Origin of the sequence: Noviherbaspirillum suwonense (assembly GCF_900182955.1) — a bacterium.
Classification (GTDB): domain Bacteria; phylum Pseudomonadota; class Gammaproteobacteria; order Burkholderiales; family Burkholderiaceae_D; genus Noviherbaspirillum_A; species Noviherbaspirillum_A suwonense.
Genome location: NZ_FXUL01000029.1, coordinates 1 through 57,170 on the forward strand (window position 1 = coordinate 1; position 57,170 = coordinate 57,170).

At 64.0% G+C, this 57,170-nt stretch carries 49 protein-coding genes and 1 pseudogene (1 of these 50 running past the window's edge); 21 read left to right on the top strand and 29 right to left on the bottom strand.

Features of this window, described 5'->3' with window-relative positions; translation table 11 throughout:
* A pseudogene (locus tag QOL82_RS25345) lies at positions 1-210 on the top strand (hypothetical protein); the annotation flags it as partial.
* Between the two features lie 269 nt (positions 211-479).
* Here the strand turns inward: QOL82_RS25345 and QOL82_RS25350 are convergent.
* The 4 genes from QOL82_RS25350 to QOL82_RS25365 form a co-directional block, all read right to left on the bottom strand.
* The gene (locus QOL82_RS25350) at positions 480-899 is read right to left on the bottom strand and encodes a type III secretion system chaperone family protein (RefSeq protein ID WP_283445106.1); all 420 of its coding nucleotides are present in this window, start codon (positions 897-899) and stop codon (positions 480-482) included.
* Complete coding sequence (locus QOL82_RS25355; protein ID WP_283445107.1) at positions 896-1,702, bottom strand: hypothetical protein; 807 nt, start codon at positions 1,700-1,702, stop codon at positions 896-898. Before QOL82_RS25355 ends, QOL82_RS25350 begins: the two co-directional genes overlap by 4 nt.
* A 286-nt stretch (positions 1,703-1,988) precedes the next feature.
* A complete protein-coding gene (locus QOL82_RS25360; RefSeq protein WP_283445108.1) occupies positions 1,989-3,158 on the bottom strand; it encodes a zinc-dependent alcohol dehydrogenase in 1,170 nt (389 codons plus the stop codon).
* Entirely contained in the window at positions 3,155-4,177 is a 1,023-nt protein-coding gene (locus tag QOL82_RS25365) for an SRPBCC family protein (RefSeq protein ID WP_283445109.1), read from the bottom strand. The genes QOL82_RS25360 and QOL82_RS25365 overlap by 4 nt, the downstream gene beginning before the upstream one ends.
* A gap of 222 nt (positions 4,178-4,399) precedes the next feature.
* Between QOL82_RS25365 and QOL82_RS25370 the strand changes: the two genes are divergently transcribed.
* The 4 genes from QOL82_RS25370 (at position 4,400) to QOL82_RS25385 (ending at position 6,844) form a co-directional block, all read left to right on the top strand.
* A complete protein-coding gene (locus QOL82_RS25370) occupies positions 4,400-4,732 on the top strand; it encodes a cupin domain-containing protein (protein WP_283445110.1) in 333 nt (110 codons plus the stop codon).
* Positions 4,733-4,798: 66 nt separating this feature from the next.
* Positions 4,799-5,695, top strand: a complete 897-nt coding sequence (locus QOL82_RS25375; RefSeq protein WP_283445111.1) for an ion transporter — start codon at positions 4,799-4,801, stop codon at positions 5,693-5,695.
* A gap of 54 nt (positions 5,696-5,749) precedes the next feature.
* Positions 5,750-6,532: a phytanoyl-CoA dioxygenase family protein gene (locus tag QOL82_RS25380; protein ID WP_283445112.1), complete on the top strand. Its 783-nt coding sequence runs from the start codon at positions 5,750-5,752 to the stop codon at positions 6,530-6,532.
* 87 nt (positions 6,533-6,619) lie between these two features.
* Positions 6,620-6,844 (top strand): hypothetical protein, encoded by a 225-nt coding sequence (locus QOL82_RS25385; protein WP_283445113.1) that lies wholly within the window; start codon positions 6,620-6,622, stop codon positions 6,842-6,844.
* Between the two features lie 60 nt (positions 6,845-6,904).
* On the opposite strand, the gene QOL82_RS25390 is transcribed toward QOL82_RS25385, so the two are convergent.
* Positions 6,905-7,033, bottom strand: coding sequence for a hypothetical protein (locus tag QOL82_RS25390; RefSeq protein ID WP_283445114.1), 129 nt, complete (start codon positions 7,031-7,033; stop codon positions 6,905-6,907).
* Here QOL82_RS25390 and QOL82_RS25395 point away from each other — a divergent pair.
* Together QOL82_RS25395 and QOL82_RS25400 are read left to right on the top strand one after the other, a co-directional pair.
* On the top strand, positions 7,032-7,178 hold the full coding sequence (locus QOL82_RS25395) for a hypothetical protein (protein WP_283445115.1): 147 nt from the start codon (positions 7,032-7,034) through the stop codon (positions 7,176-7,178). The two genes, QOL82_RS25390 and QOL82_RS25395, sit on opposite strands and share 2 nt — an antisense overlap.
* A gap of 51 nt (positions 7,179-7,229) precedes the next feature.
* Positions 7,230-9,662: a hypothetical protein gene (locus QOL82_RS25400; RefSeq protein WP_283445116.1), complete on the top strand. Its 2,433-nt coding sequence runs from the start codon at positions 7,230-7,232 to the stop codon at positions 9,660-9,662.
* 92 nt (positions 9,663-9,754) lie between these two features.
* Here QOL82_RS25400 and QOL82_RS25405 read toward each other — a convergent pair whose 3' ends face one another.
* A complete protein-coding gene (locus tag QOL82_RS25405; RefSeq protein ID WP_283445117.1) occupies positions 9,755-9,952 on the bottom strand; it encodes a hypothetical protein in 198 nt (65 codons plus the stop codon).
* A gap of 356 nt (positions 9,953-10,308) precedes the next feature.
* On the opposite strand from QOL82_RS25405, the gene QOL82_RS25410 reads away from it, so the two are divergent.
* The gene (locus QOL82_RS25410; protein ID WP_283445118.1) at positions 10,309-12,489 is read left to right on the top strand and encodes a hypothetical protein; all 2,181 of its coding nucleotides are present in this window, start codon (positions 10,309-10,311) and stop codon (positions 12,487-12,489) included.
* Positions 12,490-12,508: 19 nt separating this feature from the next.
* On the opposite strand, the gene QOL82_RS25415 is transcribed toward QOL82_RS25410, so the two are convergent.
* Genes QOL82_RS25415 through QOL82_RS25430 form a run of 4 tightly spaced genes read right to left on the bottom strand, consistent with a single transcriptional unit; the run spans position 12,509 to position 18,349 of the window.
* Entirely contained in the window at positions 12,509-13,507 is a 999-nt protein-coding gene (locus QOL82_RS25415) for an ROK family protein (RefSeq protein WP_283445119.1), read from the bottom strand.
* Positions 13,507-15,294, bottom strand: a complete 1,788-nt coding sequence (locus QOL82_RS25420; RefSeq protein WP_283445120.1) for a glycoside hydrolase family 15 protein — start codon at positions 15,292-15,294, stop codon at positions 13,507-13,509. The genes QOL82_RS25415 and QOL82_RS25420 overlap by 1 nt, the downstream gene beginning before the upstream one ends.
* On the bottom strand, positions 15,291-16,088 hold the full coding sequence (gene otsB / locus QOL82_RS25425) for a trehalose-phosphatase (RefSeq protein WP_283445121.1): 798 nt from the start codon (positions 16,086-16,088) through the stop codon (positions 15,291-15,293). The genes QOL82_RS25420 and otsB overlap by 4 nt, the downstream gene beginning before the upstream one ends.
* Positions 16,089-16,090: 2 nt before the next feature.
* Positions 16,091-18,349: an alpha,alpha-trehalose-phosphate synthase (UDP-forming) gene (locus QOL82_RS25430; RefSeq protein WP_283445122.1), complete on the bottom strand. Its 2,259-nt coding sequence runs from the start codon at positions 18,347-18,349 to the stop codon at positions 16,091-16,093.
* A 648-nt stretch (positions 18,350-18,997) separates the two neighbouring features.
* Here QOL82_RS25430 and QOL82_RS25435 point away from each other — a divergent pair.
* The 5 genes from QOL82_RS25435 to QOL82_RS25455 all read left to right on the top strand — a co-directional run bounded on the left by QOL82_RS25435 (position 18,998) and on the right by QOL82_RS25455 (position 28,973).
* Entirely contained in the window at positions 18,998-19,612 is a 615-nt protein-coding gene (locus tag QOL82_RS25435; RefSeq protein WP_283445123.1) for a hypothetical protein, read from the top strand.
* A 9-nt stretch (positions 19,613-19,621) separates the two neighbouring features.
* Positions 19,622-23,869: a transglycosylase SLT domain-containing protein gene (locus QOL82_RS25440; RefSeq protein ID WP_283445124.1), complete on the top strand. Its 4,248-nt coding sequence runs from the start codon at positions 19,622-19,624 to the stop codon at positions 23,867-23,869.
* A 160-nt stretch (positions 23,870-24,029) separates the two neighbouring features.
* A complete protein-coding gene (locus tag QOL82_RS25445; protein WP_283445168.1) occupies positions 24,030-26,216 on the top strand; it encodes a type I secretion system permease/ATPase in 2,187 nt (728 codons plus the stop codon).
* On the top strand, positions 26,213-27,556 hold the full coding sequence (locus QOL82_RS25450; RefSeq protein ID WP_283445125.1) for an HlyD family type I secretion periplasmic adaptor subunit: 1,344 nt from the start codon (positions 26,213-26,215) through the stop codon (positions 27,554-27,556). The genes QOL82_RS25445 and QOL82_RS25450 overlap by 4 nt, the downstream gene beginning before the upstream one ends.
* Positions 27,546-28,973, top strand: coding sequence for a TolC family protein (locus tag QOL82_RS25455; protein WP_283445126.1), 1,428 nt, complete (start codon positions 27,546-27,548; stop codon positions 28,971-28,973). Before QOL82_RS25450 ends, QOL82_RS25455 begins: the two co-directional genes overlap by 11 nt.
* Positions 28,974-29,145: 172 nt before the next feature.
* Here QOL82_RS25455 and QOL82_RS25460 read toward each other — a convergent pair whose 3' ends face one another.
* Positions 29,146-29,835, bottom strand: coding sequence for a Crp/Fnr family transcriptional regulator (locus QOL82_RS25460; protein WP_283445127.1), 690 nt, complete (start codon positions 29,833-29,835; stop codon positions 29,146-29,148).
* 192 nt (positions 29,836-30,027) lie between these two features.
* Between QOL82_RS25460 and QOL82_RS25465 the strand changes: the two genes are divergently transcribed.
* The 5 genes from QOL82_RS25465 to QOL82_RS25485 are packed head-to-tail and all read left to right on the top strand — an operon-like array spanning position 30,028 to position 36,167.
* A complete protein-coding gene (locus QOL82_RS25465) occupies positions 30,028-32,013 on the top strand; it encodes an AMP-dependent synthetase/ligase (protein ID WP_283445128.1) in 1,986 nt (661 codons plus the stop codon).
* Positions 32,010-32,831 carry an ABC transporter ATP-binding protein gene (locus tag QOL82_RS25470; protein WP_283445129.1) on the top strand — a complete coding sequence of 274 codons (822 nt, stop codon included), beginning with the start codon at positions 32,010-32,012 and terminating at the stop codon, positions 32,829-32,831. The genes QOL82_RS25465 and QOL82_RS25470 overlap by 4 nt, the downstream gene beginning before the upstream one ends.
* A gap of 16 nt (positions 32,832-32,847) precedes the next feature.
* Positions 32,848-33,744, top strand: a complete 897-nt coding sequence (locus QOL82_RS25475; protein ID WP_283445130.1) for a branched-chain amino acid ABC transporter permease — start codon at positions 32,848-32,850, stop codon at positions 33,742-33,744.
* 2 nt (positions 33,745-33,746) lie between these two features.
* A complete protein-coding gene (locus tag QOL82_RS25480; protein WP_283445131.1) occupies positions 33,747-34,805 on the top strand; it encodes a branched-chain amino acid ABC transporter permease in 1,059 nt (352 codons plus the stop codon).
* A 51-nt stretch (positions 34,806-34,856) separates the two neighbouring features.
* Positions 34,857-36,167 carry an ABC transporter substrate-binding protein gene (locus QOL82_RS25485; RefSeq protein ID WP_283445132.1) on the top strand — a complete coding sequence of 437 codons (1,311 nt, stop codon included), beginning with the start codon at positions 34,857-34,859 and terminating at the stop codon, positions 36,165-36,167.
* 794 nt (positions 36,168-36,961) lie between these two features.
* Here QOL82_RS25485 and QOL82_RS25490 read toward each other — a convergent pair.
* The gene (locus QOL82_RS25490) at positions 36,962-37,147 is read right to left on the bottom strand and encodes a hypothetical protein (RefSeq protein WP_283445133.1); all 186 of its coding nucleotides are present in this window, start codon (positions 37,145-37,147) and stop codon (positions 36,962-36,964) included.
* Between QOL82_RS25490 and QOL82_RS25495 the strand changes: the two genes are divergently transcribed.
* On the top strand, positions 37,146-37,967 hold the full coding sequence (locus QOL82_RS25495) for an ABC transporter ATP-binding protein (protein ID WP_283445134.1): 822 nt from the start codon (positions 37,146-37,148) through the stop codon (positions 37,965-37,967). The genes QOL82_RS25490 and QOL82_RS25495 overlap by 2 nt on opposite strands.
* Before the next feature lie 24 nt (positions 37,968-37,991).
* Entirely contained in the window at positions 37,992-39,242 is a 1,251-nt protein-coding gene (locus QOL82_RS25500) for a phenylacetate--CoA ligase family protein (protein WP_283445135.1), read from the top strand.
* 36 nt (positions 39,243-39,278) lie between these two features.
* Here the strand turns inward: QOL82_RS25500 and QOL82_RS25505 are convergent, their stop codons facing one another.
* The 17 genes from QOL82_RS25505 to QOL82_RS25585 form a co-directional block, all read right to left on the bottom strand.
* Entirely contained in the window at positions 39,279-41,753 is a 2,475-nt protein-coding gene (locus QOL82_RS25505) for a hypothetical protein (protein ID WP_283445136.1), read from the bottom strand.
* Positions 41,754-42,060: 307 nt separating this feature from the next.
* Entirely contained in the window at positions 42,061-42,369 is a 309-nt protein-coding gene (locus tag QOL82_RS25510) for a DUF1330 domain-containing protein (RefSeq protein WP_283445137.1), read from the bottom strand.
* A 154-nt stretch (positions 42,370-42,523) separates the two neighbouring features.
* The gene (locus tag QOL82_RS25515) at positions 42,524-43,987 is read right to left on the bottom strand and encodes a hypothetical protein (RefSeq protein WP_283445138.1); all 1,464 of its coding nucleotides are present in this window, start codon (positions 43,985-43,987) and stop codon (positions 42,524-42,526) included.
* Positions 43,988-44,236: 249 nt separating this feature from the next.
* Positions 44,237-44,815 (bottom strand): outer membrane beta-barrel protein, encoded by a 579-nt coding sequence (locus QOL82_RS25520; protein WP_283445139.1) that lies wholly within the window; start codon positions 44,813-44,815, stop codon positions 44,237-44,239.
* 276 nt (positions 44,816-45,091) lie between these two features.
* Positions 45,092-45,997 carry an MBL fold metallo-hydrolase gene (locus QOL82_RS25525; protein WP_283445140.1) on the bottom strand — a complete coding sequence of 302 codons (906 nt, stop codon included), beginning with the start codon at positions 45,995-45,997 and terminating at the stop codon, positions 45,092-45,094.
* Positions 45,994-46,443 carry a hypothetical protein gene (locus QOL82_RS25530; RefSeq protein ID WP_283445141.1) on the bottom strand — a complete coding sequence of 150 codons (450 nt, stop codon included), beginning with the start codon at positions 46,441-46,443 and terminating at the stop codon, positions 45,994-45,996. Before QOL82_RS25530 ends, QOL82_RS25525 begins: the two co-directional genes overlap by 4 nt.
* Before the next feature lie 9 nt (positions 46,444-46,452).
* A complete protein-coding gene (locus tag QOL82_RS25535) occupies positions 46,453-46,665 on the bottom strand; it encodes a DUF1289 domain-containing protein (RefSeq protein WP_283445142.1) in 213 nt (70 codons plus the stop codon).
* Entirely contained in the window at positions 46,662-47,579 is a 918-nt protein-coding gene (locus QOL82_RS25540) for a hydroxymethylglutaryl-CoA lyase (protein ID WP_283445143.1), read from the bottom strand. Before QOL82_RS25540 ends, QOL82_RS25535 begins: the two co-directional genes overlap by 4 nt.
* Position 47,580: 1 nt before the next feature.
* Positions 47,581-48,510, bottom strand: a complete 930-nt coding sequence (locus QOL82_RS25545; protein WP_283445144.1) for a 2-hydroxyacid dehydrogenase — start codon at positions 48,508-48,510, stop codon at positions 47,581-47,583.
* A gap of 41 nt (positions 48,511-48,551) precedes the next feature.
* Positions 48,552-49,586: a biotin synthase BioB gene (gene bioB, locus QOL82_RS25550; RefSeq protein ID WP_283445169.1), complete on the bottom strand. Its 1,035-nt coding sequence runs from the start codon at positions 49,584-49,586 to the stop codon at positions 48,552-48,554.
* Positions 49,587-49,651: 65 nt separating this feature from the next.
* Entirely contained in the window at positions 49,652-50,047 is a 396-nt protein-coding gene (locus QOL82_RS25555; protein ID WP_283445145.1) for a YchJ family protein, read from the bottom strand.
* On the bottom strand, positions 50,044-50,448 hold the full coding sequence (locus QOL82_RS25560) for a rhodanese-like domain-containing protein (RefSeq protein ID WP_430438549.1): 405 nt from the start codon (positions 50,446-50,448) through the stop codon (positions 50,044-50,046). Before QOL82_RS25560 ends, QOL82_RS25555 begins: the two co-directional genes overlap by 4 nt.
* 23 nt (positions 50,449-50,471) lie before the next feature.
* Complete coding sequence (locus QOL82_RS25565) at positions 50,472-51,074, bottom strand: 2-hydroxychromene-2-carboxylate isomerase (protein ID WP_283445147.1); 603 nt, start codon at positions 51,072-51,074, stop codon at positions 50,472-50,474.
* Positions 51,075-51,103: 29 nt separating this feature from the next.
* Positions 51,104-52,234 carry an acyl-CoA dehydrogenase family protein gene (locus tag QOL82_RS25570; RefSeq protein WP_283445148.1) on the bottom strand — a complete coding sequence of 377 codons (1,131 nt, stop codon included), beginning with the start codon at positions 52,232-52,234 and terminating at the stop codon, positions 51,104-51,106.
* A gap of 190 nt (positions 52,235-52,424) precedes the next feature.
* On the bottom strand, positions 52,425-53,606 hold the full coding sequence (locus QOL82_RS25575) for an acetyl-CoA C-acetyltransferase (RefSeq protein WP_283445149.1): 1,182 nt from the start codon (positions 53,604-53,606) through the stop codon (positions 52,425-52,427).
* A gap of 14 nt (positions 53,607-53,620) precedes the next feature.
* Positions 53,621-55,429 carry a bifunctional isocitrate dehydrogenase kinase/phosphatase gene (gene aceK / locus QOL82_RS25580; RefSeq protein ID WP_283445150.1) on the bottom strand — a complete coding sequence of 603 codons (1,809 nt, stop codon included), beginning with the start codon at positions 55,427-55,429 and terminating at the stop codon, positions 53,621-53,623.
* A 215-nt stretch (positions 55,430-55,644) separates the two neighbouring features.
* Positions 55,645-56,109 (bottom strand): MerR family transcriptional regulator, encoded by a 465-nt coding sequence (locus QOL82_RS25585; RefSeq protein WP_283445151.1) that lies wholly within the window; start codon positions 56,107-56,109, stop codon positions 55,645-55,647.
* Positions 56,110-56,259: 150 nt separating this feature from the next.
* Here QOL82_RS25585 and QOL82_RS25590 point away from each other — a divergent pair, with 150 nt between their 5' ends.
* On the top strand, positions 56,260-57,170 hold the 5' portion of the coding sequence (locus QOL82_RS25590; RefSeq protein WP_283445152.1) for an MBL fold metallo-hydrolase. 154 nt of this gene lie beyond the right edge of the window; the window shows 911 of its 1,065 coding nt (coding positions 1-911); its start codon is at positions 56,260-56,262; its stop codon lies off the right edge, out of view.

Sequence of the window (57,170 nt, forward strand, 5' to 3'; positions counted from 1 at the left end):
GGAGTAGCCGGGTGTTCGGCCCGGCAGCCGACCCGCTTTTTTGCTTCGCCAAAAAAGTGGGGCAAAAAAGGCGACCCCTACGATGGCGGTCCGCTGCGCGGACTGCACGCGCCGCCAGCACCTGAAACGGGAAGCGTCCGAAACTCGCTTCGCTCAGACAGCGGACGCTTCTTTATCCGTTTCAGGCACTGGCGACGCGTCGCCATCTAACGGGGATTCACTGCAACGGCAACGACCACTACATAAGCAACAGCCACTGCCACAGCAACGGCAACGGCCAGTTCACAAACAACCGCAACAGTCGCTGCGCGGAACGTCAACAGCAACAGCAACAGCAACTGTCGCTGCGCGGGCCACGGCAACCGCAAATGTCCTTTTACACCTTGGGGATAGCCCTTGCGCCGCGGATCGCTAACCCGATCGACCTTCACACCTGCCCGCCAGGCGCACCGTTACGCCCCCATTCCCCAATATCCCATCTATCGATCAACGTCTTCCCCAAGCACATTGCGCAACAAGTGAGCCGCATCAGCACAAGCCTGCAGGAACGCAAGGAAGGACTCGTCTTCGCCGCTGTCCGCCGCCAGCGGCGCGCAACCATAGAGAACCAGGTTGCTGGAATCGGGATCGAGAGCGGTCAGCATCGTAAAGGGTGCGGGCAGCATGAGCTGGTGTTCGACGATGGACTGGCATAGCGTAGGCAGCGTGGCCGGTGCCGGCCGGCCTATCTCGATATAGATCTTGATGAAGCCCGACCAGGCTTCGAGACGGAAATGGGTGGGCAGGCCATCGATGGTCATCGCCTGCTGCGCAACGGCTTGCGCATGTTCGGCTGCGGGAATGCCTGCCAGCCGGCATAGCCGGTCCAGCATCGCGACATAGGCCGGCTCCGGCGTCATGCCCTTCGCTCGAACGGCACCATGGATGTCGTCAATGCGGCGCCGACCACGGAGCTGGTGATGACGGTGCCGATCGAGGCGCGCGGGACGCCGGCCCTTTGCAGCAGGGACAGGCCGATGCGCGTGTCGAGCAGCGCCGGCACCATGAACAGGAGTCCGCCTGCCAGGTAGACCTCGGGCCTTGCCGCCACGCGCTGCGGCAGGCGCGGCTTGACCGGCGGCAGCTGGCGGGCGACCAGCTTGCGGCCGCGGATGCGGTGGTAGCTCAACGACAGGCTGCTGCCGACAATGGCGGCGGCGACCTGCGCGGTGCAGCGGGCCAGGACGAAGTTGATCGGGTAACGGGCTGCAACCTCGGCCACGCACTTGGGAAAACGTGTCCAGAAGCCGGTCCATGCCTGCTGGCTCGTGGCGGCGATGCGGGCGCCGGCGCTGCCTGGCCTGGCGCACCAGGTCTCGGTCAGGTGGGCCTGCAGCGCGAAGGCCGGGATGAAGGGCAGCAAGCCCAGCAGCATGCCGGCGCACTCCCCTTGCCGGCCGGGCGGCGGCGTGAAGCGCATCGCCGACGGCTGCTGCTGATCGGCATACAGCAGGCCGCCCGCCACCAGCCGCAGCGGCCGCAGCGGCGCGGGCAGCAGCGGCGCGACCACGACCGGCGCCATGAAGGCGATGGCGGTGGAGCGCAATCCGCGCATGACATAGCGAACGGCCGACACCGGCTCGGGCTGCCTCGTGCGGCGCGGGCCGCTGGTGACGGGATGATCGGGGCGCTGTGCCGCGCCGGAGCGTTCGATGTTCTTCATGACGCCGTGAGTAGCGCGTCGATTCAGGCTGCTGCATGCGCCTACCCAATTTCGGGGAGAGCTTGCGACGCCTCAAGTCCATGCCGAAGATGCGTCGATTGTCGTACGGCGGCAGCGCCGTGGCCGTGTTGCAGTGATGAACGGATGGGGATGGCGCTGGCCGCAGCGCCGCGTCGGAAACCGGCGGCAAGGATTGCCGCGAGCAGCGGCAACCACAACCACAACCACAACCTTTGTCGGGAGGAATGCCGGAAAGCCGGACCGACGGCTTTCCGGCGCGGGCGCTCTACGGCTTGAGCACCACTTTCACGCACTGGTCCTGCTTGTCGCGGAACATCTTGTAGGCCTCGGGCGCCTGCTCCAGCGGCATCCGGTGGGTGATGATCACGCTCGGATCGATCTCGCCCTTCTGCACCCGGTCCAGCAGCGGCTTCAGATAACGCTGCACATGCGTCTGGCCGGTCTTCAGGGTCAGCGAACGGTTCATGAAGGAGCCGATCGGCATCTTGTCGAGGAAGCCGCCGTACACGCCGGGGATGGACACCACGCCGCCGTTGCGGCAGGCCATCAGCGCTTCCCGCAGCGCATTCGGACGCTCGGTCTCCAGCATCATCGCCTGCTTGACCCGGTCATAGGCGCCGACCAGGCCGACGCCATGCGCTTCCATGCCGACCGCGTCGATGCAGGCGTCCGGGCCTCGGCCGCCGGTGATGGTCTTGAGCGCGTCAAGCACATCGACTTCCTCGTAGTTGATGGTCTCGGCCCGCGACAGTTCGCGCGCCATGCGCAGCCGTTCGGGGAAGCGGTCGATGGCGATCACCCGTTCCGCGCCCAGCAGGTAGGCGCTCTGGATGGCGAACTGGCCGACCGGGCCGCAGCCCCAGACCGCCACCACGTGGCCGGGCTTGATGTCGCAGTTTTCCGCGGCCATGTAGCCGGTGGGCAGGATGTCGGACAGGAACAGCACCTTCTCGTCGTCCAGCCCGTCGGGCACCCTGATCGGGCCGACGTCGGCATACGGTACGCGGACATATTCGGCCTGGCCGCCCGCATAGCCGCCGGTCAGGTGGGAGTAGCCGAAGATGCCGGCCGGCGAATGACCCCACATCTTTTCCGCCATCGGCGCGTTGGGGTTGGAGTTCTCGCACAGCGAATGCTGCTGCTCTTCGCAGAAGAAGCATTGTCCGCAGGCGATAGGGAATGGCACCACGACGCGGTCGCCCACCTTCAGATTGGTCACGGCGCTGCCCAGCTCGACCACTTCGCCCATGAACTCGTGGCCCAGGATGTCGCCCTTTTCCATGGTCGGGATGTAGCCGTCGTACAGGTGCAGGTCGGACCCGCAGATCGCGGTCGACGTGATCTTCAGGATCGCGTCGCGCGGGTTGAGCAGCTTCGGGTCGGGCACGTTGTCGACCCGCACGTCCTTGGCGCCATGCCAGCATAGTGCTCTCATCCTGGTACTCCTTTTTTAATTAGTTTCACCATCGCGCTACGTTCGCCCGCGCTCTGGCCTTCGGTCGTCGTGATTTCGCCGGTCTCGATGAGCTGTTTGAAGCGGCGCAGGTCGCCATCCATCTGCTGGGACGGGTTCTCGCCGAACAGCTTGGCCACCAGCGCGCCGGCCTTGCCGCCGGGCGGCTTGTACTGCATCTCGACGCGGACGATGGTGCCGCGCCCGCCCGGCGCCGGCTCGAAGCGCACGGTGCCGCCATTGTCGACATCGGCGCCGTCGACCGAGTGCCAGGACAGCAGTTCGCCCGGCTGGTCGGCGCTGATCTCGGCGTCCCATTCGACGTTGGCGCCGATCGGCGCCCTGGCCTTCCAGTGCGAACGGGTGTCGGTGATCTTTTCCACCGCTTCCAGGTGCTGCATGAATTCAGGGAAGCGGTCGAAGTTGCGCCAGAAGCGATAGCAGTCGTCCGGCGACTTGTTGATGGTGATGCATTTTTCAACCACCAGCGCGCCCGATTCGGTCGTGCGCTCGCCCATGGTCTGGCGTGCGCCCTGCTTGACGGCGGCGCCCATGTCGAGCATGGCCGCGGCGGCGACGCCGGCCCCGGCCAGCGCCAGGCGGCTGCCCCGCCCACGCCTGGCGGCATGGGAGACCGAGCTTCCCAGCAGCGTCAGCTCCAGCGCGATGGAGGCCAGGCGCGCGAGCCCGAGCGACTGCGGCGCGCCGCGCGTGAGGATGCTGGCCGCGCTGGCGATGGACAGCGCGCCGGATGCGCGCACCACGCCCGGGTGCGCATGCACGCCGGTCGAGCGCGTCACCTGCCGCGGCGCCAGCAGCTGCGCAATGCCCAGCCCGAGGATCACCATGCCGGCTCCGACCTGCAGCGGTGACAGCCCGTCGCCGGCAGGCGCCTCGTAGCGGAATTCCTTGCCCGGCGGCCGCGCGCGCAGCGCGCTGCCGGGATCGGGCCGGGCTGCCTGCCCGGTGTCGGTATCAGTCTCGGTATTGGTATCGTTCATGCAATCCTCCTTGTGGCTGGCCGCCGCGTCGCCCTGTCCAGCAACGCTCCCGGCCGCCGGTTGACATGGCGCACTGCCATGAAGGCAATGGCCGCCCGTTCGCGAAAAAATTAGTCAATTTTGCAAGACTGGTAGTTCTGTAATATTCGGGCTACCTGAGCGCTTGTTGATTTCACGCATACGACACGGGACCGCGCCCCAAGACTGCGACATGAGACCGCCATGATTACCCACGGACATTTCCTGCACGATGCGCCCACGGGCCTCCCCGACGAAATCAGCGAAGTCATGCTGACCGGCCGCGACCTGCGCATCGAACGCATCGTCTCGCACGGGCAGGCGTCGCCGCCCGGCTACTGGTACGACCAGGAAGAGGATGAATGGGTGATGCTGCTCGAGGGCGAAGCAACGCTGCGCTTCGAGGCCGGCGACGCGCTGCTGCGGCTCACGCCCGGCATGCATGCGCACATCCCGGCGCATGCGCGGCACCGGGTCGAATGGACCGCGCCCGGCAAAGACACCATCTGGCTGGCGGTTTTCTATCGCAATGCCTGAATGGCAAGGCGTCCGCCGGGGCTGGCGATATACTGGCGGTCTCTGTTCCCTTATTACGGCAAGCGCATGCACGCAGGCAGACCCGCAGCAAAAAGCACGCCCGCCGATCCCGGCATGAAGTTCGGCAAGCCCGACGCCGGCTTCCGCGCCCGCCTCTACACCATCATCTTCGAAGCCGAGACGCGTGCCGGCCGCCTGTTCGACCTGAGCCTGATCGTCGCCATCCTGCTGAGCATTACCGTGGTCGTGCTCGACAGCGTGCAGGCGGTATCGGCAAATTATGGCGACGTGCTGGGCATGCTGGAATGGTTCTTCACGCTGCTGTTTACGCTGGAGTACCTGGCCCGGCTGTATTGCGTGCGCCGGCCGCTGCGCTATGCAACCAGCTTTTTCGGCGTCATCGATTTCCTGTCCGTGCTGCCGACCTACCTGGCCCTGATGATGCCGGGCGCCCATGTGCTGCTGGACGTGCGCATCCTGCGGCTGCTGCGCATCTTCCGCATATTGAAGCTGACCTCCTATGTGGAGGAATACGGCATGCTGAACCGCGCGCTGATAGCAAGCCGCCGCAAGATCCTGATCTTCCTGTCGGTCGTGATGATGGTGGTGCTGCTGCTCGGCACGGTCATGTACGTCGTCGAAGGCCCGGGCAATGGCTACACCAGCATTCCGACCTCCGTCTACTGGGCCATCACCGCGATCACGACCGTGGGCTTCGGCGACATCGTGCCCAAGACCGACATCGGGCGCGCGATTTCCTCATTGATGATGCTGCTGGGCTGGGGCATCCTCGCTGTTCCGACCGGCATTATCAGCTCCGAGCTGACGGCGCAGCATGGCCGGCTGCGGGCCACCACCCGGACCTGCCATGAATGCCTGAGCGAAGGACATGAGTACAGCGCGAAGTTCTGCAAGGACTGCGGCGCGCCGCTGCCGCCCCTGGAGTCGACCGCGGCGCGCTGACGGCGGCCTGTGCATTCGCTTCCCCATGATTTTGAAAACCATCCTATCCTGACCATGACTGATTCCCTGCCCGGCCCGCTGTCGGCCGACCAGATCCTGCGCTTCGAGGCCGAAGGCTACCTGCTGCTGCGCGGCATGGTGCCTGCCGCGGACTGCGAGCGCATGCTGGCCGTCACGCAGGACCACCTGCGCCGCGCCGTCCCGCCGATCGAATACGAAGCCGAAGTCGGCTACGAGGGCGCGCCGGCCTCGCTGGACGCGCCCGGCGGGCGCACCGCGCGCCGCCTGCGCAATGCCTGGCAGCGCGACGCCAGCTTCCACGACTGGGCGGCCAGCCCTACCCTCGTCGCCGGCCTCGGCCAGCTGCTGCGCGAGGACGTGGTGCTGAGCCTGGCGCATCACAACTGCGTGATGACCAAGCACCCGGACTTCGGCACCGCGACCGGCTGGCATCGCGACATACGCTACTGGTCGTTCACCCGGCCCGACCTGATCTCGGTCTGGCTGGCCCTGGGACACGAGGAAGCCGGCAATGGCGCGCTGAAATTCATCCCAGGCTCGCACCGCATACCGCTGGCGCCGGGCCAGATGGACGCGCTCGATTTCCTGCGGCCCGAGGTGCCTGAGAACCAGGCCTTGTTTGCCCAGGGCGTAACGCCGGTGCTGGAGCGTGGCGACGTGGTGCTGTTCCACAGCAAGCTGTTCCATGCGGCGGGGCGCAATGACAGTACGCAGATGAAGGCGTCGGTGGTATTTGCGTATCGGGGCAAGTCGAATGTGCCGCTGGCAGGAACGAAGTCGGCTGCTGCAGGGGAGGTTGCTGTCGGAACGCAATGAACTCCGATCGATCTTTTCTCACCCATGTCTACCAGCGTGCCACATCGGCATGCCGGCATCCCTGAAGTTAATTAACGAGGAAGAGACATGAGCGCATCGAGCGAAAAGCCGGAAGACGGGAACACCGAAGCAAAAGGACAGCAGCACGAGGGAATGCTGGATGCTGATGCCGAGAAAATATTGGACATGAACGCGCTGGGAGAGGTATCAGGAGGAGGGTTGCCTCGCGTTGAGCGTCCTTTAATCATCGAGGGCGTTTTATACGACCCTGACAAGCCTATCGGCGGCCGAGAAGGCAAGAGCGGCGCCTGAAGCAGAAGCAGGGTTCGTGGCTTAATGGGCGAAAACGCATTACGCCAACCCTCATCGCTTTCACGGCTCGCTATCCCGCCACTCCCTCACCCACTCCGGCGGCATCAGCTGTGCCAGCGCGCCGGTGTCCGCAACCAGATTCCCCAGCCCCGCCGGCACGATGGCCACGCCCTCGGTCAGCAAATGCATGCGGCTCTTTGATTTCTTCTCCACCATTGGTCGATATGATCTTGGCCCTGCTGCTGCGATGATCGTCCGTGCCTTCCGGCTTGGCATCGCCGGGCTCATGGCAGAGGCGATCCGCCATCTCGGCGCCCATGCGCAGCCAACTTAAACGCCACTCCCGCCTTGACATGCCGAATAACGTCTTGCACGCACCGTTCCCATGCTGAATTTTCCGAAAAACCAGTGTCACGCGCTGTTGCACATCGAGCGCCGCGAAAACGAGCGGCCAGCCGACGACGAAACCGCTACCATTAATAACCGGCTCATCCAAGGAGCGCGTCTGGAATCGCCGGAACAACATCCAACCGGCACGCCCCTGACCGCGCCAATAAAGCCCGTGGTCACCCTGCTCGATCCAGCGCCAAAATCCCTTCTGCCGGTTACTCCGCCTGTCACTCTGCCAGGTACATCATTTAGCTTGCCCATAACCTCATCCTTGCCCGTTTGGAGACAGCCGGGTCAAGCCCGCCCGGCAGCCTGTGGCACGGACATGCGTTCCGAGACTGACATGCGATTGCAAAACATCGCGAAGCAGGTATTGGACGCACAACAGCCTGCATTGGAAGAGGTGAAGGACGCCATCCGAGACGTCAAGCTTCACTCACTGCCGGTCGTCCTTGAATGGCTCCAATTCTGCGGAACGCTCTGTTTGCATTATGATGCACAAGACGACAAGGAAGAGCTGTCGCAGTGTCTCGAGCAAGTCCTGCTTCGCATCTCCACCTTACGGTGTTCCAGCGATCCTGCCCACTTCAACATGGCAAAAGCTTCCTTGCGTTCCACAAGTATTCCTGCCGGCTTCATACGCATTATCCAGCGCGCCAGGGACAGCAAATGGCAGAACGGGCGATTAAACAGTTTGGTTCTACGGGCAAAAATTGCGACAACCATAAAGCGGGCACTTGAGCAATCGAGAGTAGGCACGCACCCGGAAAAAACAGCGCTACAAGCGGCAACCGGATTAATGACTGCCCGTCATGGCGCGCACGACGCCGACCTCAGCTTGCCCATCGTCGCAATGAAGTCCGATCAAGTGCATCGCGCGCGCGACCAGGATCCCGCTTTCACGCCGATGACCACCGAGTCGGTCGAACGGGTCGACCTGACAGACTCTTCAGGCGGGCCGCGCCCAGAGCGCTCGCCTGCGCCAGCGGCTTTGCAACCCCTTGCAGTGTCCTTTCCCGATAACGGTGGCCCAAGCCAGTATCAAGACACATTGGTCTTTCCCCGCCCCATCATGCGTCAGGCCAAGGCAATACCTGGAACATCCTTGCTCCAAAGTGAGGCACAGCCCAGACCGTACGGCTACGTGCCGGGTGCCTATTGGCAACCCACAGCCCTGGGGTCGACGGTTTTGCCTTTCGGAGCAGCCTTGGCGGCTGCTGCCCCGATGCCATTCCAGCGCACTTCGGAGCCACCCATGCCAGTGTATATGCATGAACCGATCAAGCCGCCTCGGCAGGCAATCGCGGCGCCGATTCAAACCATTATCGAGTCGCCTGGACACAAGCGGATGCACATTGACGAGCCAGTCGAACGCAAGCGGCAGCGCATTGACGAAGACGGTGCGAGCATCGTCAACAGCGCATCGTCAATCGAGAGGCTTGGGGTGACATGGCCGCCAATGTCTGCTCGCGACCGTGCTCACCTTGAAAATATCGAAATGGCTTTTTCAGCCTATGAGGACGTGCTGAGCCAGAATAACATGTCGATGCCCACACTCCTGATTACGTTCGACGACCTTCGGAGGGTTACGCATGAATGGATGATACTGCTCGCGACGCGGCCGGCGGCGGCGCCTCTGTTATTAACGCTGTCTACGATCACCGCATCCTGGCACTCACAAACAAAGGCTAGCCTGCCAGCAGAAATCGATGCGAGTTCGTTCAATATCACGATCGATCTGGCGCCTGCGGAGACCAAGGCCCTATACGAATGGAGCTATGAGAATAATCCCGTGCTAAGGCAATTATTTGACTTCCAGCGCGCGCGGATCATGCAACAAATACGGGCAACGGCGCCAGGGCTGGCGTGGTCACAAGCAGCGGCGCCGGCGCCGCGAAACGATGGTCGGGGACCAGAAGATGCAGAGTCGCCAAGCCAGCAGCATCCAGTAGTCGAAGCAAATGGTTTTAAGCAAAACGATGCAACAAACGCATGGAATAGTCTTAAAGCGTTCGAAGCGGCAGGCATCGCGAAAGATATCCCGGACGTGCAGAAGTTGATCGACGACATTTGCCCCATATTGGCGAGAATCCTTGAAACCCAGGAACAGGACGAGCGCAAGATCGGCAGAGACATGATGCTTTACCTGCTCTCACTCGTGCTCCAGGTCAGCAGGAGATTCAGTCTTGAAGACTCACGAAAGGAGATCGCACAAATGTTGCTGCACCATGCAGGAAGGGACGCCAGGCTTTGCGAATGCGCTTACGACGTGTGGAAAAATGAAAATTTCCAAGGTTCAAACATGTTACCGATTTGGACTGGACTAAAGAAGTTAATCGATCATAAGGAAGCGTTGCGGCACGCTGCCGCCATTGTGGCAGCTGAACTGGGCGCCATAGACGCGAACATCGCCACCTTTTCGACGTGACAAGAAGCGAGGCAGCCCGTGCACCCAAGGCTTGCTGCCGGGCGTAAGGGCTGCAAGATGTCGGGGTTTGACGCCGTGCATCAGCGGCCAACTTACACCAGGCCCGACCTGTATCGCACCATCCATCCTTGCCGCCCAGGCTCCGTCTCCCGCCACGTCCTCACCCACTCCGGCGGCATCGCCTGCGCAAACGCGCCGATGTGCGCGACCAGGTTGCCCAGTCCCGCCGGTACGCTGGTCACGCCTTCGGTCAGCGCATGCATGCGGCTGCCCAGTTCGTCCTGCACCATCGGCAGCAGCCAGTCGCCATGATGCTGCCGCCGACCACGAACATGCGGGTGTCGAACGGGACCGCGACGTTGTAGAGGCCGCGCCCGAACCAGCGCGTCGCGTCTTCGGCGATGGCGCATGTGCCGAAAATGCGTTCGGTTACCAGCGCAGAAACGCAATCGCCCTCGAACGAAGCAAAAAATAGTCGGTGTACGCACAAAAGTCATTCCACAGCTGGCAAGCAAATATTTCGGCAGAGATGATGATGATTCGACCCGAAACTGCGGATGGAGATCAGCCACCAACAAGCTCGGGTTTTTTGAGCGTAAATGATGCATCGCGTCATTCACTGGCCAGACCCTGTCCCCAACACCTGATGAATAAAAATTTACAGGCTCTTCCCATGCTGAATTTTTCAAAAGACCAGTTACCCATGCTGTCCCACGGCAAGCGCCGCGCGCCCGAGCCGCAGGCCAGTGGCGATACCGCTGATATTGACAGCCGGCCGGCAAAGCGGCCGCATCTGGAGTCGCCAGGGCAGAACCAGGCTGGCGAGCCGCGGGTTGATCCGACAACCCCGGTAGTCCGCGTGCTCGACCCTGCACCGCCTGCCCAATCGACAATTTTGCCGCCGGTTGCACGACCATCCCTGCCCCTGCCCTTCTCCAATGAGTACGAGCCCCCTCGCGACCTCGTGCGCCTCCTGAAACCTCGGCGGCATTGCAGCATGGGCACTACCAATGCAACGCCAACTTCCACAATCACCCATTCGGCACCACAATTCCGGGCCGAACCTGGAGCGCCACAGTCCGCCGGCCAAGTGACTGATAAAGAAAACGTGGAGCCTGTCACTGATGAACGATTTGAATCAATAGCGCGGCAAGTGCGCGACGCAGAGCAGGTAGATCTAGAACTTGCGATTATTCCTATCCAGGAAGGCGGTGTTGATTCGCCGGCCGCTGTCACTGTGTGGCTCCAATTCTGCGCGATGCTCTGTCTGCATTACGATGACCAGCAGGACAAGGAGCCGCTTTGGCAGTGCCTCGAACGGGTTTTTTTGCGTATTCGCAGCATTAAATGGAAATGCGAGGAAATGCGCGTCCGGCACGATACGCTACAAGCGACTTTACTTGCCCAAAGCATGACAGCCGGATTCATACGCATCCTCCAGCGCGCCAAGGCCAGTAAATGGCGGGAAGGCCGGTTATTAGTCCTTTTCTACAAAGCAGGAATGTCATCTCCGTTGACGCTGGCCATCGAGCAAATGCAAGCCGGCCAGCATCCGGAAAAAACCGCGCGACAGGCGGCGGAAGACTTTCTGCTTGCACACTGCACAGCGCGTGCCGCTCATGCAACCCATGCAGACCTTGCCGCACATGCTGCGGTTGTCCCGAACCCATTTAAAAAAGTAATCAGTTCCGAGACGGTGGATCCGGAATTCCCGTTCATGCCTAACCCCGGCGAAGATATGGTCGACTCAAGTGCGCTGCCGGAATTCTGGTGGCTACCCGATGGCTATTATCTGGCGGCACATGCGTTCGAGCCAGCCAGCGAAAGCATGAGCACCGTCACTACGACCACCGCTACAACGCCAGCTCCCACAGCCTTCAGTTCGGCGCCGCAACTGCGGCCCGCGCCTGACACGCCACAATCGGCCAGCCAGGTAGCTGATGACGAAAATGTGGAGCCCGTCGATGATGAACGATTTGATTGGATAGCGCGGCAGGTGCGTGACGCAAGGCAGGTGGAGCTACCACATGCGATCAGCACCATCAACGAAGCCGATTTTGATTCACCACCGGGTTTCACTACGTGGGTCCAACTTTGCGCGGTTCTCTGTCTGCATTACGATGACGAGCAGGACAAGGAACCGCTTTGGCAGTGCCTCGAGCGGGTCTTGCTGCGTATTTGCAGCATTAAAGGGACATGCAAGAAAATGCGCGTCCGGCACAACACGGTACAAGCGACTTTACTTGCCCATAGCATGCCATCCGGCTTCATACACATCCTCCAGCGCGCCAAGGCTAGTGGATGGCGGGAAGACCGGCTACCTGCCCTTTTCAAAAGGGCAGGGATGTTACTTCAGTTAACCCTGGCCATCAGGCAAATGGAAGCCGGCTTATATCCCGAAAAAACCACGCAACAGGCAGCGGCAGACTTTCTGCTTGCACACTATCCAGCGCGTGCCGCCCATACAGCTCTTCCAGACCATATAGCCGGTGCAGTCGTTCCCAAGCCGCCCAATAAAACAAACAGGCTCGAGACGGTGAATCCAGAATTCCTGTTCATGCCTTTTTTCGGCGAAGACATGATCGACCCTGGCCCGCCGCCAGAATTCTGGTGGCTACCCGATGCCGATTGTCCGGCAGCACACCTGTTCGAGCCGGCCAGTGGCAGCACGAGCACTACCACGACAACTACCCCTACAACGCCAACTCCCGCAGTCGCCCACACAGCGCCGCAACTACGGGCTGCGCCTGACGCGCCACTACAGAACGGGCTCGTCGCCGATGTCGACAATGAGCAAGCTGTCACGGAATACTTGTTGAACGACTAGACCTCCACGTTGGGTCTGTTCATTGATCACGCGGCGTCCACGGCTCCGTCTCCCGCCACGTCCTCACCCATTCCGGCGGCATCACCTGCGCGAACGCGCCGATGTCCGCGACCAGGCTTCCCAGTCCCGCCGGAACGATAGTCACGCCGTCGGTCAGCGCATGCATGCGGCTGTGCAGTTCCTTCTCCACCATCGGCAGCAGCCAGTCGCCATGATGTTGCCAGACGCTGCCGCCGACCACGAACATGCGGGTGTCGAGCGCCACCGCGACGTTGTACAACCCGCGCCCGAACCAGCGCGCCGCGTCTTCGGCAATGGCGCGCGCGTTGCCCTCGCCGTCGCGTGCCGCGTCGAACACGTCGGCGGTGGACTGGCCCAGCCGGTTGGCGAGGTTGCGCCCGGAGATCAGCGCTTCCAGGTCGCCCTGGTTGCCGCAGCCGCATACCGCGTCGGACGTGTCGCTCATCAGCATGTGGCCGGCATGGCCGGTGTTCCCGTGCTTGCCATGCAGGACATGGCCGTCGACGCAGAAGCCGAAGCCGATGCCGGTGCTCCAGGTGACATAGACGCAGTCCGGCTCGTCGCGCACCGCGCCGAACGTGCGCTCGGCCACCAGCGCCGACACGCAGTCGTTCTCGATGGCGACCCGGCTGAACTGCGCCTTGAGCGGCCGTTCGAGCGGGATCACCACCCAGTCGTTCGGCAGGTCATGTGATTGCGACTGGCCGCCGCAGATATTCGGCGAGGCCAGCCCCAGCATGCCGTCGACCTGCGCGAATGGCCCGGCCGACGACACGCCGACCGCATGCAGCGCCTCGCGCGGCACGCCGGCCTGGTCGCAGGCCGCATGCAGCAGTTCGATGCAGGTGCGCGCCACCGTGTCCGGCGGCCCGCTCTTGGGCGTGGGCGCGGTGACGCGCGCCAGCGGGCCGTCCGCGTTGGCCACGCTGGCCGCGATCTTGGTGCCGCCGATATCGAGGGCGCCCAGCAGGCTCTGGTTCATCGCATTGGTCTCCATCAGTAAGCCTCGTCCCAGGTAATGCTCAGCCGGGCCGCGCACTGGATCAGGCCGACCATGCTGTAGGTCTGCGGAAAGTTGCCCCACATCTCGCCGGTCTCGGGCGCCACGTCTTCCGACAGCAGGCCGAGATGGTTGCGGCGGTCCAGCACCTGCTCGAACAGCGTGCGCGCCCGCTCCTTCTCGCCGATCTGGGCCAGCGCGAGTATCCACCACAGCGTGCAGACCAGGAAGGCGGTTTCCGGCAGGCCGAAATCGTCTTCCTCGTCATAGCGCAGCAGGAACTCGCCGCGCTTGAGGTGCTTCTCGGTCGCGCGCACCGTGCTGGCGAAGCGCGGGTCGTCGGGCGCGAGGAACTGGAACTCGGCCATCAGCAGCAGGCTGGCGTCGAGCCGGTCGCCGCCGAAGGTGGAGACGAAGCTGCCCAGCTCCTCGTTCCATGCGGATGCGCAGATCACGCTGTGGATTTCCTGCGCATGGCCGCTCCAGTATGCGGCGCGCTCGTTCAGGCCCAGCCGGCCCGCGATGGTGGCGAGGCGGTCGCAGGCGGCCCAGCACATCACGCTGGAAAAGGTGTGCACCCGCTTCTGCCCGCGCAGCTCCCAGATGCCGGCGTCGGGCACGTTGTAATTGATGACCGCCTGCTCGCCCAGCCGCTCCAGGTCCTGGAACATCTGGTGGCCTGCGGGGCGCTCCATCCGGGTGTCGAAGAATGCATGGGTGCTGGCCATGACCGCCGCGCCGAACACGTCGTTCTGCACCTGGAAGTACGCCGAATTGCCGACCCGTACCGGCCCCATCCCGCGATAGCCCGCCAGGTGCGGCTCCTCGCGCTCTTCCAGCACCACTTCGCGCCGGATGCCGTAGACCGGCTGCAGGGGCGCGTCGCGGCTGTCGGCGATGATGTTGAGGATGTAGTCGAGATAGCGCTCCATGGTGCCGGTGGCGCCCAGGCTGTTCAGGGCATTGACCACGAAATAGGCGTCGCGCAGCCAGCAGAAGCGGTAGTCCCAGTTGCGCTTGCTGTGCGGCGCTTCCGGCACCGAGGTGGTAACGGCGGCGATCACCGCGCCGGAGTCGTCGAACGCATTCATCTTCAGCGTGATGGCCGCGCGTATCGTCACGTCCTGCCACTCGAACGGGATGGCGAGGTTGCGCACCCAGCGCTGCCAGTAGCCCAGCGTCTGCTCGTGGAAGGAGCGGCCGATCTCGCGCGGCGAACCGGCGACGGTCTCGTCCGGGCCCAGCAGCATGGTCACCGACTCCTGCAGGAAGAACGGTTTTTCATCGGTGATGGCCGACACCGAGGCGTCCGTGGTCAGACGCATCGACTGCGCCGAACCGACATAGGAAATGTGATGGGCGCCGCAACGGGTTTCGGCGCGCGCGCGGCCATAGTCCACCGACGGCCGCACCCGCAATGCGATGCGTGGCCGGCCCGCGGTGCGGCGCACGATGCGCACCAGCATCGACGGCGAGAACATGCGGCCGTGCAGCCGGAAGCGCGGCGCGAAGTCGGTCACCTCGATCGCGTTGCCGGCATTGTCCTCGAAGCGGGTGACGAGGATGGCCGAGTTGCGCTCGTAGCGCTGCTCGACCATGCGCGAATCGGCGAACACCACGTCGATGCTTCCGTGGCTGTCTTCCTTCTTGTCGCCGGCCAGCAGCGCATTGCACAGCGGGTCGCTGTCGAAGTACGGATAACACCACCAGACGATGGAGGCGTTCTTGTCGATAAGCGCGTTGGTGCGGGAGTTGCCGATCAGTCCTAAGTCTAATGTGCTCATGCGGGGGTCCTGTTTGAAATTGCCTGCGACTGGCGGGCCAGGCGGCGCACCAGTTCGTCCAGCAGTTGCACGATGTCCGGCATTGCCGGCAGATAAAATTCGGCGGCGGTGTCCGGGTGCGGTTCGATGCGCACCGTCAGCACGTCGCTGCGGCGCAAGCGGAATACATCCTCGTCGGTGACATCGTCGCCGACATAGATGGCGGTGGATGCGCCGGCCTGGCGCATCAGTTCCTCGAGCGCGCCGCCCTTGTGCGCGGCGTCTTCCGGCATCAGGCTGAAGACGCACTTGCCTTCGATCACGCGCGGCGGCGGCGACAGCGTCGCGAACAGCGTGCGCAGCCGCTGCTCGGTCTGCGCATGATTGCGCGCCATCCGGTAATGCACCGACAGCGAATAAGCCTTGTCCTCGAGACGTATGCCAGGGTCGAAGCGCTGCTTGTCGTTCAGCGCCAGTTCCAGCGCGCTGCGCCAGGCCGCGCAGGCAAGTGCATAGGACTTGCTGCGGCCTTCCCAGCCCGGCATGCCCTCCAGCCCGTGGTTGCCGATCACGTAATGCGGCTCGAAGCCCAGCCGCTTGCGGATGTCGGCCAGCGAGCGGCCCGTCAGGATGGCCACCGGCGCCAACGTGGCCAGCGTCAGCAGCCGCTCCCGCACTTCCGGCGGCAGCGCGGCGCTGTCGGGCTGCGGGACGATGGGCGAGAGCGTGCCATCGAAGTCGAACACGCACAGCATGCCGGGTTGCACGATGTCGTCGAGGCGCTTGAGGCCGTCTTCATCGAAGAGTCGGCGCATCCTCACCTCACCCGCCGCAACGGACGGCGGCTGTGCGAATGGATTTTCGCGGTGACCCGCTCGCGCCGCCGCAGGCGTGCCGCATCGAGCAGCATGCGTCCGGCCCAGCGGTAGACGTTGAAGTCGCGCACCAGCGCGCGCATGCTGCGCATGCGTTCGCGCTGCTCCATCTCGGGCATGGTCAGCGCGCGGTACAGCGCGTCGGCGCCCTGCTCGACATGGTAGGGATTGATGATCAGCGCCTCGTGCAGTTCGCGGGCCGCGCCGGTGAACTGCGACAGGATCAGCACGCCGCGCTCGTCCTCGCGGGAAGCGATGAACTCCTTGGCCACCAAGTTCATGCCGTCATGCAGGCTGGTCACCACGCAGATGTCGGCCGCGCGGTAATAGCGGTTCACCTGGTCCGACTCGTAATGCTCGATCTTCAGCATGATGGGGTCGATGCCGCTGGCGCCGAAGCGGCTGTTGATGCGCTGCGCCAGCTGGCGCACGCGCGCCTCCAGGTTCTGGTATTCCTCCAGCGACGTGCGGCTGGGCGCGGCGATCTGCACCATCGTAAAGCGCCCTGCCATCGACGGATGCAGCTCCAGCATCCGCTCTACCGCCTGCAGCCGTTCCAGTATGCCCTTGGTGTAATCAAGCCGGTCGACGCCGATGGCCATCAGGTGGTCGCGCGGCAGGCCCAGCTCCTTGCGCACCGATTCGCGCGACTCCTCGATGGTTTCCGGGTAGGGCTCCTCCGGCCAGGCGATGGAGATGGGATAAGGCTCGACCTGCGTCAGGTCGCCGCCATACGAGATGGTCGAGGCTTCATGCTCGATCCGGGTTTCAAGATAGCGGTCCACGGTTTCCAGGAAATTCTTGCAATGAAATGGTGTGTGAAAGCCCAGCAGCGTATTGCCCAGCAGGCCCTCGAGGATTTCCTCGCGCCACGGGCAGATGCCGAAGGACTCCGGATTGGGCCAGGGGATATGCCAGAACATGATGATGGTCGCCTTGGGCAGCTTCTCGCGGACCATGCGCGGCAGCAGCGCGAAGTGATAATCCTGCACCAGCACCACCGGGTCCTCGGTATTGGCTTCGGCCACCACCGCGTCGGCGAAGCGCTGGTTGACCTTCACGTACTCTTCCCAGTCCGACGAGCGGAACACCGGCCGCACGTGGGCGATATGGCACAGCGGCCACAGGCCCTCGTTGGCGAAGCCGTAGTAATAGCCCTGCTCCTCTTCCTTCGACAGCCAGACCCGGCGCAGGGTATAGGCCGGGTTCTTCGGCGGCACCTGCACGCGGTCGTTCTCGTCCACCGTCTCGCGGTCGGCCGTGCCGGCGCCATGCGCGATCCAGGTGCCGGAACAGGCGCGCATCACCGGCTCGACCGCGGTCACCAGGCCGCTGGCAGGGCGCCGCACCTCGATGCCCTTGGCGGTCTTGGTATGGATATACGGCTCGCGGTTGGATACCACCAGCACCTCGTCGCCGGCCAGTTCGTCATGCAGCAGCGAGCGCAGCTTGTCGGCGTTCCACAGCTGCGCCGAGTTCTCCTGCCCGCGCCGCTCGACGTTGTACTCGTGCAGCAGCGCCCGCAGGTCGGACACCAGCGGCTGCACTTCCGGCGGCGCATTGCCCGGCTGCGGCTGCGAGGTAGTGGACGTGGGCCGCAGCAGCCGCCGCATCGAATTGATCCAGCCGCGCCAGCTCAGGTGGGCGACGAAGACCGTGATCAGCGACACCACCACCGCCAGCAGCGCGAACAGCGCGATCACATATTTCTTCGCATCGGCGCTGCGGCGCTCGATATAGCTGATGTCATGCACCAGGATCAGCTTGCCCAGGTATTGCGCGCCATTGCGCAGCGTGCTTTCGGTGACATGGATGCGCCCGCGTCCCGGCAAGTTCATCATCGACTGCTTGAGCGACTCCGCATAGTTGCTGGGCGGACAGCCCAGTGCCTCCGGATAACCCGCCGTCTTGTAGACAACCACGCCCTGCGGGTTGCAGAACGCCAGCGCCGAGAGCCGACCTTCCTGCACCGACCGGTCGAGCAACTGCGCGATCCGCCTGTCCGCGCCCTGCGGCACGTACTCCTGCAGCGGCTCCTGCAAGGCCGACGACACCATCTGCGACCGCGCATCGAGATCGCGCACGAACCATCGCAGCGTCATGTCGTCCACCAGCGGCACCACCGCATAGGCAAACAGGCCCAGCGCGAGCGCGAGCGGCAGGATGAAGCGGATGGAGAGGCGGAAAGATTGCAGTGACATGGACTCTTCTGTTTTGTAAGGCTACTAGACGGACATCGCTGGAAATAAACAGTTCCGGCGAGAACAGAAAGGGCATTCTTGCCAATGATGCGGCATCGCAGCAAGGGCGTCTGTTCGGCGGTTCACTTAAGGATGGGTAGTTGCCGGTCAGGCTTGACTGTTAAGGAGTGTAGCCAGCATGGGGCTGTGCATGGTGGAAATTACGCAAACCATTTGCAGCGGGTAGGCGTTGTGGATGGTTTTGCCGGTCGTGCTTGCAGCCAGGACTTACGGATTGGCGCGTGGGCGCGGCGAGCGATGGGCTGTTTCGATGCTGATGGCGAATCGATGCGATTAACTTATACGAACATCGACCAGAAATGCGTTTTTCGCTTATTTAAATCCAATTGCGCCGCTTAATTGTTAATTTGCATAAACAATTTTTCCTGAACAACTGCAAGCCACCTAATATCGCCCTGCCTCGCGCATTTCCCCAAGCATCACGGTTCACCCGTCGGTTCGCTTTCCCTGATTTTTGTGTAACAGCATCAACAAGAGTTCGATATGCACGCGGATACAGCTGCATCCGTTTATATCGCTCTACGGTTAATTGAATTTTCAGCAGGATTTAGGAAGCAGCAGACTCATTAGCGAAATATTGAAAAATTAATGTTGAAAATGATTTTTTATTTCCTACTTATGCCCGGCCTTTTTTTTGGAAGCGCAGTTGCCCAAGACTTTGGAAATGAGCCAGACGTTCTTGTCGAACGTCTGACGTCAAAACCAAATTCTCCTTCTGCAGCCTCCAATCTGAGCTCGCCTAATAGGTGTGAAAGCTCTTCTAACTGCTTTTATTCAAATGTTAGTAATTTTCATTGCGGCGAAAGCGAAATAGCGATCAGCTCTACATGTGTGTCCAATGATCAATTCAATAGCGATCCGTATTGTTTCATTCAAAATGTAGCATTTATTAAATTAGCCTCAAGAGAAACCAAATCTTTTAATTATAACTACGAAACAGATAATCAAAAGCATATAGTCGGCGCTAAATGCGTCAAAACCAAAATCGGATTTTACGTTGCGTTAGAAAACTCAAATCTAGGAAATTGCCATACTTGCGAATGGAATGATTATTTTGACGAAAAAGGCAAATACTTAGGTTCAGAAAAAGGCATGTATGGCAATACAAGTTTTGTTAGAAGACTTTTACCCATGAAAAACAAGAGGGAGATTCAGAAAGGCCAGTTGGTTCGACGTATCGATGTCACTACCATCGCAAAATAAAGGAACTATATGCCTAGTCATTACAATGATCCATTGTCTAAAGATGCAGTTCATGTTGGAGGCTTTTCGAGAAAAGCAGGCGATGCAACAAATGAAATCAAAGCATTAGTTATAACAAAAATAATTAGTTATGGAACTCAATACGGCTTATCAACGGGGGATATAGCGAATCTGATCGCTTTTGCAAAAATTGAATCTGGCTTTAATCCTGATGCTGCTGCAAAAGGCAACCACACATCAGCCTCGGGCATCTTTCAAATCACAGACTCAACGGCAAAAGATGCTACCAAAAGATTAAATGGAAAACCTCGAGTTAACAGCATTGATTCCGGAGAGTATGACCGGTTCGATATAGATTCGAATATTAAGTTCGGCATACAAATTTATCTTGATAAAAAAATTCGCGCTAAATCAGACAATGCATATGAAATTTATAAAGCTTGGAATTCAAATCCAGAGGAATATGAAAAATACAAAAATCAACTGGAAGTAGACAGTAAAAACTTCGAAATCAACCTTAAACAAAACAAAAAAATCGTAGATTTGATTAGCCAAACTGGCTACGATGACGATTCCACAACTGCAGATGCTGAGTATTCTTACTCAGAAAACAATGATACTGTCAAAGTTCTATATCAATACAAAAGTTTAGATCAAGTCTCAGTTTTAACTTATGAAGATTACGATTTTGAAAGCAGCGTTTTATTAAGTACGCAGAAAATCTCACTTCACAAAGATTTTGTTGTGAAGAAGACCGACAATAACGCAGACGGTACCTGGGACAACTTCAACTTCGGCATCGACAACAATTACGACGGCTCGCTCGACAGATTCATCAACACCGGCAACACCCAGAACAGCATGTTCAACGCCGACCGCCAGTTGCAATCGCTGTTCAGGGGCGGGCAACTGGGTTCCGGTTTCTGGCAGGACTACACCGACTGGTCGACCACGCAACTGGTGACCAACAACCTGCATTCCTTTATTCCCGATTACGTCATTCCCGACTTGAGCCCCATCGGTGCATTTTACGAAAGCAAGTCGGCGGCTTTCGACAGCGCCGCATCGATCTCGGCGAAAACATTGCGCATCCTCGACAGCGCAGGGCGTGCGATCAACGCGAGCCAGCTTGCTGCGCTGGATGCCGATGGGGATGACAAGCTAAGCGGCGTGGAGTTATTTGGCTTGCGGGCATGGCGTGACCTGAATGAGGATGGCATCGCCAATTTGGATGGCACTGTCAATGGCGAACTAACTTACCTGAGCCTTGCGCTCGCCGGCGCGGGCACGGACAGGATCCGGGCAAACGACTATGCCTTCTACACGGAAGGCAATGCGAATTACGGCCCTGTCTTGCAAAAACTCTTTTCAGGGGCATTAAAAAGTCAGTTCGAGCCTTCCGCACCAATGGCAGCAGCCAGCAATTACACGCTACTGCGCAACACCGATAACCGCTTCACTATCGACGCCGACTCCTGGATAGACTGGTCTGCCGACATGATCAAGATTTCCAGCGACCAGCGCAGCATGGTGGGGACGGATGGCGCGGACACCTTCGACATCGCTTATTACGCCGCCTATAACGGCCAGTATTTTGACCTCAGCCGCGTGCAGGACTTCCACGCTGGCGGTGGCGACGACTTTGTTGGTGGAAGCGAACGTAGCGACAGCATCTGGGGCGGCTCCGGCAATGACCGGCTGCTGGGCTACGCCGGTGACGACCGGATTTACGGTGAAGAAGGTAGCGACACCCTGGAAGGAAACGCCGGGAACGATACGATGGACGGAGGCTTCGGCAATGACCTACTGTACGGCAACGATGGCGATGACACGCTGGTCGGCGGCGAGGGCAACGACGAACTCCAGGGCAATGCCGGCAACGATGTGGTCTACGGCGGCAACGGCGCAGACAAGCTCTTTGGTCATGTAGGCAATGACACGCTGATCGGCGGCGAAGGAAATGACATATTGATGGGATTCACCCCCACCAACGATGCCAAGCAGACGCTCGCCCCCGGTGAAACCGATGACGACGTACTGTTCAGCGGCAATGGCGACGACGACATGTGGGGCGGTGTGGGCAATGATTCCCTCGATGGCGGCGCGGGCGCCGATCTGGTGATGGGCAACGATGGCGACGATGTCCTGTTCGGCGGTGACGGGGACGATGAACTCAATGGCGCCACTGGAAGTGACGTGCTGATGGGCGATGCTGGCGCGGACAAACTGTTCGGCGGAATAGGTGACGACCAGCTCTGGGGCGGCGATGGCGACGACATATTGATAGGCTTTACGCCGTCCAACGACAGCCGGCAAACGCTGTCGGCATGGGAAAGCGACAATGACCAGTTGTTTGGCGGCGCCGGCAACGACTTCGTGCTGGGCGGCCTGGGCAGCGATCAGTTGTGGGGCAGTAACGGGGACGACGAGCTGCAGGGGAACGAGGGCAACGACGCGCTGTATGGCGAAACCGGCGAGGACCGCCTGTTCGGCGGTATCGGCAACGATATCCTCTACGGCGGCGACGGCAACGACCTCCTGGTCGGCTTCAACGGCTCCAACGAGATGAAACAGTCCCTCGTTGCGGGCGAAACCGATGACGATTTCCTGTATGGCGGCGCGGGCAACGACACCCTGCTGGGCGGGCTGGGCAACGACTACCTCGATGGCGGCGCCGGCGCCGACGACATGGAAGGCGGCATGGGTGACGACACTTATATCGTCAACAGCGTCAACGACGTAATCCTCGAGCAACGCGGGGAAGGCGTCGACAAGGTCAGGAGCAGCTGCAACACTGTCCTTAACGCCAACATAGAGGAACTCCGGCTGCTGGAGGGCTACACCATTAACGGCACCGGCAACAGCCTGGACAACACCATCATCGGCAATGGCCAGGACAATATCCTGGATGGCGTGACAGGAGCCGATGTGATGACAGGCGGCGCCGGCAACGACACCTATTATGTCGACAACACCGGCGACCGGGCTGTCGAGTTCGCCGGTGAAGGCACGGACACCGTCAACGCCAGCATCAGCCATACCCTCGGCGCCAATCTGGACAACCTGATGCTGCTGGACTTCTCCAAGGCAGAGAAAGGCATCGCAGACGGCATCGACATCCTGGTTTATGGCTACCCCAAGGCCTTCGAACTCGATTACATGCAGGGCAATGCGGTCGCCGGCTACCGGGGCACTTGCGCGTTGACCGCGATTGCCAACCTGGGCACGCAAGCCAGCCAGCCGCTGTCGGAGGCGGATGTCGTGCAACGCGCAATCGACCACAAGTGGGCCGTCACCGATGCCGCAGTAAGCGACTACCAGCGCGGCGGCTCCAACTACCTCGGGCAGCAGGCGCTGCTCGACAGCTACGGCATCCGCAATGGCCGGGTAACCGGCTACGACGAACAGGCCATCGCCAACTTGCTCAAGGGCGGTCGCGGCGTCATCATCGGCGTCAATGCCGGCAAACTGTGGGGCGACAGCGCCTACGTTGACAACGGCGGCGTCAACCATGTCGTCACCGTCACCGGCGTCGCCTGCGACGCAACGACCGGCGCCATCAACGGCTTCTACATCGCCGACTCGGGCCGGGGCATGGTCAGCGACATGACACGCTACCTGTCGCTTGCCGACTTCCGCGCCGACGCCAATGTGCCCAATGCCTACGCGATCTACACCGTCGAGCCGATCAAGCTGTGGGAAGAAAATATCGACGGCACCGGCAATGCGCTCGACAACCTTATCACTGGCAACCGCGGCGACAACGTGCTTGCCGGCGGCAAGGGCCGGGACACGCTCATCGGCGGCGCAGGCAGCGACACCTATGTCTTTGCAAGGGGCGACGGTACGGACACCATCGTGGAGAGCGATGGCTTTGCCGGCAACGTCGACTCCCTGCGGTTCACCGACTTGAACCAGGACCAGCTGTGGTTCAGCCAGGTTGGCAACAATCTGCAGATCGACGTTATCGCCCCTGCCGCGACGGCATGGTACAGCCGTTCCGGCGCGCGCCAGCAGACCAGCAGCGTCAACTCGATCGACCAGATTACCGTCAAGGACTGGTATCTCCCCGATGCACAAGGTGGCGACCGCCAGCTCGAACGCATCGCGACCGCGGACGGCCTCAGTTTGTCGAACACCGACGTGGACAGGCTGATCCAGGCCATGGCCAGTTTTGCCGTGCCCGCGATGGCTCAAACCGTCTGGACCACCTCACCGCTTGCCGCTGCTTCGCCGCAAATGGCGGTGGTCCACTGAACCGTAGGCATTGCCACCCTGGTCAGGGCGGCAATGCCTTAGCAAGACCCTGCTTGCGATGCGCCGCCTTCCTGTCTGCCAATGACGGGAAGCAGCGTATCCACCTCCTTCACCGGCTTTCTTAGCCTGCATCCATTGGCCGCATCCCTTGACTACGGCAATCGACACATGCTCTTCGCCGGAGCCGCAGGCCGCTGCCGGCCCGGCGCCTGACACCGGCCTGCAATGCCTGATTTTGATGAGCAGGCTGCACGGCATGGCAGCCGATGCAGCCCAGCTCCGCCATCGGTTCGGACAGGAAGCCTTCACCACGCAAACCATCCTGCTTGCGGCCAGGCACCTCGGGCTGAGCGCGAAGAACGTGCTGCAGGCGCCAGACCGCCTCGACCGCGCGCCGCTGCCGGCAATCAGCAGGGACCGGGCCGGCAACTACTGCATTCTCGGCAAGCTCGACATGGCGCAGGCGCCGGCCCGCGTACTCATACAGCGGCCCGGGCAGCCGGCCGAGGTGATCAGCCTCGAAAGCTTCCTGTCCGACTGGTCGGGGGAACTGATTTTCTTCACCAGCAAGGCCAGCTTCGCCGGCGTGATGGCGCGCTTCGACTTCACCTGGTTCATCCCGGCCGTCATCAAGTACCGCAAGACGCTGGGCGAGGTGCTGCTCATTTCGCTGGTGCTGCAGCTCATTGGGCTGGTTACGCCGATGTTCTTCCAGGTCGTGATGGACAAGGTGCTGGTCAACCATGCAATGAAGACCCTGAACGTCATCGGCATCGGCCTGATTGCCGCCACCGTGTTCGAAGCGGTGTTGACGGCTATCCGCACCGCGGTCTTTGCCAATACCAGCAGCAAGATCGATGTGGAGCTGGGCACGCGGCTCTTCGGGCACTTGCTGAGCTTGCCGATCAGTTATTTCCAGGCACGGCGCGTGGGCGACTCGGTCGCCCGCATCCGCGAGCTTGAAAACATCCGCGCCTTCCTGACCGGCAATGCAATGACGCTGGTGCTGGACCTGGCATTTTCCTTCGTCTTCATCGGCGTCATGCTCTGGTACAGCCCGATGCTGACCCTGGTCGTGCTGGCCTCCATTCCTCTTTATCTCGGCCTATCTTTCGTCTTCACGCCGCTGCTGCGCGCCAGGCTCGACGCCAAGTTCAACAAGAGCGCGGAGAACCAGTCCTTCCTGGTCGAGACCCTGAGCGGCATGGACACGGTCAAGGCCATGGCGGTGGAACCGCGCTGGCAGCAGAAGTGGGACAAGCAGCTTGCCGCCTATGTCTCGGCCGGGATGTCGTGCACCAATCTGTCGCTGGTGGCAAGCGGGGGCGTCAGCCTGGTGAGCAAGCTGGTGACGGCCGCCATCATGTGGCTGGGCGCGCTGCAGGTGATCGACCAGCAGCTGACGGTGGGCGAACTGGTCGCCTTCAACATGCTGGCCGGCCAGGTGTCCTCGCCTATCCTGCGGCTGGCGCAGCTATGGAACGACTTTCAGCAGGTCGGCATTTCCATGAGCCGCCTCGGCGACATCCTGAATGCGCATGCCGAAGCAAGCGGGCAGAAGACGCGGCTGCCGCGCATTGCGGGCGCCATCGAGTTCGACCAGGTCTCGTTTCGCTACCGTGCCGACGCGCCCGACGTGATCCGAAGCGTGCAATTGACGATCGCGCCCGGCGAGCTGATCGGCATCGTCGGCCGCTCGGGTTCAGGCAAGAGCACGCTGACCAAGCTGGCGCAGCGGCTCTACGTGCCCGACCGCGGCCGGGTGCTGGTGGACGGGCAGGACATTGCCGTCATCGACAGCGCGTCGCTGCGGCAGCAGATCGGCGTGGTGCTGCAGGAAAATACGCTCTTCTCCCGCTCCGTCAGGGACAACATTGCGCTCGCCGACCCGGCGCTGCCGATCGAACGCATCATCGACGCGGCCAAACTGGCGGGCGCCCATGAATTCATCTGCGAGCTGCCGGAAGGCTATGACACGCTGGTGGGAGAACATGGCACGGGCCTCTCGGGCGGACAGCGCCAGCGTGTGGCAATTGCCCGGGCCCTGATTTCCAATCCGCGCATTTTGATCTTCGACGAGGCGACCAGCGCGCTGGACTACGAATCGGAAAAAATCATCCAGGACAATATGCGTCAGATCTGCGCGGGCCGCACGGTGCTGGTCATTGCGCACCGGCTCTCCGCGGTGCGCGACGCCAGCCGCATCGTCGTCATGGATCGCGGGCAGATTGCCGAGAGCGGCAGCCACGAAGAATTGCTGCGGCTGCCCGATGGCATTTACCGCCACCTGTTTCACTTGCAGAGCGCGCCGCGCCCGATGGCCGGCACGGCAAGGGCGGCGACATGAGCCTGCGCCATCGCTTGCAGGCAATGCACGACCTGACGCGGCACTACGGTGCGGTGTTCCGCCATTTCTGGGCGTTGCGCGGCACGATGCGGACCGACTTTTTCAATCAGCAGGAAGCGGCATTCCTGCCGGCCGGGCTGGCGCTGCAGGAGAGCCCGGCATCGGCCAGCCTGCGCTGGACGGCCCGGGTGCTGATGGCGCTGGTGGGCGCGCTGCTGCTGTGGTCGGTGCTGGGGAAACTGGACATCATCGTCAATGCCGGCGGCAAGATCATTCCATCGGCGCGCATCAAGACCATTGCCTCGGTCGACACCGCTGTCGTGCGTTCCCTGCATGCCAGGGAAGGCCAGGTAGTGAAGGCCGGCGAGCTGCTGGTGGAACTCGACACCAGCGCGCAGGACGCCGAACGCGACAAGGCCGACGGCGACCGTGCGGCGGCGTTGCTGCAGGCGGCAAGGTCGCAGGCGCTGCTCGACGCCATCGAGCGGATGCAGCCGCCCTTGCTCGACAAGGTCGCCGCCGCGTCCGGCGCCCAATGGCAGGCGGCGCGGCTGCAAGTGGAAGGCCAGTACCGCCAGTTCCGCGCACGCCTCGCGCAGATCGACGGCAACATCGCGCGGCATGCCGCGGCGCTGCCGCTGGCGACGCGGCATGCCGAAGACTACCGGGTGCTGGCGCAGCAGCACGACGTGGCGCCGCATGCGTGGCTGGAGAAGGAGCAGGCCCGCATCGACCTCGCCGGCCAGCTTGCCGAAGCGCGCCACCAGCGTGCCGCGCTGGTGGCCGAGACGCGCCGCGAAGCGCTCGACGCAGGGGCTGAGGGCCGCCGGCTCGCGGCCGCCAGCGCGCAGGACGCGCGCCGGGCCAGCGACCACGGCCGGCTGCTGCGGCTGCTCTCGCCGGTGGACGGCACGGTGCAGCAGCTGGCAATCCACACGGTGGGCGGCGTGGTGCCGGCCGCGCAGCCGCTGATGCAGGTCGTGCCGCGCGAGGACCAGGTCGAGGTCGAGGCATTCATCGACAACAAGGACGTCGGCTTCGTCCACGAGGGACAGGACGCCGCGGTCAAGATCGACGCCTTCGACTACACCCGCTACGGCACGGTGCCCGCGACCGTGACCCATGTCTCGCGCGACGCGATACAGGATGAAAAAAAGGGCCTGATCTACTCGGTCAGGGTGGCCTTGCGCCAGAACAGCATAGCAGTCGGCGGCAGGCCGGCGGCGCTGTCGGCCGGCATGTCGGCCAGCGTGGAAATACGGACAGGCGAGCGGCGCATCATCGCCTATGTGCTCTCGCCACTGGTTCAGCATCAGCACGAGGCCCTGCATGAGCGCTAGATTCCAGGCCGTGTTCCTTGCGCTGTGCATGAGCGGCAGTGCCTGCGCCGGCGACCTGATGGACCGGGTATTCATGCCGCTGGCCGATCCCTTGTCCACGCTGCCGCCTGTCATCGTCGATGGCGCCATGCTGCCCGGCGACACGACGGCCCATTCCTGCGCTGCCGTCGCTGAAACGCCCGGCGCGCTGACGCTGGCGGCGGCGGTGGACCTGGCGCTTTGCCGCAACCCGCAAATCGCCGGTGCCTGGGCCGGCATCCGCGTGCAGGCGGCCGGCCTGGGCCAGGCGCAGGCGGCCTACCTGCCGAACGTCTCCGCCAGCGCCGGCCGCCAGCACAGCCGCACCAGCCTGTCCGGCGCTGGTTCCGACGCCAGCACCCTCTCCAGCAACCTGATGTCGGTCACGCTGGGCTGGCGCCTGTTCGACTTCGGTGGCCGCGCCGCCGCCGCCCGTTCGGCGCAGGCACTGCTGGACGCGGCGCTGGCGAGTCACGACGCCAGCTTGCAGGCGGTGCTGGCCGCCGTGGTCCAGTCCTATTTCGACGCACAGACCGCCCAGTCCGCATCGCAATCGCGGCAGCGCCAGGAAGCCACGGCAAGCGCGTTGCTGGAGACGGTGTCCCGGCGCGAGCAGCGCGGCGCGGCGGCGCGCACCGACACCCTGCAGGCAGCCACGGCGCTGGCGCGGGCAAGCCTGGAGCGCAGCCGCGCCGACGGTGCTTTCCGCAAGTCGCTGGCGGCGCTGGTGGCTGTGATGGGCATGCCGGGCACGACTCGGCTTACCTTGGCGGACGACCTGGCCGACCCGGACGACGCGGTTCGCGGCGAGCTCGACAGCTGGCTGGCCGAGACGCAGGCACAGCACCCGGCGCTACAGGCCGCGCGCGCACAACTGGCCTCGGCGCAGGAAAATATCGACACTGCCCGCGCCGAAGGCTTGCCGAGGCTGGACTTCAACACCGCGCACTACCGCAACGGCCGCCCCAACCAGGGCGCGACGCGAAACACGCAGGAAACCGTGGCCGGCGTCACCCTCACCATTCCCCTGTTCGACGGCTTTTCCCATACCTACAAGGTGCGAGGCGCTGTCGCCCAGGCGGAACGGAAAGAGGCCGACCTGCGCGAACTGGAACAGCAGGTCGCGATGGACGTGGCCAAGGCCCTTGCCGACGCCAGCGCCGCGCTGGCCAACCTGGCGGCATCCAAAACACTGCTCGACGCCGCCGAACAGGCCCGCGACTCGGTCCAGCGCCGATACGACCGCGACGCCGCCGATGTCCGCGACCTGCTCGGCACGCAGGCCAGCGTCGACGAAGCCCAGCAGGAACGCCTGCGCTGCCTGGCGGACTGGCGTTCGGCAAGGCTGCGGCTGTTGGCTGTGGCGGGGAGGATGGGGAGGTGGGCGCTGGTGAAATGAGCGAGGACAACGCTCGCTACTGGGCGCCGTCTGTCAGGTGCAATAAGGTCCAGCACGCAAGCTTGCCGCTCGCATCAACGTCACCGATGACGCTGGTGGAGTACTTACTCCGCTGTTGCTATTACTATTTCTACTGTTGCTGTTACTACTATCGCTCCCGCAGCCCGAACCGCTACACCGCCCTGAAATTCCGCAAGCCATCCACATCCAGTATCGTCACCCCGCCATACTCGAGCCGCAGCAATCCCTCCCGTTCCAGCAATTGCAGGGCCTGGTTGGCGCGCTGGCGCGATGTGCTGCACAGGTAGCCGATTTCTTCCTGGGAAATCTGCAGCTGGTGGCCGGCTGCCGGGTTCAGGTAAGGATTGAACAGTGCGGCCAGGCAGCGCGCCACCCGGGCGTCGGTTTCCAGCGAACGGTCGTATTCGACCAGCGAGATGAACAGGCCGAGCCGCGCATTGAGCTGCATCAGCAGGAAACGGTTGAACGGGATGCTGTTGTCCAGCAGCCATTGGAAGGTGGCGCGCGGCATCAGCGCGATGCGGCTGTCGCGCAATGCCACCACGTCGTATTTCCGGTGCTCGTTGTTGAGCAGCGAGCCTTCGCCGAACCAGCCGCCGGCGAGCATGCCGGTGAAGGTGACGGTCTTGCCTTCCGGCGACACGCTGCTCATTTTCAGCAGGCCGTCGGTCACGCCCATCCAGTGCTCGACCGGGTCGCCCTTGCGGCAGGCGTAGCCGCCGGCGGGGACGAAGCGTTCGACCATGTCCGCCTCGACCCGCGCCATCTGGGCGGCGTCCAGCGAGCGTGCCCACATGGTGCAGGCAAGGATTTCTCTGAAAGACGGGCTGGATAGGGACATGGTGCGTTGCAATATCAAAAGTCGGGCAAAAGTGGCCAATTGTCTTTTAAATGACAGCCGGATGGCTGCGGGCGAGCCTATTATCATCCCATAAAAAAATTTGGCGTCATCCATCCGCTGCCTAGCCCTGTCCGCAAGGCTGCAGCGGACCGGATAGACCGAACACACGGACCATATCGATAAAGGATGGCCATGTTGGAGACAAGACAGGACGCCGCGGCGGATACCTTTCCGCGGCTGCTGCTGCAGCATGCGCGCTTGCGGCCGCAGCAACCGGCCTTTCGCGAGAAGGATCTCGGCATCTGGCAGACCACGAGCTGGTCGCAGGTGGCTGATGAAGTGCGGGCGCTGGCCTGCGGGCTGGCCGCCCTGGGTTTCAGGCGCGGAATGAATCTGGCCATCGTCGGCGACAACAGGCCGCGCCTGTACTGGGCGATGTCGGCTGCCCAGTGCCTGGGCGGCGTGCCGGTGCCGCTGTACCAGGACGCGCCGGCGGCCGACATGGCCTTCGTGCTGGACAATGCCGAGATCGACTTCACGGTGGTGGAGGACCAGGAACAGGTTGACAAGCTGCTGGAGATCAAGCAGACCGTGCCGCGCCTGTCGCACATCGTCTACGACGACGAACGCGGCATGCGCCACTATGCGCAGCCCGAGCTGTGCGCCTATGAAAAGCTGCAGCGGATCGGCCGCGAGTACGACCGCGCCCACCCGGACTTCTTCCAGGGGGAAATCGACAAGGGCAGCGCCGCCGACGTCGCCGTCATCCTCTACACCTCCGGCACCACCGGCAAGCCCAAGGGCGTCTGCCATACCCACGCGGCGATGATCGCGACCGCCCAGGTGCTGACCGAGTTCGACCATCTCGACGACCACAACGACGTGCTGTGCTACCTGCCGCTGGCCTGGGTCGGCGACTTCCTGTACTCGTTCGCGATGTCCCATGTCGGCGGCTTCTGCCTGAACTGCCCGGAGTCGCCGGCCACGGTGATGACCGACCTGCGCGAGATCGGGCCAACCTATTATTTCGGGCCGCCGCGGGTGTACGAAAACATCCTGACCCAGGTGATGATCCGGATCGAGGACGCCAGCTGGATCAAGCGCCGGATGTTCCACGCGGCGATGAAGCTGGCGCGCCGGGTGGGCATCCGCATCCTCGACGGCCATGGCAATGTGTCGCTGGCCGACCGCGCCGCCTACCTGCTGGGCGAGCTGCTGGTCTACGGCCCGCTGAAGAACGTGCTGGGCATGTCCCGCATCCGCACCGCCTATACCGGCGGCGAGGCGATCGGCCCCGACCTGTTCGACTTCTACCGCTCCATCGGCATCAACCTGAAGCAGCTGTACGGCATGACCGAGACCTGCGTCACGGTCTGCATGCAGGCCTCGGGCGACGTGCGGCTCGACACCGTGGGCAAGCCCATGCCCGGCGTGGAAGTGCGCATCGCCGACAACGGCGAGGTGCTGGTGCGCTCGCCCGGCCTGATGCAGGGCTACTGGAAGCGGCCCGACGCGACCGCCGAGGCGATCGACGCGGCCGGCTATTTCCATACTGGCGACGCCGGCTTCTTCGATACCGGCGGCCACCTGAAAATCATCGACCGGGCCAAGGATGTCGGCAAGATGGCGGACGGCACGCTGTTCGCGCCCAAGTACATCGAGAACAAGCTGAAATTCTTCCCCTTCATCAAGGAGGCGGTGGCCTTCGGCAACGAGCGCGACCGCTGCATGGCCTTCATCAACATCGACATGGATGCGGTCGGCAACTGGGCAGAGCGGCGCGGCCTGGCCTACAGCGGCTATACCGACCTGGCCGCGCAGCCGGCGGTCTACGACCTGATCGCCGACTGCGTCGCCAGGGTCAACGCCGACCTCGCCGCCGACGCGCTGCTGGCCAACTCGCAGGTGCACCGCTTCCTGATCCTGCACAAGGAACTGGATCCGGACGACGACGAGCTGACCCGCACCCGCAAGGTGCGGCGCGGCTTCATCGCGGAGAAATACGCGGTGCTGATCGAGGCGCTGTATGCGGGACGGGAATCGCAGTACATCGAGACCCAGGTCCGCTTCGAGGATGGCCGCCGGGGCACGGTCAGCGCCGATCTGAAGATACGCGACGTCAAGCCGTCCATGGCCGCGAAGCCCGCTGCCCGGCCCGCGGTGAAGGAGGCGGCATGAGCGCCGTCCTGCAGGAAACCGGCGTGCCGCCGGCGACGGCGCGCCGCACCGGCGAGGTGATCCTCGACCTGAAAAAAATCTCGCTGTCCTTCGGCGGCGTCAAGGCGCTGACGGACATTTCATTCGATGTGCGCGAGCATGAGATCCGCGCCATCATCGGCCCCAACGGCGCCGGCAAGAGCTCGATGCTCAACGTCATCAACGGCGTCTACCATCCGCAGCAGGGCGAGATCGTCTACCGCGGCGTGCCGCGGCGCGGCATGAACACCTATGACGCGGCCAGGAGCGGCATTGCCCGCACCTTCCAGAACATCGCGCTGTTCAAGGGCATGACGGTGCTGGACAACATCATGACCGGCCGCAACCTGAAGATGAAGTCCAACTTCCTGCTGCAGGCGCTCTACTGGGGGCCGGCGCAGCGCGAGGAAATGGCGCACCGGCGCGAGGTGGAGAAGGTGATCGACTTCCTGGAGATCCAGCATATCCGCAAGACGCCGGTGGGCCGCCTGCCCTACGGCCTGCAGAAGCGGGTCGAGCTGGGGCGCGCCCTGGCCGCGCAGCCCGAGATCCTGCTGCTGGACGAGCCGATGGCCGGCATGAACGTGGAAGAGAAGCAGGACATGTGCCGCTTCATCCTCGACGTCAACGACCAGTTCGGCACCACCATCGTGCTGATCGAGCATGACATGGGCGTGGTGATGGACATCTCCGACCGCGTGGTGGTGCTGGACTACGGCCGCAAGATCGCCGACGGCACGCCCGACGAGGTCCGTTCCAGCCAGGACGTGATCAATGCCTACCTGGGCGTGGCCCACTGAACCCGGAGCGCAGCGTATGAATTTCTTTTTTGAAGTGCTGATAGGCGGCCTGCTGTCGGGCGTGATGTATGCGTTGGTGGCGCTGGGCTTCGTGCTGATCTACAAGGCATCCGGCGTGTTCAACTTCGCGCAGGGGGCGATGGTGTTCTTCGCCGCGCTGACCTGCGTGTCCATCGTCAACCGCTTCGGCCTGTCGCTGTGGTTCGCCGTGCCGATCACGATGGCGGTGATGGTGCTGCTGGGCCTGGCCATCGAGCGGGTGGTGCTGCGCCCGCTGGTGAACCAGCCGGAAATCACGCTGTTCATGGCCACCATCGGCCTGGCCTTCTTCATCGAGGGCCTGGCCCAGATGCTGTGGGGCGCTCAGGTGCAGCGGCTGGACCTGGGCATCGAGGACGTGCCGATGGAGTCGCTGCTCAACACCTTCAACATCGTCGTCTCGCGCTTCGACGTGATGGCGGCCTGCATCTGCGGCGTGCTGGTGGCCGGCCTGGCCTTCTTCTTCTCGAAAACCAAGATTGGCCGGGCGCTGCGCGCGGTCGCCGACGACCACCAGGCGGCGCTCGCGGTGGGCATACCGCTGCAGCATATCTGGGCCATCGTCTGGTCCGTGGCCGGCTTCGTCGCGCTGGTGGCCGGCATGCTGTGGGGCGCGCGCAATGGCGTCCAGTTCTCGCTGACCTTCATTGCGCTGAAAGCGCTGCCGGTGCTGATCCTCGGCGGCTTCACCTCGGTGCCGGGCGCGATCGTCGGCGGCCTCATCATCGGCGCCTCCGAGAAACTGGCCGAGGTGTATATCGGCCCGATGGTCGGCGGCGGCATCGAGGGCTGGTTCCCCTATGTGCTGGCGCTGCTGTTCCTGCTGGTGCGGCCCGAGGGCCTGTTCGGCGAACGCATCATCCGGAGGATCTGACCATGTACTACCGCGAAGCAGGACAGTTCAAGACCTCCTATGCCGCTGACAGCCGCATCTTCACCATCCGCCAGGACCGCACCGGCATGCTGCTGCTGTGCCTGGTCGCCTTCGTGCTGGTGCCGCTGTGGGCGTCGCCCTACACCTTCTCGGCGATCCTGATCCCCTTCCTGATCTTTTCGCTGGCGGCGCTGGGCCTGAACATCCTCACCGGCTATGCCGGCCAGCTGTCTCTGGGCTCGGCCGCCTTCATGGCGGTGGGCGCATTCGCGTCCTACAACTTCGTGCTGCGCATTCCCGGCATACCGGTGCTGCTGGCCTTCGTGCTGGGCGGCCTGTGCGCGGCGCTGGTGGGCATCGCGTTCGGCCTGCCGTCGCTGCGCATCCGCGGCTTCTACCTGGCCGCGGCCACGCTGGCGACGCAGTTCTTCGTGGTCTGGTGCATGACCAAGATACCGTGGCTGACCAACTACAGCAGCTCCGGCGTCATCACTGCGCAGCAGATCGTGATCTTCGGCTACCAGTTCATCACGCCGGCCAGCAAATACCTGCTGACGCTCGCCATCGTCAGCGCGATGGCGCTGCTGGCCAAGAACATGGTGCGCTCCAATGTCGGCCGCTCGTGGATGGCGGTGCGCGACATGGACGTCGCCGCCGAGGTGATCGGCATCCGGCTGATGCGCACCAAGCTGCTGGCCTTCGCGGTCAGCTCCTTCTACTGCGGCGTCGCCGGCGCGCTGTATGCGTATGCCTACCTCGGCACGGTCGAGCCGGAAGCCTACAACCTCGACCTGTCGTTCCGCATCCTGTTCATGATCATTATCGGCGGCGTCGGCTCCATCCTCGGCTCCTTCCTCGGCGCGGCCTTCATCGTGCTGCTGCCGATCCTGCTGAACGTGATTGCGCATGCGCTGTCGCTGCCGACCTCGGTGGCGTCCAACCTGGAGCTGATGGTGTTCGGCGCGCTGATCATCTTCTTCCTGATCGTCGAGCCGCACGGCCTTGCCCGGCTGTGGCAGATCGCCAAGGAGAAGCTGAGGCTGTGGCCGTTCCCGCATTGAACATGCCTGTCTTGCAAAGCGTTTGACCATAACAACCAAGGAGAAGAGACGATGAGAACCATGAAGTCACTGATGCTCGCCGCCGCGCTGGCCGGCGCCTGCGGCACGGTCGCAGCGCAGGAACAGTATGTGCCGCTGCTGTCCTACCGGGTCGGACCGTATGCCGCCGGCGGCACCGGCTTCTACGGCGGCGTGATCGACTACTTCAACCTGGTCAACATGAACGGCGGCATCAACGGCGTCAAGCTGACCTGGGAAGAATGCGAGACCGAATACAACGCCTCCCGCGGCGTCGAATGCTACGAGCGCCTGAAGACCCGGAACGGCGGCGCGTCGCTGGTCGAGCCGCTGTCCACCGGCATCGCGTACGGCATCCTCGACCGCGTCGGCGCCGACAAGATCCCGATGACCACGCTGGGCTACGGCCGCTCCGACGCCGCCAACGGCAAGGTCTTCCCCTACGTGTTCCCGCTCATCACCAGCTACTGGAACCAGGCTGCCGCGATGGTGAAGTACCTGGGCGAGAAGTCGGGCGGCATGGACAAGCTCAAGGGCAAGAAAATCGTCCATCTCTACCATGACTCGGCCTACGGCAAGGAGCCGCTGCCGGTGCTGGAGGAGCAGGCAAAGCAGTACGGCTTCGAACTGGTCAAGATTCCCATCGCCCCGCCCGGCAACGACCAGCAGTCGCAATGGCTGCAGATCCGCCAGGCCAACCCCGACCACGTGATCCTGTGGGGCTTCGGCGTGATGAACGCCGTCGCCATCAAGACCGCCCAGCGCAACGGCTTCCCGCGCGAGAAGATCCTTGGCGTCTGGTGGGCCGGTTCCGAAGAAGACACCACGCCCGCCGGCGACGCTGCCAAGGGCTACACCACGATGACCTTCAACACGCCCGGCAATTACCCGGTCCTCGACGAGATCCGCAACAAGGTCTATGCCGGCGGCAAGGGCAACCTCGAAGACAAGACCCGCATCGGCTCGGTCTACCACATGCGCGGCGTGACCGCCGCGATCCTGTCGGTGGAAGCGATCCGCAATGCGCAGGCCAAGTACGGCAAAGGCAAGACCATGACCGGCGAGCAGGTCCGCTGGGGCCTGGAGAACCTGAATGTGGATGCTGCGCGGCAGAAAGCGCTGGGAGCGTTCGACATGTTCCCGCCGGTGAAGACGTCGTGCGAGGACCACGAAGGGTCCGGCGCGGTCAAGGTGCAGCAATGGGACGGGAAGAAATGGGTGGCGGTGTCCAAGGACTGGGTGGTTGGGGACAAGGCTTTGACGCGCAAGCTGCTTGAGGAAAGCTCGGCCAAGTATGCGGCGGAGAAGAACATCAAGCCAGCATGCCTGGGCGCAGCAAGTTGAGAAAGGCGCTGCCGCGGGGAAGGTTGCGGGGGCGAGCCGGTTGCGGCGCGGCGGGTTACGCGCAGCGACAGTTGCAGTTAGCTCCGCGCAGCGACCGTTGCGGTTGCATTTAGCCCCGCGTAGCGACCGTTGCAGTTGCCGTTGAAGTGGCTGTTGCCGTTGCTTGTGAAGTGGCCGTTGTCGTTGCCGTTGCAGTGAATCCCCGTTGATGACGCCACGTCGCTGGTGCCGAAATCGGATAAAGAAGCGTCCGCTGTCTGAGCGAAGCGAGTTTCGGACGCTTCCCGATTTCGGTGCCAGCGGCGTGGGCACCCCGCGCAGCGGGGCGGCATCTCCGGGGTCGCCTTCTCTTGCCTACTTCTCTTGGCGAAGCAAGAGAAGTAGGTCGGCTGCCGGGCCGAAACCCGGCTAGGTCGTCCGGCAGGCCAGACGGTATTGCTTCATCCGCCCGCCGGCGCACCGTCGCGAAGCCGCTTCTGCAGTTTGCGACGGCTGCACGTCAGGAGAACGCGCCACAGCGCAAGGCGCCGATGCCGCGTCTGCTGACGGGTGGAACATTGAGGCTTCACTGCCGTGGGGAGTAGCCGGGTGTTCGGCCCGGCAGCCGACCCGCTTTTTTGCTTCGCCAAAAAAGTGGGGCAAAAAAGGCGACCCCTACGATGGCGGTCCGCTACGCGGACTGCACGCGCCGCCAGCACCTGAAACGGGAAGCGTCCGAAACTCGCTTCGCTCAGACAGCGGACGCTTCTTTATCCGTTTCAGGCACTGGCGACGCGTCGCCATCTAACGGGGATTCACTGCAACGGCAACGGCCACTTCACAAGCAGCGGCAACTGCAACGGCAACAGCAGCAACAGCAGCAACAGCAACGGTCGCTGCGCGGGCAACTGCAAAAACAACCGCAACGGTCGCTGCGCGGAGCCAACCAGAACCTGATAGCCGCACCCTCCGGTGCACCCCATGACGAGACAGACCATCATGACAAACCAAACCAAAGAATCACCGTACCTGTCGGTCAACAACATCGAAGTCATCTACGACCATGTGATCCTGGTCCTCAAGGGCGTCTCCCTCCAGGTCCCCCGCGGCGGCATCGTCGCCCTCATGGGCGGCAACGGCGCCGGCAAATCCACCACCCTGAAAGCCATCTCCACCCTCCTCCGCGGCGAACGCGGCGACGTCACCAAGGGCAGCGTCATGTTCGACGGCCAGCGCATCGACCACCTCACCCCGAACGCGCTCGTCCAGCGCGGACTATCCCAGGTAATGGAAGGCCGCCACTGCTTCGCCCACCTGACGATAGAGGAAAACCTGCTCACCGGCGCCTACACCCGCCGCCTGTCGCGCCGCGGCCTGCAGGACGCGCTCGACAAGGTCTACCACTACTTCCCGCGCCTGAGGGAAAGGCGCGGCTCGCAGGCCGGCTATACGTCCGGCGGCGAGCAGCAGATGTGCGCGATCGGCCGCTCGCTGATGGCGCAGCCGTCGATGATCCTGCTGGATGAACCGTCGATGGGCCTGGCGCCGCAGATCGTCGAGGAGATCTTCGAGATCGTCAGGGACCTCAACAGCAAGGAAAACGTGTCCTTCCTGCTGGCCGAACAGAACACGACCGTCGCGCTGCGCTATGCGGATTTCGGCTACATCCTGGAAAACGGCCGGGTCGTGATGGAAGGCGAGGCGGCGGCGCTGGCGTCGAACGAGGACGTCAAGGAGTTCTACCTCGGCGTGTCCGGCGCGGGACGCAAGAGCTTCCGCGACATGAAGTTTTACCGCCGCCGCAAACGCTGGCTGGCCTGAACAACCCAACCCTGGCGGATCATCATGTCCAATTACTTCGACGAACTTGAAACCCGCAGTCCGCAGGAGCGTGAACGCGACCTGATGGCGCGGCTGCCGCGGCTGATCGCGCATGCGCAGACCGCGCCGGGCTGGGCCGGCATCCTGCACGGTGTGGCGGCAGGCGACATCAGCAGCAGGACTGCGCTGGCGCAGCTGCCGGTCACCCGCAAGTCCGACCTGAAGGCGCTGCAGCAGGCCGACGCGCCGTTCGGCGGGCTGACCACGACCGCGCCGCGCAGGCTGGCCCGCATCGCCATGTCGCCCGGCCCCATCTTCGACCCGGAGGGCCGGGGCGCCGACTGGTGGCGCTATGCCCGGCCATTTCACGCGGCAGGCATACGCGGCGGCGACCTGATACAGAACTGCTTTTCCTATCACTTCACGCCGGCCGCCTTCATGGTCGAGGGCGGTGCGTTCAGGCTGGGCTGCACCGTGGTGCCGGCCGGCAGCGGCCAGACCGAGATGCAGGTGCAGGCCATCGCCGCACTCAGGCCCGACGCGTATGCCGGCACGCCGTCCTTCCTCAAGATCATCATCGAGAAGGCCGAGGAGATGGGCGCGGACATCGGCAGCCTGCAGTGCGCGGTGGTGGGCGCGGAAGCGCTGCCGCCGTCGCTGCGGTCCTGGCTGCAGCAGCATGGCGTGGCGCGCGTGCTGCAGACATACGGGTCGGCCGACATCGGCAACATCGCCTACGAGACCATGAGCCGCGGCGAGGTCAACCCGGGCATGGTGCTGGACGAGGAACTGCTGCTGGAAATCGTGCGCCCCGGCACCGGCGACCCGGTGGCGCCAGGCGAGGTCGGCGAGGTCGTCATCACCTCGTTCAACCCGGACTACCCGCTGGTGCGCTTCGCCACCGGCGACCTGTCGGCGGTGCTGGAGGGCATCGCGCCATGCGGCCGCACCAATACCCGCATCCGCGGCTGGATGGGCCGGGCGGACCAGACCACCAAGGTCCGCGCGATGTTTGTCCATCCGTCGCAGGTGGCGGAGATCACCCGCCGCCATCCTGAAATCCGGCGGGCGCGGCTGGTGGTCAGCGGGGAAATGGCAAACGACGTGATGACGCTGCAATGCGAGGTCGAAGAGCCGGACAACGGCATGCTTCAGGAAGCCATCGTCGCCAGCATCCGCGACATCACCAAGCTGCGCGGGGACGTGTCGCTGGTCGCAGTTGGCAGGCTGCCCAATGACGGGCGCGTGATCGAGGATGCGCGCCGCTACGAATGACGCTGACGGCCGCGGCACGGCTTGCGCCGGGCATGGTTACATATTTGGGCCTTTGATCGCAGCCATTGGTCCGGCATGTCTTGTCATCGGCTCCGGCATATGCTCGTCCGGTTTGGCGCACGCGTTCGCTATCGGCACGCGGATGGACTGGCGCATCGCGCGTTCGAGCCCACTCTGGTTTTCCTTGCTGATGACCAAGCTTTCCCACGCCTTGCGCTGCGCCGCCCTGTCCATCGGCAATTCCGGCGCACGTTGTTTTGCCGCTTCAGGCAACGCAACAGAGGTTGGTCCTTGCTGGTCCAGCCATGCGGTTGACGTTGACGTTGACGTTGAGGTCATGCCGGATGTCGACGTCGCCTGCACGGGCAGGAAGGCCGACTTGTTCAGCCGCCGCGTCAGGTCTGCGGATTTTTTTGGCGGATGGTGGTCTGGCCGGCGCTCCGCCACAGCTGACGGGTATTCGGTTTCCGCATCCTTGTACCGCAGTTCCAGACCGGTGCAAACCCGCTTTGTGCTGCGCCCGGCCAGCACGTCGCCGCCGCGCTTGCGCGGTATGCCGGGCGAGGAATCGGCGTGGGCGGAAGGGGGGCTGACTGTCGTGCTCCCGCCGCGTATCGCTGCGCCATCCTGGCATGATGGCAGGCGCCGGTTCGCCGACGTTTCATCCGCCAGGCAGTGCGGCGATCCCGCTCGCTGTGCCGCCGGCGGCAGGTCGGCCGCGTGCTCAGGCCCGGCATCGGAGCCTGTGGCCAACGGCGGGCGCGGCGTCGCCATGCGTTCGCGGATGGTTTCGTTTTTGGTGATGCTGAAGGCGGAAATGTGGATGGCGTACGGAGGGCCGGCGGGTTTTTCCCCAACCGTGTTCCTGCCTCCGGCCTGGCAATCCACCTCGGCGTTCATGGGGACGGCGCCAATCAGCCTGGCATGACCCTTGATCCAGGCGTTCGCGCCTATCGAGACCCCGTCGTCCACCTGGACGTACGGCCCGAACCGCACGTTCGCGCCGATCCGGACATGATTGCCTATCCAGTTCTCCGCGCCGAACGACACATTGCCGCCGACCGTCACGCCTTCGCCGACGCGCAGGCTGCCGGATATGCGGGTGCCGCGTGGAAGCGCGCGCTTGACGGCGAACGTCGAAATGGTGGCGCCTTCGGTCAGGATCAATCCCGCGCTGAACGTCAGGCCCCAGCCGATCCGCACGTCATGCATGATTGTCAGCGGTCCGTCGAAACGCGTGTGGGAAGCGATGGACACGTCGCCATGCAGGATAGTGCCCGGCTTCAGGCTGGTGTTGGCGCTGATTGTACAGACGCGGACGTGGGCGCCCCTTGCAACCGTCACGCCTTTGGGGATGATGACGCCCTCTGCGATCATGGGTTCGATCCCCGTCGCCTTCGCAGGCGTAGTCGGCGTAGTCTTCGTCGTTGTAGTCGACATCGCGGGCGACATCGTGGCCGTCGTCGGCGATGCGGCAGGCGGGGTGCCGGGCACAGCCATTGCAGGGCCGGGACAGGAAATGCCCGGCGCCCAGTCTTCGACACCGGTTTCCACCCATTTCCATTCCCGCGTGCTGCGGACCGGGGTGTCCCGATGTCCAGCGGCGGCTTCTCCGCTGTCAGGCAGCCCGCAGCTGGCCTGCCAGTGCTGGAATTGGTCCATGCAGTTTTTCAGCATCGTGCTCCGGAACCTGTTCTGCCCCGCGCCGTAACTTGCGACATGCTCCTCATAGGTCTCGAACAGGATCTGAATCCGCACCAGCGAAGGCGACTCGCCTGCAAGGGCAAGGACAGTGCGCAGGTCTTGCAACTGGCAGGTAGCGCCGGCCTCCAGCATCTGCAGGCCGATTTTCAGCATCAGCGACAGGTGGCCGTCGAGCATTGCCCTGGCCGAGGCCGATTCGTCCCGCCAGCTGTCGCTGCGGCAGGCGAAATTCTGCGTGCCCTCCTTCGCAAGCAGAAACCCGAATGCGTTGCTCATCCGGTAGGCAGCGGCCTGGTTGACGTCCCTGACGATGCTGTACCTGCCGCGCTGCCGTGCGTCGCCCGGATAGCGGCTGCCGAAATAATCGAAGACCGTGCGTCCCGGCAGCGCAATCATGCCTGCGGCCGTGCCCCATGCGGCCAATGCGCCGTCCGGGAGCGACAGCGCGTCCCACGGCACGGGGACGAGCTTCAACGCGGCGTTGATCGCCGGCAGGCGCTTGCGCAACTCCTGCGCAAGCAGGGGCATTGCGCTTTCCGCCAGCAGCAGCCAGTCCTCGCGGCCGAGGATGAGGCAGGGCTGCAGGTCGTCTGCCGGCAGGCTCTCGTGCTCGCGGCTGCAGGTGGCGACGCTATCGGCGGGATGGATGTTCAGCGCTGCGCAGGCAGCCTTCACGGCGGTCAGCTGGTGCGCATGCTGATAAAGAGCCGTCATCTGCTGGTCGTGCGTCGTGCACCGGACAAGGAAGTCGAGCACGACCTGCAGATTGGGATTCTTGTGGTAAAGCTGTGTCGTGTTATTGGGCATGCGTGGCTCCTGGGCGGACTGGCTGTGGCGCGCATGCGCCAGGCCGTCGGCATTGACGGCCTGCTAGGTAACAGCAGAACCCGCCGGCTCCGGCAGGGACACGCCCGTTTGGACGTTAAGTTGCGTGCAATAGATTTGCGTCAAGGTCGCGCGGATGCGCAGCGGAGGGAATGGCGGCAAGGCGCGCTGCGCCGGCCCGTCGCGCGATGCCGCGGGCCGGCGCCGGATCGGCGGCCGGGGCGGCAGCCGCCGTTTCAAAGCCTGGCGAGGCGCGCATCGCCGCTCGCCGTGAATCAACAGGCAGCGGCTAGCCGGCGTAGCCCTCGACGATGAACAGCCGGCCGATCGAATGCGCCTGCCTGATCTCCCTGGCATGCGTATATTCGGGCGACTCGTACCAGGTCCGCGCCTGTTCCATCGACGGGAACTCCACGACCACGGTGCGCCAGTTTTCATTGTGCTGGTCGTCCCTGCCTTCGAACTGGGTGCGCTGGCCGCCGCGGGCCAGCCATGTCCCGCCGTACTGGGCGAGCGATGCGGTGGACAGCGCACGGTAGTCTGCGTAGCCCTCGGGATTGGTGACCTGTATTTCAGCGACGACATAGGCTTTCGGCATGGTTTTTCTCCTTAAGGAACGGCCGCCTGCGGGCGGCTTCAGATTGAATGGGACGAGCTGACATGCAGCTGGTTTACCGAATGGCACGCTTGATTATAGGGGAGGCAATTGCTGCGCACGACGTCTCGATTCACCAGTCGGGAGCGCGCCTGCGTCACAGCCATGGCGCCCGGTGCGGGTACACGGGAAGCTGGAATTGCGGCAATGCCGATGGCGCGGGAACAGGCGCGACTTCCTGCGACAGGGCCGTGGGAACCCGGACGATGGCGCCGGCGGCGCGGGCGGCCATGTTTTCATTCCCGGCCAATCCGGAGGACGCCAGCCAGGCCTGGCGCTGCGCAGCCCATTCGCAGGGCGGTCCGGCCATGCGCCGCCTGAAGGCGGCAAAAGGCTGGTCTCCCGCCGGCCGGTCCGCCGCTTGTCCCCGCAGCGCCGGCATGCCGCCGGCCGGCCGCTGGCAGGACAGGAAGGCAGATTCATCAATTGTGGCCGGCGGGGCGCCATGCTGGCTGGTGATGGCGTCGATTGCCATCGCGGACTGGTAATGCGCCCTGCCGATGCGCATTCCACCCGCCTCGTTCATGTCTGCGCGTGCCGCGTGATGGCCATGCGGCCCGATGCCTAACCGTTTCAGGCTGGCGCCGCCGACAGCAGGATGCGCATCGAAGGCGGCGAGGCTTTCCAGCGGGATCGATGGCGCATCCGGCCGCAGGATGCGAAGGTCCATCGATTGCTTGCGCTCGTCCTGCCACAGCTTGTAAGACACCATGCAAAGGCGCAGGGCCCTGCTCGCGAAATGATGGTCCGCGGGCGACATTATCTGGATGAATTGATGGAAAAGCAGGAGCGAGGAATGGAAGTGCTCCAGCCCGGGCGTCGAGTTGGCGCAGGCCAGCGCCCAGAACATGTCCGGCAGCGCGATCGGATTGCCGGCCTGGGCCATCTGCAGGCCGGTGCGCATCAGCAGCGACAAATGGTGCCCGAGCTGATAGGTTGATGAGGCAACTTCCTTGCGCCAGTCGTCGTCGTGGCAGGCCAGGTAGCGCGTGCCGTCCTGCGTCGCAACCAGGAAACCCAGCGCATGCCGGTCCCTGCATATCTTCGCCGCGTCGGCGTCGCCTGCCGTAACCAGCTCCCGGCGCTCCGGCGCCTTCGCCGGGCAGCGGCTCTCGAGATAGGACGATGCGGTTTGCAAAGGCAGCGCGACCATGCCGGCCGCCGTGCCCCACGCCGCGAACGCCTGGTCCGCCAGCGGCAGTGCATCCCAGCGCAGCGGCACGATCCTGGCAGCCTCGTTCGCCGCCCGGAACAGCAGGCGCAGTTCGCCCGCCAGCATCGATACGACGCTGGACGCCAGTGCATTCCAGTCGGGGCAGGAAAGGCGCAACGACAGCAGCGGCGGCTCGGCCAGGCTGGCGCCGCCCCAGGGCTCGGCCGGCGCGGCATGCAGCGGATGAAGCTCCAGCCTGCGAAAGAGTGCCGCAGCAAGGTCCCTCTTCCGCGCATCGTCATAGCGAGCCGCCATCTGTTGCCCGGAAGGCTGGCATTTGCAGAAGAAGTCGAGCAGCGCGGGCAGTTCGGGAACATCGTGATAATGCAGGGGCGCGACATAGGGCATGTCATTCTCCAGGAGGCAACATACATTCGGGCGCGAATGTCCAGCAGGAGAAGACAGCACGTTTTCGCCGACATCCAGCCTGCAGGCGGCAGGATAAGCATGCACGGAAGCGCGGGGAACCGGGCGGGATGGGTTTCGAAGCGAATTGCGATGCAGATCAATGGATCGGGGGAACGGCGGAACAGCAACCTTGCCGACATGCCGCCGGCGGGCGCCGGGGCAAGGCTGCCATGTGCTGCGGGCGATGCGTCAGAACTGGTAGAGCACGCTTGCGGTGACGAGGTTGATGGACTTGCGCCCGTCGAAGTCGTAGACGGCGCGACTCAGGTGTTCATACTCGACGCGGCCGATCACGTTGGGCGTGAACCGGTACTGCGCGCCGATGCCGGCCAGGAGCCCGCTGGCGTTCATGGTCCCGGAGCCGGATAGACCAGGCGCTTCTGCCTTGATCTTGTTCTTGGTGCTGTGCGCGCCGAGCTTGCCGAACAGTTCGACTTCCTTGCTGACCGGATAGATGCCGAGGACGGCAAGGGTGAAGGACTCGCTCTTGCTCGACAGGGTCGCGTTGTTGGCCGACGCCTTGGTCCGGCCGGTGCTGCCGTAGCTGGATTCGATCGCCAGGTTTGGAATGATTTGATAACCGGCCAGCATCTTGAAGCCGGTGCTGGAGTTGGAGCAGTTGTCGGAGCCATGGCAATTGATGCCCTGGCCCGCGTAACCGAGGCCGCCGCCAAGGTAAAAACCGCTGCCCTTGTCCGCCAGCGCGGCGGTGGATGCGCACGCGAGAACGGCGAATGCAATTGCGGAAAGAGTGGATGTTGGCTTCATGATTTTCCCTGGAATAGTTGCCAGCGAGATGCTGGAACAGCGATTCTAGGTTTGCCAGGGAACATGATTGCAGCTGGACACTGTTTGTTAATGAACAGTTTTTATTCGGGTTGAGAAATAACAACACAGACGTAACTGATTGTTTTATAACCGATTATTCGTTCGAATATCGAACCTCAAGCAGGCTTAATTTCGAGGAGTTGCAGAACGCCGTGCCCTTTAATGCTGGCGCTGGCCCGGTCTTCCGGCCATGAGCACGTGGCCGCGCGAGCCGCCTCAGCGGTCGACGAGCATCCCGTCCTCGATCACCGCGGCGCCCGCCTTCACCAGCTGCGCCGCGGTCCAGTCCGCCAGCGCGTCCGGGTCCGCCTGCAGGTGCCGGCGGTTGGATTCGACCAGCAGCGGGATCTCGCGCATCCATTGCCGCAGTTCCGCCAGCGTGATGCGCCGGCGCTCCAGCAGCCGGAACTTGACCAGCACCTTGATGCCGTTCTGCGCATTGCGCGCCGGGTCGGCCTCCAGGTAATCGAGGCGGCGGAACGCCCGTTCCAGCGCGCCGGCGACGTCGTCGAACGGCGCGCCGTGGCCGGGAATGACCAGGCGCACGTCGAGCCCGGCGATCTGCTCCAGCGTCGCACGGGCCTCGGCGAAGCCGGACTCGCCTTCCAGTTCGGGAAAGATCACGCCGAAGCCGTTTTCCCACAGCGCGTCGGCCGAGATCAGCAGGCGCTCGGCCGGGCAATACAGGATCACCGAATGCGGGTCGTGGCCGGGCGCGCCCATCACCTGCCATTCGAATTCGCCCAGCATCAGGCTGTCGCCGGCGGCGATGGTGCCGTCGAAGCCGAAACGCGGGCATTGCTGGCCGGTGGCGACATAGCTGAGCGCCGCTTCGTCCCAGTCGCCCACGGCGCGCGCTTCGGCCTCGGGGATCAGCGTGCGGCAGCCGTAAGCCTGCTGCAGCGCGGCATTGCCGCCGCAGTGGTCGGAATGCGCATGGGTGTTGACCAGCAGGTCCAGCCTGCGTCCGCGCAGCAGGTGCGCGACCAGTTCCAGCGTCTGCGGCGCATGGGTCGCATAGCCGCTGTCGACCAGCGCGCTCTGCCCGCCACCGGTGAACAGGATATTGTTGGACGACAGCCAGCCGCGCTGCAGCAGGTGCATCGATTCGGGCAGGCTCATTTTTTCATCTGGTAGGCAAGGGAAATCCTGGCGAACTCGACCAGCACGTCGCGGCTGCCGCCATTGAAGGTGGCGAAGGCGGTGCCGGTGCGCACCACCAGCCGCGGCGGGAACAGCCAGGTGAAATAGGGGATGCCTATCATCTTGGCGCTGCGCACGTCGCGCCATTCGACTTCGCGGTTGAACATCCAGGTCTGGCGTATGCCGCGCGCGTCGATCACGACCACCGAGCGCAGGAACCAGTAATAGCTGACGCCCAGCATGACCGCGGCGCCCAGCAGCAGCAGCTGCACCGCCAGCCCGTATTGCAGCAGCGGATAACGCAGGCCGACGGTGATGCCGTAGCCGGCCAGCACCGCGCAGACCACGGTGGCGATCAGCTTGAAGCCCTTGCCATAGGCCGGGCCGGTGACGGTGCCGGGAGGTTGGTAGAAACCTGTGTGCATGTGCGCCGCCTATGCCGCGTTGCCGTCGAACAGCGCATGGCGGCGCCGTCCGATCTCGCGCCAGACCGCGCGCCGTTCCTCGTCGGACGCCCCGCCCCAGGCGACGATCTCGTCTATCGTGCGCTGGCAGCCCATGCACAGCCCGGTCTTCGCGTCCATCTCGCACAGGCTGATGCAGGGCGATGGCGCCGGGCCGGGCGCGGCGGGGTCGAAGTCGATCATTGCTGGCGCTTCGCCGCGATCGCGTTGCCCGCGCGGCTGTTGGACTTGCGCCCGAGGTGGCCGGCGATGAACTGGCCGGCGTCCACCACCGCGTCGAGGTCGACGCCGGTTTCGATGCCCAGCCCTTGCATCAGGTAAAGCACGTCCTCGGTGGCGACATTGCCGGTCGCGCCCTTTGCATACGGGCAGCCGCCAAGGCCGGCGACCGACGAATGGTAGATCGTGATGCCCTCTTCCAGGCTGGCGTAGATGTTGGCGATTGCCTGGCCGTAGGTGTCGTGGAAATGGCCCGACAGGCCTTCGATCGGGAATTCGCGGATCACGCGCGGCATCACTTCATGCACCTTGCGCGGCGTGGCCACGCCTATCGTGTCGGCGATGTCGATCTCGTCGCAGCCGAGGTCGCGCAGCCGGGCGACGACGTCGGCCACCGCGTCCAGCGGCACCTCGCCCTGGTACGGGCAGCCGAATGCGCAGCTGACCGCGGCGCGCAGGCGCAGGCCGTGCCGCTTGGTCGCCTCGGCGACGTCGCGGAAGCGCTCGATCGATTCCGCGATCGAGCAGTTGATGTTCTTTTGCGAGAACGCCTCGGACGCCGCGCCGAAGATCACGATCTCGTCCGCGCCGGCCGCGAGCGCGGCCTCGAAGCCCTTCATGTTGGGGGCCAGCGCCGAATACAGCACGCCCGGCCTGCGGGCGATGCCGGCCATCACCTCGGTCGAGGTCGCCATCTGCGGCACCCACTTCGGCGACACGAAGGACGCGGCCTCGATGTTGGCGAAGCCGGCCGCGGTGAGCCTGTCGACCAGCGCGATCTTGATGTCCGCCGGGATGGTTTCCTTCTCGTTCTGCAGGCCGTCGCGCGGCCCGACTTCGACGATCTTGACCTTGCGTGGCAAGTCCTGGGCTGTCATGTCAGTATCCTTTCGTGGGGTCGACGACGCCGGCGATGGGTTCGCCGCGTTCGAGCTGGGCGACCTTGCCCGCGATCTGGCGCACGCTGTCGCCGCGCAGCGTGACGGCGGCCGCATGCGGCGTGATCCTGATGCGCGGCTCGCGCCAGAACGGGTGGGCCGGCGGCAGCGGCTCTTCCCGGAACACGTCCAGCGTGGCCCCGGCGATATGGCCGGACTGCACCATGGCCAGCAGGTCCTCTTCGACCAGATGGCCGCCGCGGGCGACGTTGACAACATACGCGCCCTTGGGCAGCTTGCCCAGCGTGTCCCGGTTCAGGATGCCGCGGGTCTCGGATGTCAGCGGCAGGATGCAGACCAGCACCCGGCTGGCGGCGAGGAAGGCGTCCAGCCCTTCCGCGCCGGAATGGCAGGTGACGCCCTGGACATCCTTGGCGCTGCGGCTCCAGCCATGCAGCCTGAAGCCCAGGCCGGCCAGTGCGTCGGCGATGCGGGTGCCGAGGATGCCGAGGCCGAGTATGCCCACCGTGAATTCGCGCTTGTCATGCGGCTTCAGGAAGCGCCAGCGGCCCTCGTTCTGCTGCATCGCATAATCGTCGAACCGGCGGAAATAATGCAGCACCGCGTGGCTGACGTATTCGGCCATCTGCACGCCCATGCCGGCGTCGTCGAGCCGCACCACCGGCACGTCCGCCGGCAGCGCGTCGCCGAGCGCCATGATGCCGTCGACGCCGGCGCCGAGGTTGAAGATGGCCTTGAGGCCGCCGCGGTCCTGCAGCATTGCGCGCGGCGGCTGCCATACCACCGCGTAATCGGCCGGCGCGTGGTCGCCTTCCTGCCAGGCGCGCACTTCAGCGCCGGGTATGGCTTCGGTCAGGTCGGCCAGCCATGGGTCGGGCTTGCCGCCGGTTGCATGAAACAGGATACGCATGATGCCCCTTCTTGATGCTGGTTGATTATTCGCATTGTGCTTTATTGCGCGGCCTGCCGGGTGACGTCGCATCGCGCATCCACATGCGCGGTGCGCGCCCGGAGGCCGAGGCGCGCCAGCAGCGCCCGGTCCTCGTCGACTTCCGGGTTGCCGGTCGTGAGCAGCTTGTCGCCGTAGAAGATGGAGTTGGCGCCGGCCATGAAGCACATGGCCTGCACCGCGTCGCCCAGCTGTCGGCGGCCGGCGGACAGGCGCACCCGCGCCTCCGGCATCGTGATGCGCGCGACCGCGATGGTGCGCACGAATTCCAGCGGGTCCAGCGCATCCTGCCCGTACAGCGGCGTGCCGGGCACCTGCACCAGGTGGTTGATCGGCACCGACTCCGGGTATGGCGACATGTTGGCCAGCTGCGCGATCAGGCCGGCGCGCTGCAGCCGCGTCTCGCCCATGCCGACGATGCCGCCGCTGCAGACCTTGATGCCGGCGCCGCGCACCCGGCCCAGCGTGTCCAGCCGGTCCTGGTAGTCGCGGGTGCTGATGATGTTTTCATAGAACTCGGGCGCGGTGTCGAGGTTGTGGTTGTAGTAGTCCAGGCCGGCGTTCTTCAGCCGCTGCGCCTGGTGCTCGGCCAGCATGCCCAGCGTGACGCAGGTCTCCATGCCGAGCGCCTTGACTTCGCGCACCATTTCCTCGACCGGGTCGAGGTCGCGGTCCTTGGGCTCGCGCCAGGCCGCGCCCATGCAGAAGCGGGTCGCGCCCTCGGCTTTCGCGGCGCGGGCGGCTTCGAGCACCGCGGCCAGCGGCAGGATCTTCTGCGCGGTGACGCCGGTGTCGTAGCGGGCCGCCTGCGGGCAGTAGCCGCAGTCTTCCGGGCAGCCGCCGGTCTTGATCGACAGCAGCGTGGCCAGCTCGACTTCGGTCGGATCGAAGTGCTGGCGGTGTGCCTGCTGCGCGCGCAGCATCAGGTCGGCGAACGGCAGGTTGAACAGCGCCATGACGGCGTCGACCGGCCAGGCCTCGGCGGCAATGGGGACGGCCTTGGGTGCGGCATGGAATGTAATGACTTCTTCCGACATCGGTGTTTCCTTCATGATGAGTTGCTGATGGGCGCCGCTTTGACGAGACGCTTTCGGAAGGCCGGTCACGGCCTGCCTTCCGGGAATGTCCCGTCGAGATAGAACCAGCGGCCGCCTTCGCGCAGGAAGCGGCTGGTTTCATGCAGCCGGTGGGCGCGCCCCGCCAGCCGGTAGCGGGCGACGAATTCGACCGTGGCTTCGTCTCCCTGTTCCTGGGCGGCGCGGACCTCCAGGCCCAGCCACTTCGCGTCGTCGTCCTGCAGGTCCGCCGGCGCGGGCCGGGTGCGCGGATGCCAGGTGGCGAGCAGGTAGTCATGCAGGCCGAGCGCATAGGCGCTGTAGCGGGAACGCATCAGCAGCGCCGCGCTGCCCGCGACCTCGCCGCCGTGCCACCGGCCGCAGCATTGCGGGTAAGCGCCGCCGCCGCACGGACAGGCGGCCGCCGCGGCGCGCCGCTTCATGCCTTCGCCGCCTTCGCGGGCTTTTCGGCGACCGGCGCACCGGCCGCCTTCCACGCGCTGAAGCCGCCGCTCATGTGCGCCACCGGCGCCAGGCCCATGCGCTGCACGGTGTCGGTGGTCAGCGCGCTGCGCCAGCCGGCCGCGCAAAAGAAGATGAACTCGCGGTCCTCCCCGAAGACCGGCTTGAAGTAAGGCGATTCCGGGTCGACCCAGAATTCGATCATGCCGCGCGGCGCATGGAAGGCGCCGGGGACCACGCCTTCGCGCTCGAGTTCGCGCACGTCGCGCAGGTCGACCAGCTGCACCTTCGGGTCGGCCAGCTTCTGCTGGGCTTCCTGCACCGTGTACGCCTTGATGCGCGACTCGGCTTCGGCCACCATGGTCTTGCAGGATAGTGTCATTGCCATCGTTGCCTCCCTGTGAATTACAGCGCGCCCTTGAGCCAGGCGTCGAGCTGGTTGAAACGGTCGAAGCCCCAGAACGGCTCGCCGTCGACGATCATGAATGGCGCGCCGAACACGCCGCGGGCCAGCGCCTGGCTGGTCTCCTCGCGCAGCCGCTCGCGTATCGGCTCGCTTTCCTGCCCGGCCGCCAGCGCATCCCGGTCGAGGCCGATGGACGCGCCGATGCGCAGCACTTCGTCGGCCTCGTCGATGGCGACGCCGTCGACAAACATCGCGCGGAAGATGGCCTGGGCCAGCTCGATCGCGCGCGCTTCGCCGACTGCCTGCGCGGTCCACAGCATGGCCCGCGCGGCGGCCTGCGTGGCCAGCGGAAAGCGCGGCGGGCGATTGTACGGTATGCCGTGAAAACGCGCAGTGCGTTCGAAGTCGTGGAAAGCGTATTCGCCCTTGACCGGGTAGGTCGTCAGCGGCGCGGTGCCCACGGTGCGGAACAGCACGCCGAGCAGCACCGGGTGCCAGTTCACCAGCCTGCCGTTGTTGACGGCCAGCTCCTCGATGCGGGTCGCGGCGAAATAACCGTAGGGGGAAGAAAAGTCGAAATAGAAATCGATGGGGCCAGCCATGTCGTCTCCTGTCTGCGTTCGCCCTTGTTTCAGCCCAGCGCGCGGGCGATCAGAATTTTCTGTATGTCGCTGGTGCCTTCGTAGATCTGGCAAACCCTCACGTCGCGGTAGATGCGCTCGACCGGGAAGTCGCTGACGTAGCCATAGCCGCCATGAACCTGGATGGCGTCGGAGCAGACCCGCTCGGCCATCTCGGTGGCGAACAGCTTGGCCATCGCCGCTTCCTTCAGGCAGGGCAGGCCCGCGTCCTTCATGCTGGCCGCATGCCAGATCATCTGGCGCGCCGCCTCGATCTGCGTGGCCATGTCGGCCAGCCGGAACTGCACCGCCTGGTGCTCGAACAGCGTCTGGCCAAAGCTGGTGCGCTCCTTCGCATAGGCCAGCGCCGCCTCGAACGCCGCGCGCGCCATGCCGACCGCCTGCGACGCGATGCCGATGCGCCCGCCCTCGAGGCCCGACAGCGCGATGCGGTAGCCCATGCCCTCCTCGCCGATCAGGTTCGCGGCAGGCACGCGGCAGTTCTCGAACAGGATCTGCGCGGTATCCGATGAATGCTGGCCCATCTTGTCCTCGAGGCGCGCGACGATGTAGCCGGGCGCGGAGGTCGGCACCCAGAATGCGCTGATGCCTTTCTTGCCGGCCTGCCTGTCGGTCACGGCCATCACGATGGCGACATCGGCATGCTTGCCGCTGGTGATGAACTGCTTGACGCCGTTGAGCACGTAGTCGTCGCCGTCGCGCACCGCGGTGGTCCTGAGCGACGACGCGTCGCTGCCCGCATGCGGCTCGGTCAGGCAGAAGGCGCCCAGCATCTCGCCCTGCGCCAGCGGGCGCAGCCATTGTTCTTTCTGCGCGTCGTTGGCATACATCATCGCGATGCTGCATACCGGGCAGTTGTTGACCGAGATGACGGTGGAGGTGCCGCCGTCGCCGGCCGCGATCTCCTCCAGCACCAGCGCCAGCGCCAGGTAATCGAGCCCGGCACCGCCCAGCGCCTCGGGCACGGCCACGCCGTAGGCGCCCAGCGCCGCCAGTTCCTTCAGCTCCTGCTGCGGAAAATGATGCTCGCGGTCCCAGCGCGCCGCATTTGGCGCGAGCCGCTCGCGCGAGAAGGTGCGCAGGGCGTCGCGAATCATCTGGTGCTGTTCGGAGAGGACCATGCTTGTTCCTGTGTGAGCGTGAATACGTGTCGTAGGGTGGAATAAGCAGGGCGCATTGCACCGCGCGTCGACAGGCTGCAGCCTGGATCGATTGATTGCCGACTGGCGGAATGCGCTGCCCTTATTCCACCCTGCGAATTTTTGGATCGCCTGCAGCCCGGGCGCGGCGACGGTGCCCGGGCTGCATTGCTTACATCATCTCGATGGCCATCGCGGTCGCTTCGCCGCCGCCGATGCACAGCGCCGCCACGCCGCGCTTGCCGCCGGTCTTCTTCAGCGCGCCCAGCAGCGTGACGATGATGCGCGCGCCGGAAGCGCCGATCGGGTGGCCCAGCGCGCAGGCGCCGCCGTGGATGTTGATCTTCTCGTGCGGGATCTTGTGCTCGTTCATCGCGGCCATGGCGACCGCGGCGAAGGCTTCGTTCACTTCGAACAGGTCGACCTCCGCCGTGTTCCAGCCGGTCTTCTGGTACAGCTTGGCGATCGCGCCGACCGGGGCGGTCGTGAACTCGTTCGGCTCCTGCGAATGCCGGGTGTGGCCGACGATGCGGGCCAGCGGCGTGCAGCCGAGCTTCTTCGCGGTCGACTCGCGCATGATGACCAGCGCGGCAGCGCCGTCGTTGATCGACGAGGACGAGGCGGCGGTGATGGTGCCGTCCTTCTTGAACGCCGGCTTCAGCGTGGCGATCTTGTCGAGCTTGGCCTTCAGCGGGCCTTCGTCCTTGTCGATCACGGTGTCGCCGTTGCGGCCGGACACGGTGACGGGCGCGATTTCCCACTTGAACGAGCCGTCGGCGGTGGCGGCCTGCGCGCGCTTGACCGAGTCGATGGCGAACGCATCCTGGTCGGCGCGCGAGAACTGGTACTTGGCCACGCATTCCTCGGCGAAGGTGCCCATCGAGCGGCCCTTCTCGTAGGCGTCTTCCAGGCCGTCGAGCATCATGTGGTCATAGATCATGCCGTGGCCGATGCGGTAGCCGCCGCGCGCCTTCGGGATCAGGTAGGGCGCATTGGTCATCGACTCCATGCCGCCTGCCACCACCACCTCGTTGGTGCCGGCGACGATGGAGTCATGCGCGTAGATCACGGCCTGCATCGCCGAGCCGCACATCTTGGACATCGTGACGGCGCCGGCGGAAACAGGGATGCCGGCCTTGATCGCGGCCTGGCGCGCGGGCGCCTGGCCCTGGCCCGCCATCAGGCAGTTGCCGAACAGGACATCCTGCACCTGGTCGGCCGGCACGCCGGCGCGCTCGACCGCGGCGCGGATGGCCACGGCGCCCAGGTCGCTTGCGGATAAGGAAGAAAAGTCGCCCTGGAAGGCGCCCATCGGGGTGCGCGCTGCGCCGACGATGACAATAGGGTCGTTCATGTTGCTTCTCCAGTTCAGGCGGCTTCCGCCGCCGGGGTTGTCAATGATTGCTGCGGTTTCAGTTGCTGATGGAAACGGCACGATTGCGGATATGGAAAGACATCTTCCATGTAGCCGGCCAGGATGCGTTCCTTGCGCCCCTGCCAGAACGCGGGGCTGAGCAGGTCGGCATGATGCTTCATGAAGTACTTGCGCACCCTGGCATTTCCAAGCAGGAAGGTGCCGAACTGCTCGGGAAACACGTCGTTCTTGGCGACCGGGTACCAGGGCTCGGCCGACATCTCGTCTTCCTCGTTGCGCGGCGCCGGTATCGCCCGGAAATTGCAGTCGGTAATGTACTCGATCTCGTCGTAGTCGTAGAACACCACGCGGCCGTGCCGGGTGACGCCAAAGTTCTTGTACAGCATGTCGCCGGGGAAGATGTTGGCGGCGACCAGTTCCTTGATGGCGTTGCCGTATTCAATGATCGCATGCTCGATCGCCTGCTCGTCGCCGGCCTTCTCGGCATTGGTCAGCCAGATGTTCAGCGGCACCATGCGGCGCTCGATGTACAGGTGGCGGATGATGACCTGGCCATCCTCTTCCTCGACGATGGACGGCGCCACCGCCTTCAGGTCGGCCAGCAGCTCGTCGGTGATGCGCGAACGCGGGAACGCGACATTCGAGTATTCCAGCGTGTCGGCCATGCGGCCCACGCGGTCATGGTTCTTCACCAGCTGGTACTTTTCCTTGACCAGCGCGCGCGTGGTTTCCTTGGGCGCGGGAATGAAGTCCTTGATGACCTTGAACACATAGGGGAAGGACGGCAGCGCGAACACCACCATCACCAGGCCGCGGATGCCGGGCGCGCTGTCGATGCGGTCGGACGAATAGCGCAGGTGATGCAGGAAGTCGCGGTAGAACAGCGCCTTGCCCTGCTTCTGCAGCCCGAGCACGGTATAGATCTCGCTGCGCGGCTTGTAGGGCATGATGGTGCGCAGGAAGCGCACATAGGACGACGGCACTTCCATGTCGACCAGGAAGTAGGCGCGGGTAAAGGAAAACATCACCGTCACCTGCGAACGGTCGCACAGCAGCGTGTCGATGTAGAGGTCGCCGCCCGGTCCGTGCAGTATCGGCATCACGAACGGTTCCTCGCGGTTGCCGTTGACGATCTTGCCGATGATATAGGCCGCCTTGTTGCGGTAGAACGGGCTGGCCAGCACCTGTATCTGCTGGTTGGCCTCGGGCGGCGCCGAGCCGAACAGCGCCTGCATCCGCTCTTCGACCAGCGCGATATCGCGGTCGAGGTCGGAAAACGGACAGGCCAGCTGGAAGTTGGTGATGATGCGCTTGAGCGTGTAGCGCAGCCCGTCGGTTGCCGGATAGTAGACCCGGTAGATCGGCGTCGCCTCGTCCGGCTCGATGTATTCGGTGGACACCGCCGGCCGCACGAAGATGAAGTCGTTGTGGAAATAGCTGCGGTGCAGGATGTTGCAGCACACCGAGGTGAAGAAGGTCTCGGCCAGCTCGGGCTGCTTGTGATTGGTCAGCAGGCCGATGTAATGCAGCTTGACCTCGCGCCAGACGCTGTCGGTCAGGTCTTCCGGGTCGTATTCGTCTTCCAGGATCTGCACGCATTCCTGCACCCGCTGGTCGTAGAACGCAATGCGGTCGCGGGCGCTCTGCTGCATGCCGCGCCAGTCGCTCTGCTCGAAGTAAGCCTTGCCGGCCATGCTGGCGCTGCGGAACAGCCGGTAATGCTTGTCGAAGCCATCCAGCACCGTGCGCGCGATGTCGAAGGCGATTTGCGACGACAGGAGTTTGGGAAATGCGGTCTTCATGGACGGCGCCTGCGGAAGGGAAACAATCCCGGAGTTTAACGAACTTTGCTGCATGTGCGTTTAACGAACTTCCAACGAATGATATTGCATCAATGCAAGCCAGTAAGCCGCGGAAATCCGTGATGACGGATGATACGCCGGGTTGACGTTAACGTAAACGTCACCAGGCGTCACCAGGCGTCACCAGGCGTCACCGGGCATGCCGCGGGCCGCGCTCACGCGCTTTCGGTCTGCTTGGCCGCCCGCTTCGCCGCCGTTTTCTTCGCCGGCTTGCCGGCAGCCGCGCTGGCCGCGCCCGCCTCGCCGGCTTCCAGCATGCGCCGGCATTGCGCCTCGTGGGCTTCGATTTCCGCCAGCGTCACTTCCAGGTCCTCGCGCTGCTGTTCCAGGATTTCGCGGTGGCGGGCCAGCACCAGCAGGAAGCGGTTCAGCTGCGCCGCCGAGTCCTTGGGCGACTCGTACATGTCAACCAGGCTCTTGATTTCCGAGAGCGTGAGGCCCAGCCGCTTGCCCCGCAGCGTCAGCTTCAGCCGGGTCCGTTCGCGTGCGCTGTACACCCTGGTCCGCCCGCCCGCGCCCTCCCGTTTCGGCGTCAGCAGGCCCTGGTCCTCGTAAAAGCGGATGGCCCGCGGCGTGATGTCGAACTCGCGGGCCAGTTCGGTGATCGTGTAGTTGGGCATTTGATGTGCTCGGCAGAAAACAGGCTGGTGGTCTAGAATGTGCGCGAATGGTCGTTTACGTAAACGTCAATCGCATTGTAGGCGGGCGCGCCGCAAATGTGAATCGCGCCGCTGCCCGCCGTCACCCCTGCCACTCGCTATCAATTTACGATGAACGCCCTGGAATCCCAACTCGACTACCCGCTGGGCGACGCCCTTCCCGAAACCGGCTCCGTCATGGAGATCGCGCCCGGCCTGCTGTGGCTGCGCATGGGGCTGCCGTTCGCGCTGAACCATATCAACCTGTGGCTGCTGAAAGACGAGATCGAAACCGAGGCCGGCAGGGTGCGCGGCTGGACCGCCATCGACTGCGGCATCTCGGGCGACGCCACCCGCGCGGCCTGGGAGCAGATCTTCGCGCATCACCTGGACGGCCTGCCGATCGTCCGGGTGCTGGTCACCCATTGCCACCCGGACCATGTCGGCCTGGCCGACTGGCTGTGCCAGCGCTGGAACGCGCCCTTGTGGATGAGCACCGGCGAGTTCGGCTTTGCGCGGATGATGGCGGCTGCGCTGCCCGGCGTCGAAGGCACGGCGATGGTGCCGCATTTCGCGCGCCACGGCCTGACCGACCCCGACATGCTGGAACAGCTGGGCACGCGCCGCGCCTACTATGCGAAGCTGGTGCCGTCGGTGCCGCAGAGCTACCGCCGGCTGCATGACGGGCAGCGGGTCCGCATCGGCGACGACGACTGGCGCGCCATTGCCGGCTTTGGCCATTCGCCAGAGCATATCGCGCTGTACAGCGCGTCGCGCAACATCCTTATTGCCGGCGACATGGTGCTGCCGCGCATCTCCACCAATGTCTCGGTGTTTGCGGTGGAACCGGAATCGAACCCCGTGCAGCAGTATCTCGACTCGCTGTCGGCCTATGCCGACCTGCCGGAGGACACGCTGGTGCTGCCCTCGCATGGCAAGCCGTTCCGCGGCCTCCACGTGCGCATCCAGCAGCTGCGCGACCATCATGCGGCCCGGCTGGCCGAAGTGATGCAGGCCTGCGAGGCGCCGCAATCGGCCAACGA

Excerpts from the sequence above, each read along its gene's own strand:
- QOL82_RS25475 (WP_283445130.1), top strand. The coding sequence starts at position 32,848 with ATGAATTTCTTTTTTGAAGTGCTGATAGGCGGCCTGCTGTCGGGCGTG.
- QOL82_RS25430 (WP_283445122.1), bottom strand. The coding sequence starts at position 18,349 with ATGTCACTGCAATCTTTCCGCCTCTCCATCCGCTTCATCCTGCCGCTC.
- QOL82_RS25540 (WP_283445143.1), bottom strand. The coding sequence starts at position 47,579 with ATGACAGCCCAGGACTTGCCACGCAAGGTCAAGATCGTCGAAGTCGGG.
- QOL82_RS25525 (WP_283445140.1), bottom strand. The coding sequence starts at position 45,997 with ATGAGCCTGCCCGAATCGATGCACCTGCTGCAGCGCGGCTGGCTGTCG.
- QOL82_RS25405 (WP_283445117.1), bottom strand. The coding sequence starts at position 9,952 with ATGGTGCAGGACGAACTGGGCAGCCGCATGCATGCGCTGACCGAAGGC.
- QOL82_RS25380 (WP_283445112.1), top strand. The coding sequence starts at position 5,750 with ATGACTGATTCCCTGCCCGGCCCGCTGTCGGCCGACCAGATCCTGCGC.
- QOL82_RS25500 (WP_283445135.1), top strand. The coding sequence starts at position 37,992 with ATGTCCAATTACTTCGACGAACTTGAAACCCGCAGTCCGCAGGAGCGT.
- QOL82_RS25505 (WP_283445136.1), bottom strand. The coding sequence starts at position 41,753 with ATGCCCAATAACACGACACAGCTTTACCACAAGAATCCCAATCTGCAG.
- QOL82_RS25365 (WP_283445109.1), bottom strand. The coding sequence starts at position 4,177 with ATGAACGATACCAATACCGAGACTGATACCGACACCGGGCAGGCAGCC.
- aceK (WP_283445150.1), bottom strand. The coding sequence starts at position 55,429 with ATGAAGACCGCATTTCCCAAACTCCTGTCGTCGCAAATCGCCTTCGAC.
- QOL82_RS25415 (WP_283445119.1), bottom strand. The coding sequence starts at position 13,507 with ATGGAGACCAATGCGATGAACCAGAGCCTGCTGGGCGCCCTCGATATC.
- QOL82_RS25560 (WP_430438549.1), bottom strand. The coding sequence starts at position 50,448 with ATGACACTATCCTGCAAGACCATGGTGGCCGAAGCCGAGTCGCGCATC.
- QOL82_RS25410 (WP_283445118.1), top strand. The coding sequence starts at position 10,309 with ATGAATAAAAATTTACAGGCTCTTCCCATGCTGAATTTTTCAAAAGAC.
- QOL82_RS25575 (WP_283445149.1), bottom strand. The coding sequence starts at position 53,606 with ATGAACGACCCTATTGTCATCGTCGGCGCAGCGCGCACCCCGATGGGC.
- QOL82_RS25520 (WP_283445139.1), bottom strand. The coding sequence starts at position 44,815 with ATGAAGCCAACATCCACTCTTTCCGCAATTGCATTCGCCGTTCTCGCG.
- QOL82_RS25395 (WP_283445115.1), top strand. The coding sequence starts at position 7,032 with ATGCGGCTCTTTGATTTCTTCTCCACCATTGGTCGATATGATCTTGGC.
- QOL82_RS25390 (WP_283445114.1), bottom strand. The coding sequence starts at position 7,033 with ATGCATTTGCTGACCGAGGGCGTGGCCATCGTGCCGGCGGGGCTGGGG.
- bioB (WP_283445169.1), bottom strand. The coding sequence starts at position 49,586 with ATGTCGGAAGAAGTCATTACATTCCATGCCGCACCCAAGGCCGTCCCC.
- QOL82_RS25490 (WP_283445133.1), bottom strand. The coding sequence starts at position 37,147 with ATGATGGTCTGTCTCGTCATGGGGTGCACCGGAGGGTGCGGCTATCAG.
- QOL82_RS25515 (WP_283445138.1), bottom strand. The coding sequence starts at position 43,987 with ATGCCCTATGTCGCGCCCCTGCATTATCACGATGTTCCCGAACTGCCC.
- QOL82_RS25370 (WP_283445110.1), top strand. The coding sequence starts at position 4,400 with ATGATTACCCACGGACATTTCCTGCACGATGCGCCCACGGGCCTCCCC.
- otsB (WP_283445121.1), bottom strand. The coding sequence starts at position 16,088 with ATGCGCCGACTCTTCGATGAAGACGGCCTCAAGCGCCTCGACGACATC.
- QOL82_RS25510 (WP_283445137.1), bottom strand. The coding sequence starts at position 42,369 with ATGCCGAAAGCCTATGTCGTCGCTGAAATACAGGTCACCAATCCCGAG.
- QOL82_RS25460 (WP_283445127.1), bottom strand. The coding sequence starts at position 29,835 with ATGTCCCTATCCAGCCCGTCTTTCAGAGAAATCCTTGCCTGCACCATG.
- QOL82_RS25440 (WP_283445124.1), top strand. The coding sequence starts at position 19,622 with ATGCCTAGTCATTACAATGATCCATTGTCTAAAGATGCAGTTCATGTT.
- QOL82_RS25535 (WP_283445142.1), bottom strand. The coding sequence starts at position 46,665 with ATGATCGACTTCGACCCCGCCGCGCCCGGCCCGGCGCCATCGCCCTGC.
- QOL82_RS25360 (WP_283445108.1), bottom strand. The coding sequence starts at position 3,158 with ATGAGAGCACTATGCTGGCATGGCGCCAAGGACGTGCGGGTCGACAAC.
- QOL82_RS25350 (WP_283445106.1), bottom strand. The coding sequence starts at position 899 with ATGACGCCGGAGCCGGCCTATGTCGCGATGCTGGACCGGCTATGCCGG.
- QOL82_RS25465 (WP_283445128.1), top strand. The coding sequence starts at position 30,028 with ATGTTGGAGACAAGACAGGACGCCGCGGCGGATACCTTTCCGCGGCTG.
- QOL82_RS25545 (WP_283445144.1), bottom strand. The coding sequence starts at position 48,510 with ATGCGTATCCTGTTTCATGCAACCGGCGGCAAGCCCGACCCATGGCTG.
- QOL82_RS25530 (WP_283445141.1), bottom strand. The coding sequence starts at position 46,443 with ATGCACACAGGTTTCTACCAACCTCCCGGCACCGTCACCGGCCCGGCC.
- QOL82_RS25470 (WP_283445129.1), top strand. The coding sequence starts at position 32,010 with ATGAGCGCCGTCCTGCAGGAAACCGGCGTGCCGCCGGCGACGGCGCGC.
- QOL82_RS25400 (WP_283445116.1), top strand. The coding sequence starts at position 7,230 with ATGCTGAATTTTCCGAAAAACCAGTGTCACGCGCTGTTGCACATCGAG.
- QOL82_RS25555 (WP_283445145.1), bottom strand. The coding sequence starts at position 50,047 with ATGAAGCGGCGCGCCGCGGCGGCCGCCTGTCCGTGCGGCGGCGGCGCT.
- QOL82_RS25385 (WP_283445113.1), top strand. The coding sequence starts at position 6,620 with ATGAGCGCATCGAGCGAAAAGCCGGAAGACGGGAACACCGAAGCAAAA.
- QOL82_RS25495 (WP_283445134.1), top strand. The coding sequence starts at position 37,146 with ATGACAAACCAAACCAAAGAATCACCGTACCTGTCGGTCAACAACATC.
- QOL82_RS25570 (WP_283445148.1), bottom strand. The coding sequence starts at position 52,234 with ATGGTCCTCTCCGAACAGCACCAGATGATTCGCGACGCCCTGCGCACC.
- QOL82_RS25455 (WP_283445126.1), top strand. The coding sequence starts at position 27,546 with ATGAGCGCTAGATTCCAGGCCGTGTTCCTTGCGCTGTGCATGAGCGGC.
- QOL82_RS25420 (WP_283445120.1), bottom strand. The coding sequence starts at position 15,294 with ATGAGCACATTAGACTTAGGACTGATCGGCAACTCCCGCACCAACGCG.
- QOL82_RS25375 (WP_283445111.1), top strand. The coding sequence starts at position 4,799 with ATGCACGCAGGCAGACCCGCAGCAAAAAGCACGCCCGCCGATCCCGGC.
- QOL82_RS25565 (WP_283445147.1), bottom strand. The coding sequence starts at position 51,074 with ATGGCTGGCCCCATCGATTTCTATTTCGACTTTTCTTCCCCCTACGGT.
- QOL82_RS25480 (WP_283445131.1), top strand. The coding sequence starts at position 33,747 with ATGTACTACCGCGAAGCAGGACAGTTCAAGACCTCCTATGCCGCTGAC.
- QOL82_RS25585 (WP_283445151.1), bottom strand. The coding sequence starts at position 56,109 with ATGCCCAACTACACGATCACCGAACTGGCCCGCGAGTTCGACATCACG.
- QOL82_RS25485 (WP_283445132.1), top strand. The coding sequence starts at position 34,857 with ATGAGAACCATGAAGTCACTGATGCTCGCCGCCGCGCTGGCCGGCGCC.
- QOL82_RS25450 (WP_283445125.1), top strand. The coding sequence starts at position 26,213 with ATGAGCCTGCGCCATCGCTTGCAGGCAATGCACGACCTGACGCGGCAC.
- QOL82_RS25435 (WP_283445123.1), top strand. The coding sequence starts at position 18,998 with ATGTTGAAAATGATTTTTTATTTCCTACTTATGCCCGGCCTTTTTTTT.
- QOL82_RS25355 (WP_283445107.1), bottom strand. The coding sequence starts at position 1,702 with ATGAAGAACATCGAACGCTCCGGCGCGGCACAGCGCCCCGATCATCCC.